Raw genomic sequence first — 55,186 nt, forward strand, 5'->3', positions numbered from 1 at the left:
GACCGGCAAGGCCGCCGCGATGGCAAGCAGCGAGGCTGCAGCAATCGGTCTGAACCTATGGATGATCTTCACCTCGAACCCCCTGAGACGATGTTCCGACAGATCAGCCTCGACGCGTGATCCACTGAAAGGGGAACCGGCCGGTGAGCCGATCATGCGCCGATGTGGAGCGTGATCCGTCAAAAAACCGAGTACCACTTTTGCTAAATCGTGGTGTCGAGCCAAACCCGCCCAAATCTATAATCCCCCACGGGCTATGTGGAAGCAATTTGTCGTTGCCAATGTTGGATTATTTTAGGCAGTATACCGTTGCGGGCATTTTTGGCGGGGACCTAAACTGGCTGCACTGAATAATGGCCCGGTAAAGGCGCCGGCAACCAAATTCATTTTTCGGCGCCACCACGATCTCGACAATATTTCTATATCTTGATCCAGTCCTTGCTGACTTTTGGGAGAGTCTCACCATGACAAAACTGACACAGTGCATTATTGCGTCCGCGTTGCTTTCCACCGCAATGTGGGCGGTTCCTGCCTTGGCTGCCGAGCCAGGTTCCGCCAACGCCGGCAACGGCGAAAGCATGCGTGACGTGACATCGGGCGATTACAAGCCTGGCCGGGCGAAACCGATCGCCCCGCCGAAACTGACCGAGGACGAGGCCAACCGCGCCGCGCCGCTCACCGACGAAGCAACGGCCGTCAAATCCTATGGCATCGTCGGCCGCTCCGCCGATGGCAAGGACATCAAGATCGATCCGAACGAGACGCTGAAGGACCTTGTCATCAAGGAAATGAACGCGCCCGCCGAGGGACAGAAGTCCCAGAATTCCGGGCTGAGCGGAGGCGAAGAGGCCGGCCGCCAGGTGTTCGGGACGGACGACCGGGAGCAGATCAAGAATACCAAAACCTACCCGTTCACCGCGATCGGCTACCTCGAAGGCAAATCGAAGAGCGGCAGCTATGGCAGCTGCTCGGCGACGCTGATCGGCCCGCGCACGGTGCTCACCGCGGCGCACTGCCTCTACAGCCACGAAGACAAGGCCTGGCTGGACGATATCCTGTTCGTGCCGGCTCTCAACGGCAAGACTGCCGACGACGCACCGTTCGGCGCCTTCACCTATGAAAGCGCCTATATCGTCCAGGGCTTCATCGACAATTATCAGGGCTTTTACGGCTCGGTCGTGCCATGGGATCTCGGCATCGTCACCTTGAAGCAGGATGTCGGCACCAACCTCGGCTGGCTGGGCTATGCCGATTATGTGGATCTCGGCGACTTCACCGCCAACATCGTCGGCTATCCCGGCGACAAGCCGATGGGCACGATGTGGAAGGCGACCTGCGAAGTGCTCGCCGAACACATCGCCACCGAGTATTTCCAGTACGACTGCGACACTTATCCGGGATCGAGCGGCAGCTCGGTCTACGCTTATGACAATGGCTCAAAGCAGCGCGTCATCACCGGCGTGAACGTGGCCGAGAGCCCGGATGCCAACACCGCCGTGCGTCTGAACGCCATCAACGTCCAGTGGATCAACAGCCTGTACAAATAGGCCTGCAGAGTTCCCGCCGCGATCATCGCGGAGAACTAGCCGGCGGCGGAGCATTTCCGTCGCCGGCTTCGCATTTTTCGGGATTATCTGGACTGGGCCGAGGGTGGCGCCTGGCGGACATAGTTCTCGATCGGCTGGGCAAAAGTCGGTGAACCGGCCTTGCGCTCCTTGTCGATATAGCCGGCAAAATAGCTCCAGAAGGAAGCGGCATAGTCGCGGAAATAGGAGTCGGCGACCTCACGCGAGCACAGCCCGCCTTCGACGCAGGAGGAAAGGCGGTTGAGGAAATAGACGATGCGGTCGAAATTGTCGCTGAACTCGGCAAGCGGCATGTCGCCGCCGGTTGCGCTCATCGCTTCGATGCCGATGCGTTGTCTGAACACCTGTTCCTCGGTCGGCGTCGGATTGGCACTGAGCAGATTGCCGTATTTGGCGTTGAGCGCCGCCAGGCGTTGCTTGAGGGCCCGTTGCGCCTGCTGGTAATCCTTGCTTTCCCAGAGCTCGACCAGCGACATCGTTTGCTCGACGCGCTTCTGCTCCTGGTTCGCCAGGAACTGGTAGACCGAAAAGATCAGGGTGAAGATGATCGCCAGGCGCACCAGCAATCCGGACCAGGCATAGACGAGCATGCGCCAGTCGCGATCGGTGAATGGGTTCGCCTCCTTCTTGACCTCGTGATTGCTCACCCACGGCAGGCCTTCGACGGTTTCCGGCAGCGACACCGGCTTCTTTTGCGGCACCGGCGCCGTCACTGCCTGCTGCGTTGCGTTGCCCCCCGCTTTCGTCATCCGCAGCTGTCCAGGTCTATGGTGGCGGACGGGTCGAGCACGATGCCCGGCGTCTCCAGCTTCTTCTTCAGGCAATCCAGCTGCGCCCGCGAAACGATGAACTGCACGTCAGGCGCCACCTGCGCCTTGCCCGGCGACGGCAATGGTTCGACCACGCCGCGTGAGGTGCAGCTGCTGAGATCGACGATGACGGCGGCGTTGCCGGTTTTGGCGATCTGGTCGTACTGGTCGAGAAAGCAGCTCGCCAGTTCGGAATTGATGACGACCTCCTTAGCGCAAAGGCCGCAAGCCTCGTCCGCCGAAGCATTGGCGGCCAGCAGCAGCCCGGCGACAAGACCGGCGGTTGTTGCGCGCCACGAAAATACGATCCTGTTCACGAACGCCCTCATCCGTTCCGTTCGGCCGCCGACAGCAGCGGTCGAAGAATGTTCATTATCAGCCGATTAGGCAAGAGGCCCGGCCGGGCACCTGACCCCGCCTCAGGCGCGCGGCACCGTCTCCATCGGGAAGATCATCACGGCGCCCTTCGACCCCTTGTCGTCGGTGAGCCGCATGGCCGAACGCGTCGCCGGCGCCCTGCCGATATCGGCCAGCATATCGGAGAAGTTTGGTTGTCCAAGTCCGCGCGTTACAGAGACAACGCCCTCTTGCGCCAGGAAACTCAGATCCTGCTTCTCGCTCTGCGGCGGTGCTTCGGTCAAGACGGCGATCATCCGCTCCATGCCGAAGCTGGTGTCGGTGAATTTGAACAGGCCTTCCTCGAGCACGGCGCCTTCGGTCAGGCGCTCGGCAAGAAAATGCTGGATGGAATAGTCGGAGCCGACATAGAGCACGTTGATGTCGACCAGATCGGTCGAACCGTTCCTGGCCAGCACGTGGACCTGATCGTCGGGCGAAACACGCGGCACCGTCGACGGTTCGATCGGCTGCAGCGTGTCGCTATCAAAACGCTTGATCCGGAACTCGACGCTGACCTCTTCCGGCCGATAATCGGAAGCGGCGGCCAGCCTCGACAGGCCGATGGCGCGGAAGATTTTCGTCAGGTTCTTGGCCGCTGCATCGACCAACTTTTCGCGGTCGTCCGGATGAATGACGATCATCGGCGGCTTGCTGCCCTCCTTGAGCGTCATGTCGCCCGAAGCCGGCAGGAACCACAGCGCCGGCGCGTCGGTGGCATCTTCGGCGGCGCCGGCAATGGCGTTCTCGCGCAGCACGGCGAGACGCAGATCTGCGCTCTTGCCCGGCTCGACCAGCGCGATGTGGAACCCTGAGTTCTCCCTGGCCGCCAGATCGTCGAGAACCGAGTTCGCCAGCGCGGCCTCTTTCTCGAGGCCTTTGGTCGCCGCCGGCCGCGCAATCACGAGCTTGTAGTCGACGGCGAGCTCGGCGAGCCGGGCATAGGCATTGGCGGGGATGTCGGCCAGCTTGATCGCCGGCTTGCCGCCGAACTCGACCGGCTTGACCCGGCTTTCCAGGTTTTTCGCCGACTGCACCTGGAGATAGCCAAGCGCGTTCGACAGCGGCGACAGCGCCGAGGGCAATATTGCGAGCCTGCTGCCTGGGGTGAGGCGATGCAGCAGTCCGGCGCCGATCGTGGCTTTGTCGTTCTCGATGACGATCGGCCATTGCATGACCGCGTCTGTCTTGTCGGTGCCGAAGACGCGGGCGTCGAGTTCCCCTTCGAACAGCGGCGTCGGCCGGGTGCGGCCGTCCGCCGAATATTGCTGCAGCACGGCCTGGCCGAGCTGGCGGTAGGTGATGTTGGGATTCTCGGCCAGTTTCGACAGGATGGTGAAGGTGAACAGCCCGAATCGAGGCGCATCGGCCGTGCCCTTGGGCAGCGGCATCTCGGGCGTCGTCTCCACCGTCTGCGCCGCGTAGAAGGCGACCAATTTGCCTTTGGTGGTCGGCTCGGCGCCGGTCGGCGTCAGCTTGAAGGCCGGCTTGCGCTGCCCGTCCTCGTCAAAGCCGCGCGGCGCGGCCGACGCAATCTCGTCATAGGCTTTCACCGCAGCCGCCCTGGCAGCGTCGTCGCCGCCGACCAGATCGGCGAACTCGACCTTGCGTTCCAGCTCGTCGTCGACCTCGGCGGCGCGCGTCGCAGTGCCGGAATGGCAGCAGTCGAATACGGCCCAGATAAAGGCGCCCTTGTCGCGGATAGCGTCGAGCGCGGTGCCGATCTCGTTGTCGACCAGCGCATTGGGCACGCCCGTTTCGCGGTTGACCCATTTGTCGATGTCGGACGGCAAGAAAATCTCGTCGAGGCCGTCCGTCTCGTCGCCCTTGTTCGCCGCCGGCTGCTGCGCGCCGTGACCGGACAAATGCAGGTAGACGAAATCGTCACGCTGGACCCTGGCGGCAAGGTCGGCGAGTGCTGCCTTGATCGCCGCATGTGTCGGCGGTCCGTTGGCGCCTTCGACATCCTTGGCGAGCAGCGCGACGTTTTCGGCTGAAAACTTCACCGGCGCGGGCGTGTACTTCAGGAGGTAATCGCGCACCAGGCCGGCATCGTTCTTCGGTCCGATCAGCCAGTTCTTCTTCGGCAGGTTCGGATAATCGGTGCAGGCAACAAGCAGCGCATGGTAGGTGCGCGCCGCTGCGAATGCCCGAAACGGCACCAGGCCGGCAGCGGCCAGCGCGGACGTGCCGGCAAGCAGCGTCCGCCGCGTCACCTTGATCATGATTGCTTCCCCAAGCCCGATCGAATCTTCAAGCACGGCCAGCCTGGCCGAGGATGTCAGTATTTTGAATATGGGCGTCGCCGGCCAGCCGACCATCGGCTGCGAATACAAACAGTAGCAAAAAAGGCAGTTCGTCGCTATCTCAGTGGAAGAGGCCGGATTGCATGCCTAATGGCAGCGATCGGCACGGAAGCGGCTTGGAACGGGATCATGGCGGCAAGGGATGTACTGACGAAGAACCAGCTTTGCGTTCTCGAGAAACTCGAGGCCGCCAGCGGGCCGCTCAGCGCCTATACGTTGCTCGACCAATTGCGCGAGCGCGGTTTTCGCGCGCCGCTGCAGGTCTATCGGGCGCTCGACACGCTGGTGAAGTCCGGCTTCGTGCACAGGCTCGAAAGCCTCAATTCCTTCGTCGCCTGTGCCGAGCCGCACGACCACAGCCATTCGATGACGGCGTTTGCCATCTGCGACAGCTGCGGCCAGGTGACCGAGTTCTCCGACCACGATGTCGGCCACCGGCTCGACGAATGGGTGCGCTCGACCGGCTTCGCCGCCAAGAAGGCGGTGATCGAGTTTCGTGGGACTTGTGCGAAGTGTTTGGCTGAAGCGGCTTGAAGGCCGGTTAGGCCGCAACATAGCGGTGGCGACCTTTTGATGTCGGCAGGACAGAGGGGGCGCGAAAGATCGCTACAGATTACAATTGGTCGGCCGCGGACGTCCGCACGCTAATGCGCCTCTTCCCAGTTGTCGGCGGCGCGGGCGTCGACGTGCAGCGGCACCGACATCGACACCGCCGGCATGGCGGCGTTCTCCATGACGTGGCAGACGACCGGGATCGTCGCCTCGACCTCGGCTTCGACGGTCTCGAAGACCAGCTCGTCATGCACCTGCAGCAGCATGCGGGCGGAAAGCTTGGCTTTTTCCAGGGCATCGTCCATGCGGATCATGGCGCGGCGGATGATGTCGGCGGCGGTGCCCTGCAGGCGGGCGTTGATCGAGGCGCGCTCGTTGAAGGCACGGACCGAAGGATTTGACGATCTGATTTCCGGATAGTGGATGCGGCGGCCGAAAATGGTTTCGACATAGCCGTGCTCGCGGGCATAGGCCTTGGTCGCATCGATATAGTCGCGGATGCCGGGGAAACGCTCGAAATATTTCTTGATGTAGTCGCCGGCTTCCTCGCGCGCGATCGACAGCTGGTTGGCGAGGCCAAAAGCGGAAATGCCGTAGATGATGCCGAAATTGATCGCCTTGGCACGGCGGCGCACTTCCGAAGGCATGCCTTCGACCGGCACGTTGAACATTTCAGACGCGGTGATCGCGTGGATGTCGGCGCCGTCGGCGAAGGCCTGCTTGAGCTGCGGGATTTCGGCGACGTGGGCGAGCACGCGCAGCTCGATCTGGCTGTAGTCGGCGGAAACCAGCTTGTTGCCCTTGTCGGCAATGAAGGCCGTCCTGATCTTTCGGCCCTCGACGGTGCGCACCGGAATGTTCTGCAGATTGGGATCCGAGGACGACAGCCGCCCGGTCGTCGTCGCGGCAAGCGCGTAGGAGGTGTGGACGCGCTTGGTGTCGGGATGGATGAAGCCGGGCAGCGCGTCGGTATAGGTCGATTTCAGCTTGGTCAGCTGGCGCCAGTCGACGATCTTGCGCGGCAATTCATGGCCTTCGGCGGCGAGGTCTTCGAGAAGCTGCGCCGAGGTCGACCACTGGCCGGTCTTGGTTTTGGAACCGCCGGGCAGGCCCATCCTGCCGAACAGGATGTCGCCGAGCTGTTTTGGCGAGCCGATGTTGATGCGTTCGCCGACCAGCTGGTAGATTTCGTCCTCGAGCCGTGCGGCACCCTGTGCCAGTTCGCCGGAGAGCCGCGACAGGATCTGCCGGTCGACCGAAATGCCGCGCTGTTCCATCCGCGCCAAGACCGGCACCAGCGGCCGTTCCAGCCGTTCATAGACCGAGACCAGGCCCTTGGCGGCAATCCGTGGCTTCAGCACCTGCCAGAGCCTGAGCGCGACGTCGGCGTGCTCGGCGCCGTAAGCCGTCGCCTTGCCGAGGTCGGCCTGATCGAGGCCGACGAAGCTTCTTCCCGAACCGGCCAATTCCTTCAGCGGAATGGTCGCGTGGCCGAGCCATTTATCGGCCAGCGCCTCCAGGCCGTGGCCACCGTGGGTGCCGGCCTCGAGCACGTAGGAGATCAGCATGGTGTCGTCATAAGGGCCGATCTCGATGCCGTGACGGCTCATCACGACAAGGCGGTATTTCATGTCGTGCACGATCTTGAGGACGGATTTGTCCTCGAGCAGCGGCTTGAGCAACGCCAGCGCGTCGCGGACCGGGATCTGGTTTTCGACCGCGCCGCCGCCGAGCAGGTCGCCATTGCCGTTTTTATGGGCAAGCGGCACATAGGCAGCATGGCCAGGCGCGACGGCCATGGCAAGGCCGATCAGTTCGGCCCGCATCGGATCGGGCGAGGAGGCCTTAACGTCGAAGGCGACGATGCCTCTCTCCATCGCCTCGGCGATCCAGACCTTCAGCGTCGCGGCGTCGCGGATGCAGGCGTAGGCGCTGGTGTCGATCTTGCGGGTGGTCGCAGCCTCCAGGCGAAGCGCCGAAAGCAGGGATGGGGTGTCGCCTTGCTTGGCTGCAGCCGGAGCCTCGAGCGCCGCTTCGTCCGGCGGCGGTGCGCTCTCGGCGGCCGCGGGCAGGCCAAAACCCATATCGGGGCCGTGCGCGGTATCGGCACGCTCTATAGTGACGGGGGTGGCTGGAACATCGCCCGCGTCGGTTCCGGTCGCTTCGGCCACGCGGCGGGTCAGCGTCGAGAATTCCATGGTCTTGAGAAAGCCGATCAGTCTGGGGCCGTCCGGCGCATGCAACACGAACTCGTCAAGCCCTTCGGTCACCGGCACGTCGTTCTTCAGCCTCACCAGGTCACGCGAAATCCGCGCCTTGTCGGCATTGGCGATGATCGATTCGCGCCGCTTGTCCTGCTTGATCTCGCCGGCGCGGGCGAGCAGCGTGTCGAGGTCGCCGAACTGTTCGAGCAATTGCGCCGCCGTCTTCGGCCCGATGCCGGGTACGCCCGGCACATTGTCGACCGAATCGCCGGTCAGCGCCTGCAGGTCGATCATCTTCTCCGGCGGCACGCCCCATTTCTCGATCACCTCGGAAACGCCTATCTGGCGGTCCTTCATCGGGTCGTACATGGCAACCGTCGGGCCGACCAGCTGCATCAGGTCCTTGTCGGAGGAGATGATGGTGGTGTCGGCGCCGGCTTCGCAGGCAAGCCGGCAATAGGTGGCGATCAAATCGTCGGCCTCGTAGCCTTCCGTCTCAAGGCAAGGCAGGTTGAAGGCCCTGGTCGCCTGGCGGATCAGGCCGAATTGCGGGATCAAATCTTCCGGCGGCGCCGAGCGGTTGGCCTTGTATTCGGGGTAGAGATCGTTGCGGAAGGTCTTCGACGAATAGTCGAAAATCACGGCGAAATGCGTCGGCACGATGCCGACATCGGTGTTGCGGGCGTCCTGCGTCAGCTTCCAGACCATGTTGCAGAAGCCGAGCACGGCACTGGTCGGCAGCCCGTCGGACTTGCGGGACAGCGGCGGCAGCGCGTGATAGGCACGGAAGATGTAGCCGGAGCCGTCGACAAGGAAGAGATGATCGCCTTTTTTCATGGCACGAGGGATAGCGCGGCGCAGCGCCGCGGTCCATGCCAAAGGCGGCTTGCGCCAAGGGTTCCGGCAACACCCTGACAAATGGCGTGCGAGCTTGGCCGGCCCTGGCGCTTGGCCGCAGCTTTGTTCGCTCACGCCTATGTTACAAAAGTGTAATTTTTGTGCCCTTGAATCGCCACGTTCGCAGACACAGATAAAACGCATCGGCAGTTTTCGCCGAAGTCCGGAGCAAGGCCCGTCCCCCGCCTATCCCGGACACTTGCGGCAGCCTATCCCCCCTCTCCGGGCTGCCGCATCGTTTCGAGTAAAGGCCGCCGTGGTTCCCCTCCACCACGGCGGCATTTTTTTGCCGTTGGACAGGAAGCTGTGGCCCAACGGTCGCGGGCTTTCCGTTTCGCCGCATGGACTCTAGATTTGCCGCCAGAATCGAAAGGCCCGCCAGATGTCCGCAGTTTCCCCTGTTCTCGACCGCCTAGACAAGAACTTTGACCAGAGCCTGGAACGCCTGTTCGGCCTGCTCGCCATCAAGTCAATCTCCACCGATCCGGACTACGCCGCCGACTGCCGCAAGGCCGCCGAATGGCTGGTCGCCGAGCTCAAGCTGATCGGCTTCGACGCCAGCTTGCGCGACACGCCGGGGCATCCGATGGTGGTCGCGCATCACGATGGGCCGGCGGGCGCGCCGCATCTGCTGTTTTATGGCCATTACGACGTCCAGCCGGTCGATCCGATCGAGCTGTGGGAAAGCGACCCGTTCGCGCCGGCGGTTAAGGAGATCGAGCCCGGCCACAAGGTGATCACCGGCCGCGGCGCGGCCGACGACAAGGGCCAGCTGATGACCTTCGTCGAGGCCTGCCGCGCGTGGAAGCAGGTGCATGGCGGATTGCCGTGCCGAATCACAATCCTGTTCGAGGGCGAGGAGGAGTCCGGATCGCCGTCGCTGAAGCCGTTTCTCGAGGCGAATGCGGACGAGCTCAAGGCCGATTTCGCGCTCGTCTGCGACACCGGCATGTGGGACCGCGATACGCCGTCGATCTGCGTCTCGCTGCGCGGGCTGGTCGGCGAGGAGATCACGGTGACTGCCGCCGACCGCGACCTGCATTCCGGGCTCTATGGCGGTGCGGCCGCCAATCCGATCCGCATCCTGGCAAAGATCCTGGCCGACATCCACGATGCCGATGGTCACGTCACCATTCCAGGTTTTTATGACGGCGTCGAGGAAACGCCGTCGCAGATATTGCAGTCGTGGCTGTCGCTCGGCGAGACGGCCGAGACCTTCCTCGGCCCGATTGGCCTGTCGATTCCGTCCGGCGAAAAGGGCCGCTCGGTGCTCGAGCTCACCTGGGCGCGACCGACGGCCGAGTTCAACGGCATTATCGGCGGCTATACCGGCAAGGGCTTCAAGACGGTGATCGCCGCGCAATCCTCGGCAAAAGTCTCCTTCCGCCTGGTCCACAAACAGGATCCGGAAAAAATCCGCGCCGCCTTCCAGGCATTTGCCAGGCAGCGCGTGCCAGCGGACTGCTCGGTCGAATTTCATCCGCATGGCGGCTCGCCGGCAATCCAGCTTTCCTACGACTCGCCCTTCCTGGCCAAGGCCAAGCAGGCGCTGTCCGACGAATGGCCGAAGCCGGCGGTAATAACCGGCGGCGGCGGCTCGATCCCGGTGGTCGGCGATTTCCAGACCTATCTCGGTATGGAATCGCTGCTGGTCGGTTTCGGCCTCGACGACGACCGCATCCACTCGCCGAACGAGAAGTACGAGATGAGCTCCTTCCACAAGGGCCAGCGCTCCTGGGCGCGCATTCTCGAGGCGCTGACACGCTGAAATTGCGCCAGACTCAAGTTTTTGTTGATTTTTCGCCGGATCGCGGCAAGGACGGGCACGGTCCGTCGCGCATCGCTGCACGGGGCCGCGACCGGAGAAGACGATGAGCGACATACGTTTCCACAAAAACGATCTGCCCGGCCTGCTGCATTACGATGTCGGGGCGGTCGCCATCGACACCGAGACGCTAGGGCTGAACCCGCATCGCGACCGGCTCTGCGTCGTGCAGATCTCGCCGGGTGACGGCTCGGCCGACGTCATCCAGATTGCGCCCGGCCAGAAGAAGGCGCCGAACCTCGTCAGCCTGCTCAAGAACCGCAGCATCACCAAGCTTTTTCATTACGGCCGCTTCGATCTCGCCGTGCTCTACAACGCCTTCGGCGTCATGCCGGAGCCGGTGTTCTGCACCAAAATCGCGTCGCGGCTGACGCGCACCTACACCGACCGGCACGGGTTGAAGGACATCTGCTTCGAGCTTCTCGGGGTCGGCCTGTCGAAGGCGCAGCAATCATCCGACTGGGCAGCCGAGACGCTGTCGCCTGAGCAGCTCGAATATGCCGCCTCCGACGTGCTCTACCTGCACCGGCTGCGCGACGTACTGAGCGCGCGTCTGGCACGCGACAACCGGACCAGGGAGGCCGATGCCTGCTTCCGCTTCCTGCCGACGCGTGCGAAACTCGACCTGATGGGCTGGGATGAAGAGGACATCTTCGCCCACAGCTAATGGCCTTCTGGCACTTTAACGCCGTCGGCCGGGAGGAATTGAAATGGCTGCGCGAAAACCAATCGAGACGGCACCCAAGGACGGTTCCAAGATCACGGTCTACTGGCAGGACAGCGACGGCGTGATGAACGAGAGCATCGCGCAATACCGTTCGCTCGACCGGCTGAAGGCGGCCGGCGGCGACTGGGACGAAAGCGATGCCGGCTGGTGGGCCTATACGGACGGCCATACGCAAAGGAAGATCGAGCCAATCAGCTGGCGGCCGGCCTCCGACGACCCGGACGCGGACGACTGAGGGTTGTCGCAACGGTCGAACTCGGCGCTGCCCCTCAACCCCTGCCGGGACCTTCTCCCCGTGAGAACGGCGAGAAGGGGCTTGGCCGCAACGCCGGCGATCTCCCCTCGCACCGTCTTTCACGAGGAGAGGGTAAGGGTGAGGGGCAGCGCAACCGAACGACTATTGTGCGGCAACGCGTATTTTGTTCTTGCTTTGTGCCGGCAACTATGCTACTAATGTCGCTATGGTGCTCATTGGCTCCAACAATCCGCCCGCCGAGGCGGGTTTTTTCATTTCCGGCTTTGGCGCTGTCGCGGGCCGCGCCTGCTCCGCAAACGGTTGAATACACTTTACTTCGATTTTTCCCGACTTAACCCGCCCTTAAATCGCCGCATCTAGTCTTCAACCCCAACGCCATAAGCATCGGGAAGACAGCACAGCGCATGGCGAACCGGAAAGACAACCGCATCGAGCCCAGCTTCGAGGCATCGCCGGGGGCGAGATCCTCGGCCGGTTTTTCGGTGAGCGAGGAGGACCGCGTCGTGCCGAGCAACCGTAAAGCCGCTGCAAAGCGCAAATCGACCAAGGCCAAGCCGTCTCGTGGCGGGCGCGGCAAAAGCCGGCGCGGCGTGTTCGGCGTGCTTGGCCGGCTGTTCTACTGGTGCTTCGTGCTGGCCATCTGGGGCGGCATCGCCACTGCCGGCATCGTCGTCTATTACGGCGCGAAAATGCCGGCGGCCACCACCTGGGCCATTCCCGATCGCGCCCCCAACATCAAGATCGTCTCGGTCGACGGCCAGCTGCTTGGCAATCGCGGCATGAGCGGCGGCGAGGCCGTCGGCCTGCACGAAATGTCGCCCTATATTCCCGAGGCCGTCATCGCTATCGAAGACCGCCGCTTCTATTCGCATTTCGGCATCGACCCGATCGGCCTTTCCCGGGCCATGGTGACCAATGTGCTGGGCGGGCATTTTTCGCAGGGCGGCTCGACGCTGACCCAGCAGCTGGCCAAGAACCTGTTCCTGACGCCGGACCGCACGCTGGAACGCAAGGTGCAGGAAGTGCTCTTGGCGCTGTGGCTGGAGCACAAGCATACGAAGGACCAGATTCTCGAAATGTATCTCAACCGGGTCTATTTCGGCTCCGGCGCCTATGGCGTCGAAGCGGCCTCGCGCCGCTATTTCGGTAAGAGCGCGCGTGACGTCACGCTGTCGGAGGCCGCCCTTCTCGCCGGCCTGCTCAAGGCGCCGTCGCGGCTGTCGCCGGCGCGCGATCCAAAGGCGGCCGAGCAGCGCGCGCAGCTGGTGCTCGCCGCGATGCGCGACGAGGGCAAGATCAGCGCCAAGGAGCAGACCACGGCAATGAGCGCGCCGGCGACACGCGCGCCGTCCTACTGGACCGGCTCGGAAAACTACGTCGCCGATACGATCATGGAAGAACTGCCCGATCTGATCGGCGACGTGCGCCGCGATATCGTCGTCGACACGACCGTCGATCTGACGCTGCAGAAGCTCGCCGAGCAATCGATCCGCCGGCTGATCGACCAGAGCGGCAAAAAACTCAATGTCAGCCAAGGCGCGCTGGTGTCGATCGACAATTCCGGCGCGGTGCGCGCGATGGTCGGCGGTTACGACTATTCGACCAGCCAGTTCGACCGCGCCTCGGAAGCGCGCCGGCAGCCGGGCTCGGCGTTCAAGCCGTTCGTCTATATGGCGGCGCTGGAATCCGGCCGCACGCCCGACAGCGTGCGCAACGACGCGCCGATCAAGATCGGCAACTGGACGCCCGACAATTACGGCGGCAAATATTTTGGCAAGGTGACGTTGGCGACGGCGCTGGCAAAATCACTGAACTCGGTGGCCGCGCAGCTAACCATGGAAGTCGGGCCGAATGCGGTGGTCGAGGCGGCGCACCGCATGGGCATCCAGTCCGAGCTGACGGCCAACACCTCGATCGCGCTGGGCACCTCCGAAGTGACGCCGCTGGAACTGACCTCGGCCTATGTTCCCTTCGCCAATGGCGGTTACAAGCCGGACATCCATTTCATCCGCCGGGTCACGACGAGTGACGGCAAGGTGCTCTACGAAAACAATGGCGGCGGTGCGCCGCGCGTCGTCAAGCCCGATGTCGTCGGTATGATGAACTCGATGATGACCGGCACGGTCGAGATCGGCACTGCCAGGAAGGCGGCGTTCGCCTGGCCGGCGGCCGGCAAGACCGGCACCAGCCAGAATTCGCGCGACGCCTGGTTCATCGGCTATACAGCCAATTTGACCACCGGCGTCTGGTTCGGCAATGATGACGGCAGCGCGATGAAAAAGGTCACCGGCGGCGCGCTGCCGGCGCAGGCCTGGCACGAGTTCATGGTCGCCGCGCATGAGGGCGTGCCGGTGCGGCCGCTGCCTGGAACCTGGAAATCGACGCCACCCGACACCATCGTCCCGGACGACATACCGTCCGACACGGCGCCGCCGGGGCCGGTCGCTTCCGTCGGCCAATCGGCGCCATCTACAGCAGCGACCCAGCCGGTTTCGCGTCCCGTGCGTCCTGCCGAGACGGTCGATGCCGGCGGCCTGGCCATGCCGGGCGTCGACAGCGCCACCGGATCGATCAAGCACCCGGTGCCGCCCGGCGACGTCGGCGGCCCGGTCAAGAAGCGGCAGACCTCGATATTGGATATTCTGACGGGCGGCTGAGGCTGATCCCCCTCGCAACCGCGACCGTGTTCCGCTACATGTCCGCCTGGAGACAAGCGACATGGCTGAACTCGACACCAGAAAGACGATCGTGCTGACCGGCGCCAGCCGCGGCATCGGCCATGCCACGGTCAAGCGCTTTTCACGCGAAGGCTGGCGCGTCATCACCTGCTCGCGCCAGGCCTTTGCCGAGGACTGCCCGTGGCCGGCCGGCCCGGAAGACCATATCAAGGTCGATCTCGCCGACCAGGAGGATGTCGGCATCGCCATCTCCGAGATTCGCCACCGCCTGGAAGCACATGGCGGCCAGCTGCATGCGCTGGTCAACAATGCCGGCATCTCGCCGAAGCTCAAGGACGGCAACAGCCGCATGAACTCGATCGACACGCCGATGCATGTCTGGCGCGACGTCTTCCAGGTGAATTTCTTCGCCCCGATCATGCTGGCGCGCGGTCTGTTCAAGGAGCTGGCTTCGGCCAAGGGCTCGATCGTCAACGTCACCTCGATCGCCGGCACCCGCGTGCATCCTTTCGCCGGCACCGCCTATGCGACATCGAAGGCGGCGCTCGGCTCGCTGACGCGCGAAATGGCGCATGATTTCGGCCCGCACGGCATCCGCGTCAATGCGATTGCGCCGGGCGAGATCGATACGGCGATCCTGTCGCCGGGCACGGAAAAAATCGTCGAGACGATCCCGCTGAGGCGGCTGGGCACCACGGCGGAAGTTGCCGACATCATTTTCTTCCTGTGCTCGCAGCAGGCGTCCTACGTGACCGGCTCGGAAATTCACATCAACGGCGGCCAGCACGTTTGAGCGGCTGAGTTTTGTCAATCGTCGGCGCTGCCCCTCATTCCCTGCCGGGACCTTCTCCCCGTGAAGAACGGGGAGAAGGGGGATCCCCAGCGCTGGCGACCCCCTCTCCCCATCCTTGACGGGAGGACCTGCTCCAGCCTGGGATTAATAAGGAAATTGCACGCCGCCGATGCCCGATCAGCTCGCCTGCAGCAGGCTCTCGATATCGGATATGCTGTGGTTGGTCAGCGTCTTTGGAATTTCGGCCGTTAACTTGTCGGTGACCTCCTTGTGCAGTTTCCTGCGCATGTCGCCCAGCACCGGCGGCGGCGCGATCAGCACGATCTCCTTGAATGTGCCGCGATGGGCGAGCTTGTAGAGCCTGTCGGCAATCTCTTCGGCAAAACGCTCCTTGCCGAGACGGTGCCAGTCGGTGTCCTCGACCGCACTGCGGTGGATTGAAGGGCCGTCGCTGTAGCGGCCGGGGCGGTCCGTGCCTTGTTCTCGGGTTGCCGGATTTTCCTGTTCCATCTCGTGCACGACTTGAAGGTCGGGATATTGGACGTCTCCACGGTTCTCGAGGAACAGCGCCTTTTCGCCATCTGCCACCACGATCCACAGTCCGCGTTTCAGTCTGACGTTGCTCATGGGGCGCTCCTTTTTGATTTTCGAACCCACCGCCGGGCCTTTGCCGCAGGGGTGTGACCGGCCCGGGTCCATAGGGCAAACGCGTACCGAGGCGGGAATGTTCCGGCACTCGGACCCGGTGCTCCGACAGGGTCGGCGAGAGCGCGGGCTGCCGTCGATCGCTCGGTCAGCATCCGGCGGCTTAATCTACTAAATTGATAGAATTTAGAAAAATCTGGTTTGTGGTTAGCTCCTCCGGCCGCTAAAAAGGCAGCGGATCAAGGGCTGCAACAGCAGCTTCAATCTGCTCCGCATTTGAATGTGGAATATTTTTCTCTTGGCCTTCATGCTTGCAGAAAAGAGATTGCCTGCTACGAAGCGATGCGCGAGTGGGTGCCTTCTGGTTTTTCGCGCCCCCGCGTAGAACTGACAAAAGGTTCCAGGATTCCGCTCGTCATGCCGCAAGCCACGCCCAAGCTCAATGCCTTTCCCGTCTTCATGCGGGTCGAGGGCGAAGCCGTAGCCATCGTCGGCGGCGCAGAGGAAGCGCTGGCCAAGGCGCGGCTGCTCGCGCAGTCGAGCGCTGAGCTGCGCATCGTCAGCGATGAAACAAGCCCGGAGCTGCTGGCCTTTATCGCCGAGACGGGGGCCGCCCACATCGCCGACGCCTATGATGCGGCACATCTCAATGGTGCGGTGATGGTGTTTGCCGCCAGCGGCGACGAGGCGCTCGATCGCCGCGTTGCCGGGGATGCGCGCCGGCTGGGCATTCCGGTCAATGCCGTCGACCGGCCGGAGCTATGCGATTTCTTCACGCCGGCACTGGTCAACCGCGCGCCGGTCGCCATTGCCATCGGCACGGAAGGTGCCGGCCCGGTGCTGGCGCAGATGCTGCGCAGCCGCATCGACCGCATGCTGGCGCCCTCGCTCGGGCCGCTCGCGGCGCTCGCCGCTTCGTTTCGCGACACCGCCGAAAGACTGCTGCCGAAGGGCAATGCCCGCCGCCGCTTCTGGAGCGATTTCTTTGGCGGCGCGCCGGCCCGAGCTGTCGAGGCAGGCGAGCTTTCGCAGGCGCATGATGCGGCCGTCGGCCTGCTGCTTTCGACAGAACCGGCATCGGGCCATATCGCGCTTGTAGGTGCCGGTCCCGGCGCCGAGGACCTTTTGACGCTGCGCGCCCATCGCCTGCTGATGGAAGCCGACGTGATCGTCCATGACGCGCTGGTGCCGGAGGCGATCGTCGCCATGGGCCGCCGCGATGCCGAGCGCCTGCCGGTCGGCAAGCGCAAGGGCTGCCATTCCAAGAGCCAGGCCGAAATCAATGCGCTGCTGGTCGAGCTTGGCCACGCCGGCAAGCGCGTCGTGCGGCTGAAGTCCGGCGACCCGCTGGTGTTCGGCCGGGCCGGCGAGGAGATGGCGGCACTTCGCGATGCCGGCGTCGCCTACGAAGTGGTTCCGGGCGTCACCGCGGCCTTCGCCGCCGCCGCCGATTTCGAACTGCCGCTGACGCTGCGCGGCGTGTCGTCGTCGATGGTGTTCACCACCGGCCACGACCTCAAGGGAAATTCGCTGCCCGACTGGGCAAAGCTCGCCATTTCCGGCGCGACGGTCGCCGTCTATATGGGGCGCTCGGTCGCCGCCGAGGTCGCCGGCCGGCTGATCGAAGCCGGCCTGTCGCCGGATACCGCCGTCGCCGTGGTCGAGAATGCCAGCCTTGCCAACCGCCGCCGTTTCCACGGCACGCTCGCCGACCTGCCGTCGCTGGAGGCGCGCGCCGACCTCAGCGGCCCGGTGATGACAATCATCGGCGACGCCGTCGCCGGCGCCAATTTCGAACGGTCCGAGCCGCTGGCGGCACACAGGCAGGAAAGCGTGGCCCGTGCTGCCGCGCAAGGAGTGAACCAATGAAAGTCCTGACCGCGAACCGCCTCGCCGACGGCATAGCCGTCTGGTACGCCAATGGCGGCTGGGCCGAGACCATCGACCATGCCGACATCGCCCATGACAAGGCGGCCGAGGACCGGCTGGAGGCGATCGGCGCCAAGGCCTCCGCCAACAACGAAGTGGTCGACGTCAACCTGATAGACGTGACCGTGGCCAACGGCACGGTCGAAGCGGTCCGGCTGCGTGAAAAGATCCGTGCCGCCGGCCCGACCACCCGTCACGATCTGGGCAAGCAGGCCCGTCCGCAAGCCGCCCACGCGGCATAGATGACACAAGCATGGTCCCGATCATGCTCGAACGAAGAAAATAACGGGCGGACGCGCCCGGAAAGACCTGAATATGTACCGTTACGATGAGTTCGACCACGATTTCGTCAAGGCCCGCGTCGCCGAGTTCAGCGACCAGGTCGCGCGGCGCCTTGCCGGCGAGATCACCGAGGACCAGTTCCGGCCGCTGCGGCTGATGAACGGCGTCTATCTGCAGCTGCATGCCTACATGCTGCGCATCGCGGTGCCCTATGGCACGCTGAACAGCAAGCAGCTGCGCATGCTCGGCCACATCGCCCGCAAATACGACAAGGGTTACGGCCATTTCACGACGCGCCAGAACATCCAGTTCAACTGGCCGGCGCTGTCGGACATTCCGGCGATCCTGGCGGATCTGGCAAGCGTCGAGATGCACGCCATCCAGACCAGCGGCAACTGCATTCGCAACGTCACCGCCGACCACTTCGCCGGCGCCGCCGCTGACGAGGTTGCCGATCCGCGCCCCTATGCCGAAATCCTGCGGCAATGGTCCTCGGTGCATCCGGAGTTCTCGTTCCTGCCGCGAAAATTCAAGATCGCGGTGACCGGCGCCGAGCGCGACCGCGCCGCCATTCAGACGCACGACATCGGCCTGCACCTGAAGAAGAACGCCGCCGGCGAGCTCGGTTTCGCCGTCTATGTCGGCGGCGGTCAGGGCCGCACGCCGATGGTCGCCAAGAAGATCCGCGACTTCCTGCCCGAAGCGGATCTGTTGTCCTACTGCACGGCGATCCTGCGCGTTTACAACCTCTATGGCCGGCGCGACAACAAGTTCAAGGCGCGCATCAAGATCCTGGTCCATGAGACCGGCGTCGAGGAGATCACCCGCCAGGTCGAGGCCGAATGGCAGGCGTTGAAGGACGCCGAGCTGAGGCTGCCGGAAGAAGACATCCGCGCCATCGACGCCTATTTCGCGCCGCCTCCGCTTGTCGATCGGCCGGAAGGCGACGAGGCGGTCAAGCTTGCCCGCCTCGACTCCAAGAGCTTTTCCGAATGGCTGGACCAGAATGTGGTCACCCATCGCCATCCCGACTACGCGGCGGTGACCATCTCGCTCAAGGGCATCGGCGAGACGCCGGGCGATGCCTCCGACAGCCAGATGGAAGCGGTCGCCGACATTGCCGAAAAATATTCATTCGACGAGCTGCGCGTCAGCCACGAGCAGAACCTGATCCTGCCGCATGTCGCGCGGGCCGACCTCAAGGCGGTCTATGACGCGCTTGTCGATATCGGGCTGGCGACGGCCAATTCGAACCTGATCAGCGACATCATCTCCTGCCCCGGCCTCGATTATTGCGCGCTGGCGACGGCGCGCTCGATTCCCGTGGCGCAGGAAATCTCGCGGCGCTTCGCCTCACTGGAGCGCCAGCGCGAGATCGGCGAATTGAAGCTGAAGATTTCCGGCTGCATCAATGCATGCGGCCATCACCATGTCGGCCATATCGGCATCCTCGGGGTCGAGAAGAAAGGCGCCGAGCTCTACCAGGTGACGCTCGGCGGCTCGGCCGACGAGAACACCTCGGTCGGCGAGATCATCGGCCGCGGCTTCAGTTCGGAAGAGATCACCGATGCCATCGAGCAGATCGTCGAGACCTATCTCGGGCTTCGGCTGGACAGAAACGAAAGATTCATCGACGCCTACCGCCGTGTCGGTCCTGCGCCGTTCAAGGAGGCGCTCTATGCTGGCGAAGCCAAGGCCGCTTGACCGTATTGTCGACGTCGAGGCCGGCATCGCCGCCCAAGCGGCGGGTCTCGACGCGCTCTACGGCCATCTGAAGCCGCTGGAGATCATCGAGCGGTCAACCCGGGAATTCTTTCACGGCGAAATCGCCGCCGTCTCGTCCTTCGGCGCGGATTCGGCGGTGCTGCTGCACATGATCGCCGAGATCGACCGCACGCTGCCGGTGATCTTTCTCGACACCGGCAAGCATTTCGAGGAGACGCTCGGCTATCGTGACGCGCTGGCCGCCGATTTCGGGCTGACCGATATCCGGGTGATCAGGCCCGACGATGCGGCGCTGGCAAGGATCGACCCGACCGGCAATCTGAACGAGACCGACACCGACGCCTGCTGCGACGTGCGCAAGGTCGAGCCGCTGGCGCGCGGCGTCGAGCCGTTCCGCGCCTGGTTCACCGGCCGCAAGCGCTTCCAGGCGGCGACCCGGGCAGCGCTCCCGGTGTTCGAGGCGGTCGGCTCGCGCATCCGCATAAATCCGCTGGCGCACTGGACGACATCGGACCAGGCCGGCTACATGCGCGCGCATGCGCTGCGTGAAAACCCGCTGGTCGCCTATGGCTATCTGTCGATCGGCTGCTTCCCATGCACGCAGCCGGTGCAACCGGGCGACGACGCGCGCAGCGGCCGCTGGGCCGGGCACGCCAAGACCGAATGCGGCATCCACTTGTCGGGTTTGGAAAGGTCGCTGACTGACGCCTCACTTTAGGGCATATTGATATTCAGCCGGCCTGCAAATGGCGGCTTCCTGCGCTTCCGGTGCTCGCGTACCAAAGAGTACGCTCCGCTCCGGTTTTCGGAAGCAACGCAGTTTGGTCGCTTCGCGCCCGCCTTCGGCTCCGGCTCGGCCTGACCTGAATCTCAACGCACCCTGAGGTGCTTCGCACTTTAGACTCTTTGGACTTGGGAATTTTCTTGATGAGCGACTTGATAGCCGAAAACGGCACGCGGCTGTGGACACCGGATGGGTTCCGCGAGGACGAGTGGGTTCATGCCGAAAGCGCCGAGGCGCTGGTCGGCAATGGCCGTTTCATCCTGCCGTTGCAGGCGTTTCTCGGCCTCGATCCGGAGGTGCGGCGGTCGGCGAAGGAACGCATCGGCGTGCTGCTGCAGCCCGGCGACCAGCTCGACAAGATCGCCGGCCTGCTCGACCAGCTGTCGTTGGTGGCGCTGGCCTTTCCGGCGTTCAATGACGGCCGCTCGTTCTCCAAGGGCGAATTGCTGCGCAGCCGTTACCACTTCACCGGCGCCATGCGCGCCACCGGGCAGGTGCTTATCGACCAGCTGCCGCATATGCTGCGCCTCGGCTTCGACGAATTCGAGATCTCGCACCCGGTGCTGCTGAAGCGGCTCGAGCAAGGCCGCACAGGCGGACTGCCGCTGTTCTATCAGCCGGCGGTGAAGCCGGAGCCCAAAGGCCCGAAATATTCCTGGCGGCGGGTGCGCCCCGGCTGATCTGCTCCAGAGGGCCGGAAGCCTGTCTGGTCGGACCACATTCCCGATTCAGCCTTTTTGCGCCTCTCCGCCTTAGGATAGGCCCATTATTTCGTGATCCGAATAAATGTGGCCACAAGGGAGGATATGGCTGGCAAGAAGATATTGATGCTCGTTGGCGAGTTCAGCGAGGAGTACGAGATTTTCGTCTTTGAACAGGCCATGCATGCGGTCGGCCACACCGTCCATGTCGTTTGCCCCGACAAGAAGGCGGGCGATATCCTGAAGACCTCGCTGCACGACTTCGAGGGCCACCAGACCTATACGGAAAAGCTCGGCCACGACTACATCCTCAACAAGACGTTTTCCGAGGTCAATCCCGCCGACTACGATGCCGTCCACGCGGCGGGCGGGCGCGGGCCGGAATATATCCGCATCGACAAACGCGTGCAGGCGCTGGTGCGGCATTTCCATGAGACGGGAAAGCCGATCTTCACCATCTGCCACGGCGTGCAGATCCTGATCGCAGTCGACGGCGTGGTGCGCGGCCGCGAAGTCGCGGCACTGCAATATTGCGAGCCGGAAGTCACGCTGGCCGGCGGCATCTATATCGATGTTGCGCCGACCGGCGCCCATGTCGACGGCAATCTGGTGTCGGCCAAGGGCTGGCCGGGCCTTGCCGCGTTCATGCGCGAATGCCTGAAAGTGCTGGCCACCGAGATCCGCCAAGGCGAGATCCTGATGCGCGACCAACGCCAGGCGGCTTAAGCTCGGAATTTGGAGCCTGCCGCACCCCTAACGCATGTCGCGCAAAAGTGTGTTCAGCGGTTTTGCGATAAAGAGCGCGTCGCATGAGGCTGGTCGAGCGCGACGCGCCTTAGGTGCGGCGGTGCGCCTACACGGCCATCCGCGCTTCGCGGAACGATACCAGCTTGCTGCGGGTCTCGTCCCACAGCGCCAGCTTGACGCAGCGCAGGCTGTCGAGGAGCGTGACGCGGCCGATCTCACGCAATTCCGGATAGTCCCTCAGCACTTCCGGAAGCCGGTAGCACGGCACCTTGGCCGAAAGGTGGTGCACGTGGTGGACGCCGATATTGCCGGTGATCCAGTTCAGCACCGGCGGCAGGTCGTAATAGGACGAACCGTGCAGGGCAGCGTGCTGGAATTCCCACTCTGAGTCCTTTGTCCACTCCGTCTCCTCGAACTGATGCTGGACATAGAACAGCCAGATGCCGGCCGATCCGGCGAGGATGACGATCGGCAGATGCACGACCAGAAACGCGCCGGGGCCAACGAACCAGATAAGCAGCGCGGCGATGACGGCGATGGCGAGGTTGGTCGACATCGACGACACCCAGGGGGTGAAACCGCCCCGCATCATGCCCAAGGGCAGTCTCTGCTCGAACATGAAAATCCATATCGGGCCAAGGCCGAACATCACCAGCGGATGGCGATAGAGGCGATAGGCGAGCCGGCCTCGCCACGACAGTTGCCGGTATTCAGCGACGGTCAGTGTCTTGATGTCGCCGGTGCCGCGCTCGTCGAGATTGCCTGCGCTGGCGTGATGGGTTGCGTGGGCGCGGCGCCAGCAATCGTAGGGCGTCAGCGTTAGCACGCCAAGCACACGGCCGATCCAGTCGTCGGCATAGCGATTGGCAAAGAAGGAGCCGTGACCGCAATCGTGCTGGATCATGAAGATCCGCACCAGAAAGCCGGCGGCCGGAAGGATGAGGACCAGACCCCACCAATGGCCATAGGCATAGGCGGCCGAGGACAATGCCCACAGCGTGGCGAAAGGGATGAGGGTGATGGCGAGTTCGACGGCGCTGCGACGCCTGTCGGGCTTTTTATAGCGCGACAGGATTTTCAACCAGGCGCGCTTGCTGTTTGCCACAGCTTCGGGGGAAATCATGTTCATCATGAAACATAGGCGGAGCAGGGCGCTGCCGCAAGACGGAGATCACGCAAAGTTACTGCGGGTAAATGTCGCGCGATGCGACGAATCCCGGCCACAGTCGCCGGGCGCGTCGCCGGCAACGGCGCCTACCGACGGCGCCCGCCTGCGACCATGTTGGTTTCGATGCCATCCAGGCGGTCGAGCAATTTCTTCAGGCGGTCGGGAATATCCGTCTCCGTGCGGAATGCCGGCAGGGTGCGCAGGAAGCGCTTGGTGGTCTCATTGCCGAGCTGGCGCCGGATATCGACGGCGAGCGCGTCGTGCTTTTCGCCATTGGTGCGGGACATCTTCCAAAATCCTGTGTCGGCTTCGAAACTCTTCCACAGGAGGAATGGTTCCCGCATTGTAGTAGCCTGGCAAGCAAAGCCGTCGGATACGGTAAAGTTTGAATTAAAATCGAAAAGTCTCCGCTGTTCGCCCTCAAGCCGTGGCCAGCGGCTGCAGTATCGCTTGCCCCTTGATTTTTGGCCGCCAAACCTCGATATCGGGCGCAAATCCACACCATTCGAAAATGACGGGAAACGGCGATGAGCGACCAGGCAAAAGACGAACGCGCGCCCGATGAAGCCGAGAAGACCGAGGCTGCCGCGGAGCCAAGGGAAGGCGGCGTCGACAGCGACTATGAAGCGCTTGTGCGGCTTCTGAAGGAAAACGAAGAGCTGAAGGATCGCGCGCTGCGCGTCGCGGCCGACATGGAGAATTTGCGCCGCCGCACCGCCCGCGACGTGCACGATGCGCGCGCCTATGCGGTTGCCAACTTTGCCCGCGACATGCTTTCGGTGTCAGACAATCTGCGCCGCGCTCTGGATGCCATCCCGGAGGAGGCCAAGGCTTCGGACGATGCCGGTTTCAAGGCGCTGATCGACGGCGTCGAGATCACCGAGCGCGCCATGCTGTCGGCGCTTGAACGTCACGGCGTGAAGAAGCTTGAGCCCGAGGGCGAGAAATTCGATCCGAATTTCCACCAGGCGATGTTCGAGGTGCCCAATCCCGACGTACCGGCCAACACAGTCGTGCAGGTCGTGCAGCCCGGCTATTCGATCGGCGAGCGTGTGCTGCGGCCGGCCATGGTCGGCGTCGCCAAGGGCGGCCCCAAGCATGTGGCGAGCGAAGCGCCGGTGGAGCCGGGGCCGGTGAATGAGCAAGCTGAGAAGGATGCGTAAGTTAGGAGAGTAGGGGAATAGGCAGTACGGGAGTAGGGAATACCGCTACGTCGGGTAAAATAGAGCAGAGCACTTGCCTACTCCGGCCGTTGCCTTCTCTCCCCTACTCAGGCCGCAAACCGCTGCGCTTCTCCGCCATAATAATTGACGTAGCGGGCACCGATCTCCTTGACCGGCATCACCACGAACACGTCGACGGTCGAGAATTCACGGTCGATGACGCAGCCGTCGCCGATGCGCGCGCCGACGCGCAGATAGCCCTTGACCAGCGGCGGCATCGCGGCGATCGCCGCCTTGGTGTTGACGGCCTCGATCGGCATCAGGTCCATGGAACAATAGCGCCCGGCGACGGCGCGCACGTCCCAGGATGAATTCGTCCGGCAGTGGTGGGCAAGATAGGTCAACGCCTCGGCATGTGCCGCCGGCACGGTGCCGTGGAACGACGCGCAGCCGGTCATCACGCCGATGCCGTAATGGTTGATATAGGCCCAGATGCCTTGCCACAGCGCCTCGATGGTGCGCTTCGAGCGGTATTCCGGCAGAACGCAGGAGCGGCCGAGCTCGAGGAACCGCTGGCCGGGATGCCGCGCGATCAGCTTGGTCAGCTCGAATTCGCCTTCGGAATAGAAGCCGCCGGCCGCTGCGGCAATCTCCTGCCGCAGCAGGCGGTAGGTGCCGACGATGCGGCGATGCTCGGGGCCGGAAAGCGAAGTATCGAACACAAGCAGATGATCGCAGAGGGGATCGAAGCGATCGGCATCGCGGCGGTCCTGCATCTGGAACAGGTCCTTCCTGGCACCAAGCTCGTCGTAGAACACCCGGTAGCGCACTTCCTGCGCGGCAGCGATCTCGGCCTCGTTGCGGGCGAGCCGCACTTCGAGATTGCCGATGCGGCCGAGCGATGCGCCTTTTATGACGGCATCGGCGTTCCGGCCGACGAGCAAAGGCCCGCTGGCGTTCGGCCGAGCATCACATTCCGGCATGACTGTATGCACGAGTGATTCTCCTTCGAGCCATCCCTCTTGGCACGGGGATACGGTGTAGGTGCAACAGGATTGTGACAGTACCGTGATACGGCTCTGCGGGCAATACTTCGTCGGCTGGGTAATCTATCAACCGTCTATGTTGTGCCTCAGGCGGCCACTTGCCCCTCGACGGCATGAACCAGGGCATCGGGGTCGAGCGGCTTGGTGACGAAGCCGCTGGCACCGTGAGCGAGCACGGCGTGGCGGGTCTTTTCCTGGCTGTCGGCCGACAGCACCATGATCGGCACCGGCGGCACCGCGGTCTCCTCCTCATGGCGGCGGATGGCGGCGATGGCGTCCAGGCCGTCCATGACAGGCATGTGCAAGTCCATCAGCACCACGTCGTAGCGGTGCTTGTGGCCGGTGCTGATGACCGCCTCGACCGCGGCCTTGCCGTTGCCGACCACTTTCACGCGATGCCCGGCCTTCAGCAGCGTGGCGCGGGCCAGCATGGCATTGATGTCGTTGTCCTCGGCGATCAGCACCGACAGGCCCTGCTGGCGGGCGCCAATGGCATGCCCCGCCTGCGCGCCGCGCCTTTGCAGTTGCGGCTCGGCGATGACCGGCGCGTGGCTGGTCAAAAGCACGCGCAGCAGTGTCTCGCCGCGCACCGGCCTCGCCAGGAAGGTGGCGTAACCATTGGCACGGAATTCGCCAAGCATGCCGCGGTCGGTCGGCGCGATCAGCGTCACTGCCTCGCACTCGGCAAATCCGCTCTGGCGCAGGCGCCTGAGCAGCCTGCCGTCGCTTTGCTCCATGGCAGCATCGATCAGCAGCACGTCACAGCCCTCGGCGAAAGCGGTGGCCTGGGCGGCGGCGGTGGCCAGATCGACCGTGCCGCCATTGGCGCGAATGGTGCGGGCGATGGCTTCGGCCTCGACCGGGTTCTTCGACACGATCACCGCATGCCGGCCCGACAGCGGGTTCTCGCGGATCTGCGGCGCCTCGACGGCGGAAATAGCGGGAATCTCGAAGACGAATTCAGATCCCTGGCCAAGGCGGCTCGACACAGAGATGGTGCCGCCCATGGCGGTCACCAGGCGCTTGGAAATGGCAAGACCGAGGCCGGCACCGCCATGCGCACGGGTCGAGGTGCCGTCAGCCTGTTCAAAGTCCTCGAAGATACGCTCCATGTCCTCCTCGCGCAGACCGGGGCCGGTGTCGGTGATGGTGAAGCGGATGCGGTCGGTGATTTCGGTGCGGACGCGGGCGATGCTTGCCAGGACGCCGCCGCTGTCGGTGAACTTGACGGCGTTGCCGATGAGGTTGAGCAGCACCTGCCTGACCCTGCCGGGGTCGGCGGTGATCAGCTGCGGCACGTCGGGTTCGACATGACAGCCGAGGCCGATATCCTTGGCAAAAGCCCGCGCCGCCAAAAGCTCGACGACATTGTCGGCGATCTCACGCACCGACATCGGCTGCGGTTCGGGATCGAAGCGGCCGGCCTCGATCTTGGAGTAGTCGAGCAGGTCCTCGATTAGCGCCAGCAGCGCGCTGGCCGAGGTCGAGATGGCGCCGACATAGGTCCGCTGCTCGGGCGAAAGGCTGGTGTCGGCGAGAAGCCGGGCCATGCCCATGATGCCGTTCATCGGCGTGCGGATCTCGTGGCTGACGGTAGCGAGGAAACGCGATTTGGCCTGGCTCGCATATTCGGCCCGCTCGCGGGCGGTGATCAGCGAGGATTCGGCGCGCTTGCGGGCGGTGATGTCGCGGGCGATGGCGCGATGCGAAACGGCGCCGCTGTCCTTGTCGCGCACCGACAGCTCGATCCAAGAGAACCAGCGTGGACCGTCCGGCGTGCGAATGGCGACGTCGGTGGAACTCAGGCATTCATGGTCGGAAAAGGCGGCGTCGGGGACGATGCCGACATCGATGCCTAGTTCGGCCAGGGCCTTGCCGGCAAGCTCGCGCTGGTCGGTTTCGACAAGGTCGGCGAAAACCTTGTTGGCGTAGACAATGTGGCCGTCGCGGTCGCGGTGGACGACGAGATCGCCGAGTGCATCGATCAGACCGCGAAAGCGCTCCTCGCTCTCCTGCATCTCCCACATGCGGTCGGCCAGCGTCTCGATTTCGGCGCGGCTGCGGGCGGTGGTGGCATCGAGCAGGGCCACTGCGCGGCGCTCGGTGCGCCTGTTGCGCAGATGCATGGCGAGCCCGGCCATGGCTGTCGCCAAAAGGCCGATGGTGATGAAGATCGGCGCTCCGGTCAAATGCGACAGGCCCGCCAGCACGACGATGGCGACCAGCGTCAGGAAGGACAGGCCTTCGCGGTTGGCGTCGGGCAATTCCGGCGCCAGCGGTGGCGCGGCGACAAGCTGCCGTGCTGGCGTATCGGGGGCCGTCCCGTCGGCCCGTTCGGCTGGTTCCGCCGCTCTGATGCCGGGTTCCGCAATCATACGGAACTCCTGCCAGACAGAGCTTATCGAAGGTTGTGATTGATCGTTCGAATTTTAGCGGTCGCGCTCTTTTTCCCCAAGAGGCTCACATGTCCACCACCACACGGCCGCGGATCTTGCCCTCGACGATGTCATGCGCGGCGCCGATGATGCCGTCGAAGCCGATGCTCGTCGACAGACTGGCAAGCTTTGCGTGATCGAGATCGGTGCCGATGCGGCGCCAGGCCTCGAGGCGGACCGCCTTGGGCGCCATCACCGAATCGATGCCGAGCAGCGAGACACCGCGAAGGATGAAGGGGGCGACGCTGGCCGGCAGGTCCATGCCGCCGGCGAGGCCGCAAGCGGCGACGGCGCCGCCATAGGAGGTCATCGACAGAACGTTGGCCAGCGTGTGGCTGCCGACGGCATCGACGCCGCCGGCCCAGCGTTCCTTGGCGAGCGGTTTTGCCGGCTGCGCAAGCTCGTCGCGTGAAATCACTTCCGCGGCGCCGAGGTCGATCAGATAGGGGCTTTCGGCAGCGCGGCCGGTCGAGGCAATGACGTGATAGCCGAGGCTGGACAGGATCGAGATCGCGACCGAGCCGACGCCACCGGCAGCGCCGGTCACCACCACCGGACCACGATCGGGCACGATGCCGTGGCGCTCCAGCGCGATGACGCAAAGCATGGCGGTGTAGCCGGCGGTGCCGATCGCCATCGCATCATGCGGGCTCATTCCGTCCGGCAGCGGCACCAGCCAGTCGCCTTTGACACGGGCGCGCCCGGCAAAGGCGCCGAAATGCGTCTCGCCGACGCCCCAGCCGTTCAATATGACCTTGTCACCCTTGCGCCAGTCAGGATTGGAGGACGAGATGACTGTGCCGGCGAAATCGATGCCCGGCACCAGCGGCCAGCGGCGGATTACCGGCGCCTTGCCGGTAATTGCAAGGCCGTCCTTGTAGTTCACCGTCGTCGCCTCGACCGCGACGGTGACGTCGCCCTCCATCAGGTCTGCCTCTGTAAGCTCGGTCACCGCGACCGACTGGTTTTTCTCGGCGTCGCGCGAAACGAGGATGGCTTTGAAGGTTTCGGGCATGTTTTCTCCTCGGGCTTGCAGATCAGAATGTGCGGCGCCAGGCGAGTGAGGTCAATCGCTCGACATTCCGCGCCGCCAACCAATGAGCTCATCGAAGACGACCAGCACGGCACCAACGGAAATGAAGGCGTCGGCGAGGTTGAAGACGGCGAAGGACCAGACCGGCGTATGGAACAGGACATAGTCGATGACATGGCCGTAGATTGCGCGATCGATCAGGTTGCCGAGCGCGCCGCCAACGATCAGTGCGAAGCCGATGCGGGCAAGCAGGTGGCCGGGCGGCGTGCGGGCCGCAAGATAGAGCACGAAAGCGACCACCAGAACCGCGACGACCACCAGGCCGGTGTCGCCGAAGGACGAAAACAGCGAGAACGCGATGCCGGTGTTGTAGGTGCGGTACAGCGCCAGGAACGGCAGCAGGTCGAGCCGTTCCTGAAAGGCGAGGCCGGTTTCGACCAGGTATTTCAGCCACTGGTCGAGCGCTATCGCGGCGACGACCAGAAGAGCGTACGGCCTCCAGGACTTCATGGTTTGCAGTTTCACGGTTTGAGATGTCACGATCTGGCGTCCTCCGGGCCGAGCTTCAGCGCGTCGCGCCGGATCTCGAACAGCATGACGCCGGTGGCCACCGCAAGGTTGAGCGAATCGGCGCGGCCGGCCTGCGGTATCCGCAGCAGCTTGTCGCAGCTTGCGGCAAGCTCGTCAGGCAGGCCTTGCTGCTCGTTGCCCATCACCAAAAGCACCGGGCCTTTTGAAAAATCGACCGAGCGGTAGTCGACCGCACCCTTCAGATGAGTGCCGGCGACGAGGCCGGGAAAGCTCGTTCGCCAGGCGAGAAAAGCCTCGGGCGACGCCTTGGCGACGGGCACGGCGAAGATCGAGCCCATTGTGGCGCGCACCGTCTCGACCGAAAAGGGATCGGTGGTCTCGCCGACCAGGATGACGCCCCTGGCGCCGACAGCGTCGACCGTGCGGATGACGGTGCCGAGATTGCCGGGGTCGCGAACGCGGTCGAGTGCTACCCAGACATCGCTGTCCTCGACGCGGATGTCCTTCAGCGACAGCAATTTCTGCGAGAACACGCCGACGACCATTTGCGGATTGTCACGGCGGGTGATGGCGACCAGCACCTTTTCCGAGACTTCAAGTACCGTGCCGCCGGCGGCGACCGTGCGCGCCGCGACCTTTTCGACTGCCGCGTTGCCACGTCCGGCCTTGGCGAAGACCAATGTCCTGATCGACCAGCCGAGATCGAGCGCGTCGATGACCAGCTTCAGGCCTTCGGCCATGAAGGCATTCTGCTGGTCACGGAATTTCTTCAGCGCGAGCGCCTTGATGTCCTTGATCAGCGGGTTGGCGAGGCTGGTGACTTCCTTCACCTGCCCTGGCGCGCCTGCGTGCCGTTCGTACGCACTCATTCAGGCCACCCAGCGCGAGAACAGCGAGGTCGAAAGCGCCCGACCGGCAGATTTCTCGCGGATGATCAATTCGCCCGACTCGACCGTGCCGCCCATGCCGGCGAAGGTGTCGCGCATCAGGGCATGGATCGCGAAAAAAGAGGCGCGGATCGAATAGGCGGTCAGTACCACGGCGAGCGGCTTCGGCGTCAGGATCGCGCGGCAGATATCGGTCAGCGCCGGCAGGTCCTCGAACAACTGCCAGACCTCGCCTTTCGGTCCGCGGCCATAGGCGGGCGGGTCGAACAGGATGATGTCGTAGCGGCTGCCGCGGCGCTCCTCGCGTTCGGCGAATTTCACGGCATCGTCGACGATCCAGCGGATCGGCTTTTTCGATAGGCCCGCCATCTCCTGGTTTTCGCGTGCCCAGCCGATCGCCTTCTTGGAAGCATCGACATGGGTGACCTCGGCGCCGGCATGCGCCGCCACCAGGGAGGCAAGGCCGGTGTAACCGAACAGGTTCAGCACCTTCACCGGCCGTTTTGCCGCCGCGATCAGTCCGGCCATGTGGTCCCAGTGCGAGGCCTGCTCGGGAAAGACGCCGACATGGCGAAACGAAGTGAAGCGGCCGAGATAGTCGATGCCGTCATGCTTCATCGGCCAGGTCTCGCCGAGCGGCGTCTTGGGGAAGCGCCAGCGGCCGATGCCTTCCTCGTCGGTATCGCCGGTGAAGATGGCGTCGGCGCGTTCCCAGTCCCTGGCCGCCAATGCCTTTTGCCAGATCGCCTGGCCCTCCGGCCGAACGATGCGGTAGGGGCCGTATTGCTCGAGTTTTTCTCCGGCACCACTGTCTAGCAGCGCGTAGTCCTGATTGGGGCCGACTTCGAGGATCAGCGGCAGATGTTCGGCGGGCAGCGCGCCATCGCGGCGCGAGAGCATGCGCGGCGCGGCTTTTGGCTCGGACCGGTCTTGCGGTTTAGGCTCCGGACCGACGGTTGGGCTGGCGTCGCGCCGCCGGACATGCTCCGCCCCGCCTTTTGCGGGCGGTCGGCTGTCGCGGCGTCTGTCGCGAAAAGGTTTCAAGAAGGCGCATCTCCGGACGGCGGCTTGGCCGCTTCTGCCACAGCACATTGACCGGCGCAACAAAAGGGCTGCCGACGTGCGCAGCCGGATCAGCCGCGCCTGATCGACAGCAGGCCGATTGCGAGCGCTATGAAACCAACGGCCTTGAAGCCGGTGACGACCATATGGCCGGTTTCCCAGCGGCTCCGGATGGTTTCGAAATTGCCTGGGATCGGTCCAGGTACCCAAGTGGCCAGGACATCGTTTGCCGGTTTGACCAGCGCAAACCACGCCCCAAGCGCTAGCAGGTAGAGCACGGTGGCGGCCAAGACCCACCAGAATGCCGGACGATCGCTGCGCAGCATCCAGGCGAGGAGGCCCGGACAGACGATTGCCGCCAGGTCCAGCGGTGCGCCGATAATCGCGAAGAATTGGAACTGAGCGTTAAAGACAGTGGTTTCACGCCAGAGCGAAGGCCGCCATCTGGTCAGCCGCGGCACCGATTCCAGCACATGGGCGAAAGACGGCCCAAGGCTGAGCGCCGCGACGATGGCGGTCAAAACCGACCAGAACAACAGAAAACCGCGTATATCCATAATGGCCAGACAACGGCGTCAGGGCGCAGACGTTCCGGTCGGCGATCGTCTTGCTTGCCGTCGAAAGGGCAGGCGCACTATCGTCCATTCAAATTGGGCATCCATCAAACCGGGTTGCGATCCATGTCCCGCGCCGAACGCCTGCTCGACCTGATCCAGATCCTGCGCCGGCATCGCCGGCCGGTCAGCGGCCGCAGCCTCGCGGACGAAATGGGTGTGTCGATCCGCACGCTCTATCGCGATATCGCCACGCTGCAGGGGCAGGGTGCGCCGATTGAGGGTGAGGCGGGGCTGGGTTACGTGCTCAGGCCAGGTTTCATGCTGCCGCCCTTGATGTTCACCGATGAGGAGATCGAGGCGATCGTTCTCGGTTCGCGCTGGGTGGCCAAGCAGCCGGACTGGCGGCTTGCGAACGCCGCCACCGACGCGCTGGCCAAGATCGCGGCGGTGCTGCCGGACGATTTGCGCGAGGAACTCGATGCCTCGACGCTGCTGGTCGGGTCGCGCACCGAGGTCACAGAAGGCATCGATCTCGGCGTGGTGCGGCAGGCCATCCGCGAGGAGCGCAAGCTGAGCTTTGTCTATCGCGACGCCGGCGGCGCTGCCTCCGAGCGCACCGTCTGGCCGTTCGCACTCGGCTTCTTCGACAAGGTGCGCGTCGTCGCGGCCTGGTGCGAGATGCGCCAGGATTTCAGGCACTTTCGCGCCGATCGGATATCCGGCCTCAACGCCACCGAGATGCGCTATCCGCGCCGCCGTCAGGTGCTGCTCAAAGAATGGCGGGCGACGCTCGACACGCCAAGCTAAGGCTGCTGCTCAGTTGAGACTGCTGCCAGAATCTGGCAGTGGCATACGCTATGCTCCTCCAGTCGAAACCATCTGGAGAGCAATTCATGACACCGCCCAATTTCGTCATCCTCTATGTCGACAAGCCTGAGCAAAGCGGCGCCTTCTATAGCGCGCTGCTTGGGCGGCAACCGGTCGAGACCTCGCCGACCTTCGTGCTGTTCGTGCTCGACAACGGCTTCAAGCTCGGCCTCTGGTCGCGTCACACCGTGGAGCCGGCTGCCGCGGCAGCGGGCGGCGGCGCCGAGATCGTCTTTGCGCTGGACACGCCGGGTGCCGTCGACGCCACCCATGCCGAGTGGGCCGGCCGCGGGCTGAAAATTCTGCAGACGCCGACCGACATGGATTTCGGCCGCACCTTCGTCGCGCTTGATCCCGACAGCCACCGGCTGCGGGTTTATTGGCAAAGGGAGTAGGGCAGTAGGGCAGTAGGGGAGTACGTGACAGGAAACATAGCTGGCGCGGCGCCGCACGATCAGTGCGGTTCCTACTCCCCTACTCCCCTTTCGCTTGCCCGATACACGGCAATGCCGGCGGCGAGGTCCTCGAGGGCTGCGCCGACCGACTTGAACAGCGTGATCTCGTCGTCGTTCTGCCGGCCTTTTTTCTGGCCGCGCGCCAGTTCATAGAGGTCGGCGACAATGGCTTCCGGCTTCAGAACGCCGGAGGCCAGCGGCTGGACGATATCGCCGGCTTCCTTGGTGGCGCCGGCGCGGGTGTCGACATAGACGCGGGCGCGTGCAATCGCGTCGTCGTCGCTTTCGCGCATCGCCGGCGTGAAGCCGCCGACCAGATCGACATGGGTGCCGGACTTCAAGAGTGCGCCCTTGATCAGTGGCATGGTGGTGATGGTCGCCGACGATACGATATCGGCCTTTCCGAGTTCGGCGTCGAGATCGCCTGCTGCTTCGGCCGCAAAACCCTCGGCACGCAATTTTGCCGCGACCTTTTCGGCATTCGACGACGTGCGGTTCCAGATGCGGATGTTCTTGATCGGACGCACCGCCGAATGAGCCTTTGCAAGGAATGGCGACAGCGCGCCGGCGCCGACCACCAGCAGCCGCGATGCATCCTCGCGGGCCAGATAGGAGGCAGCCAGCGCCGAGGCACAGGCCGTGCGCCACTGTGTCAGCCTCTGGCCATCGATCAAGGCCTGAGGCTCGCCTGTGGCGCCGTCGAGCAAGAGGTAAAGCCCCATCACCGCGGGCTTGCCGACAGCATTGTTGTCAGGCGACACGGTGACGATCTTGACGCCGATATGGCCATCGGCCGAGGTGCCGGCTGCGTTGAAGTCGGTCCAGGCCGGCATCAAAAGCAGCGTCGAGGCGGCGCCATCGGGCCGCTCGACAGTGTGATGGTGCCTGACCGGCTGCACGGCGCCATCGCGAAAGGCGGTGCGTAACGTCTCGACCAGCCCGGAAAAGGTCAGCGCGCGGTCGACCTCGGCGGCGGAAATGGTCAGCATGAAAGGCTCCGTGGAGGACTAGGCCGGTTGTGCCTCAGGCCCGAGCCGCGGCTCAGTTCGTCGGCTTCGGCAAGACTGGGCTCTGCGACGCGGTGGGCGCGCGGCTGACCGCCTGGCGCAGGTTCTCGGCCTCGGCGCCGCGCTGGCGCGCCAGCTTGCGGTAGCGGCCCTGCTTGATCCAGGTCGCCAGGCTGCCGACGATCATGCCGATAGCCAGCGCCAGGAACAGGAAAATGAAGAGCGGCACGGTCAGCGTCAGCGCCGGATTGCCGGGATTGAACGGATCGAGTGTGAAGGCTACCGGTTCGCGGTTCGCGACGGCCAGCGCAATCAGGATGACGGCCAGCGGCACGAAAACCACGATGAGAATGAAGCGATTGAACATGTTTTTCCGTTCGGAAGAAAAGGCAGGAGCGGTGGCGCGTGCCGCGCCTATTTGCCTCCGTTCAGCCTTTCACGCAATTCCTTGCCGGTCTTGAAGAACGGTACCCATTTCTCCTCAACCTCCACGGATTCGCCGGTGCGCGGGTTGCGGCCGGTGCGGGCAGGGCGGTTTTTCACCGAAAACGCGCCGAAGCCGCGCAACTCGACCCGGTTGCCCTCGGCAAGCGCGTCGGTGATTTCATCGAAGATAGCGCTGACAATGTTTTCGACGTCGCGCAGGAAAAGATGCGGATTACGCGTGGCGATGATCTGAACAAGTTCGGATTTGATCATGAAAAGGCTCCCCGTGAAAGCAGTGCCGCCGAAATTATCAGAATGATTTTATTTGGTTTTTCACTCGTCCCAAGCGGTTCCTCAAGGGTGCCAGACGGAAACGAGACCGTCAAGAAACAAGCGGTCCGCTCCAATTTCGTGAAGGACGTCGCCGCCATGGCCGGGCAGGCCAAGCGCAGCGCCGACGGTCTGCGCCATCGCCTTGGAGAACAGGAAACCGCCGCGTTTTTCCGTATCCTTCCATTCCACTACCTTGAGCTTGGCATCGACACCCTTGCCTGCAAGCCAGTCGATCGCTTCGGCTTCACCGCCGACCGCGTCGATCAATCTGTTGGCGACCGCCTGCCGGCCGGTGAAGATCGACCCGTCTGCGAGCGCCAGCGCCTCTGGCTTGGTCATATTGCGGCGCTCGGCGACGATGCCGACGAACCAGTCGTAGCTGTCGAGGATGAGCTTGCGGACCATGGCCCGCTCATCGTCATTGGTCGGCTTGAAGGGAGAAGGCGAGGCCTTCAAGGGCGAGGATTTCACCTCCTCCAGCTTGACGCCGAGCTTGTCCATGAGGCCGCTGACGTCCGGGTACTGGATCAGCACGCCGATCGAGCCGACGATCGAGGATTTGCGTGCGACAATATGGTCGGCCGCAGTGGCGATCATGTAGCCCGCCGAAGCCGCGAGCGTGCCGACCTCGGCCACCACTGGCTTGTCGGCGGCGAGCTTGCGCACTGCCTCATAGATCGACTCGCCACCGACGGTGGTGCCGCCGGGTGAATCGATCGACAGGATCACAGCCTTGACGCGCGGCGACTGACGGATGGCCTCCAGCCGCTTGATCAGTTCTTCGTCTTCGGTGATGGTACCTTCGATCTTGACCTTGGCGATGTGGTCGACAGCCGCGCTGGTGAAGTCGTCACCATAGATCCACGCCGAAAAGGCGATCAGCCCGGCTGCGGCGACGATAATCGCCGCGATACGCCAGAATGTCAGCTTGCGGCGCAAGCGGCGGCGGTCGATCAGGTCGTCGGCTCTCAATGCCATGGTCAGCCTCGTAGTCGGTGGGAGCAGATGCTTTTAAAGCAACCATTCGCGCCCGGCTACCGTTTCCTGACGGCCTTGCGCCAAAGGCCTTAGGCATTCGCGGCAAGCCTCAACCTGTTACGTTCCACAAGCTCTAACACTGTGCGCCCATATCTGGTATGAGGTACAGGCTGCGCTGGGGCCATTTTCGTTGTACAGGGGCGGCTGTCACATTTTTGCGGTTTTCCTCGGCTTGTGCTTGCTTGAGGGCGCCGGCATCCCACCTATAGGGCGGCCTGGCGGGCAGGGGTTTAGAAGAAGCAGTCATGTTAGCGGGACCAATCGAACCGACCAACACCGAGACGGAGTTGGCTCCCAAGGCCGCAGGCCGGGCGCGGGTCGACGCGTTTGACATTGCGCAGCGTCATTCGCGCCGGGTCCGGATCCTGAAGCTGGCCGTACCGCTGGTCGCCGCCGTGATCGCGGTCGCGTTTCCGGTCTATTCCTATCTCATGGCACCCGCTGCAATCGAGGTGCAGGCCGACGGCGGCGCCTTTGCCGATGGCAAGCTGGTGATGGCCAATCCCAAGCTCAACGGCTTCACCAAGCAGAACCTGCCCTATTCGATGACAGCGCTCCGCGCCATACAGGATGTCAGCAAACAGGGCATCATCGATCTGGAAGGTATCAAGGCCAAGCTGCCGATTGCAGCCGACAACACCGCCGCCATCGGTGCTGCGCACGGCACCTACGATCGCGACGGCAACACGTTCAGCCTGACCAGCGACGTGACCGTGTCGACCACGGATGGCGTGGTGGCAAAATTTAAATCAGTCTATCTCGACATGGCCGAAGGCACTATGAAGACAAGCGAACCTGTCGATGTCAGCCGCGGCGGGTCGCGGATCAGGGCGGATTCGATGTCGGTCCAGGACAATGGCAAGGTCCTGATTTTCGAGAACAAGGTGCGCGTCGACATCGATCCCGCCAGTTTGAAGGCGGCAGAGGCAAAGAGCGGAGAGACCAATGCGGTTCAGTAGTTCGGCACGGCGCCTCGCCGCGATCTCGGCCTTAACGCTTGGGTTGCCCTTGGGGCTGACCTTCGGGACAGCGCCGTCGCTGGCGCAATCCGGTGCCACCAGCCAAATGTCCGGCCTCAGGCTGTCGGGCGACAAGCCTATCCAGATCGAAAGCGACAAGCTCGAGGTGCGCCAGGCGGAAAGCGTCGCCGTCTTCACCGGCAACGTCAACGTCGTCCAGGGTCCAACCGTGCTCAAGGCCGGCAAAATGACGGTCTATTACGTCAGGGATGCAGGCGCCGCCAAAGGCGCCCAGCCCGCGGGTGCCGCGGCAATGACCGGATCCGCCAACATCGACCATCTCGAGGTCGACGATAAGGTCTACATCAAATCGGACGATCAGGTTGCCACCGGCGACCGCGGCACCTTCGACATGAAGACCGAAGTGCTGGTGCTTTCGGGCAGCAAAGTCGTGCTCTCGCAAGGCGACAACGTGCTTGTCGGCTGCAAGCTTACCGTGCAGATGAAGAGCGGCCTTGCCCAGGTCGACGCTTGTGGCGGCCGCGTCATGATGTCGATCACGCCACCGGCGAAGTCTGGAGCAGCGAAACCCTGATGACCGGCATATCGTCGCTGCTGGCGCGTCTTCCAGGGCGCGCCGCCAGCAAACTTGCGGCACCGGCCAGGGTCACCGTCGAAGCGGCAAAGTTCAAGGGAACCTTGATCGCCAAAGGGCTGACCAAAAGCTACAAGGGCCGCAAAGTCGTCAGCGGCGTGACGCTGGGCGTGCGCGCCGGCGAGGCGGTTGGGCTGCTCGGCCCCAACGGCGCCGGCAAGACGACCTGTTTCTACATGGTGACCGGCCTGGTGCCGGTCGATGAAGGCACCATCGAAATCGACGGTTTCGACGTCACGTCGATGCCGATGTATCGCCGCGCCCGTCTCGGCATCGGCTACCTGCCGCAGGAAGCGTCGATTTTTCGCGGCCTGAATGTCGAGCAAAACATCCGGGCCGTGCTCGAAGTGGTCGAAAAGAGCCGCAAGGAGCGTGAGCGGCTGCTCGACGAATTGCTCGAGGAATTCCACATCAGCCATCTGCGCAAGGCTCCGTCGCTGTCGCTCTCCGGTGGTGAGCGGCGACGCCTCGAAATTGCCCGCGCCTTGGCAACCCGCCCTGCCTACATGCTGCTCGACGAACCGTTCGCCGGCATCGATCCGATCGCCGTCGCCGACATCCAGCAGCTCGTGCGCCACCTGACGGCACGTGGCATCGGCGTGCTGATCACCGACCACAATGTCCGCGAGACACTTGGCCTGATCGACCGCGCCTACATCATCCATGCCGGTCAGGTGCTGACCCATGGCCGGGCCGACGAGATAGTCGCAAATGCCGATGTGCGGCGGCTTTATCTCGGCGAGGGATTTACGCTCTAAGTGCGAAATTCCGGTTCGAGCGGGATTTCCGGCGTAGTCCAGCAGCTTTTTCTTCAATTTTCTGCCTGAAAACGTGTCGGCAGGCGAGTTTTACCGCTCCTCGCCTTGACAAGCAAAAGCCGGGCCAGTTTCTATGCTGGCCTGGAAAATTCCTTCCAGCAGTGCGGGTGTGTAGACGGAGCGTTTGAAACCGAACCATGGCGTTGGCGGCAAAACTACAGCTACGACAGTCGCAGTCGCTGGTGATGACGCCGCAGCTGATGCAGTCAATCCGCCTGCTGCAGTTCACCCATCTCGAGCTGGAACGCTTCATCGACGACGAGATCGAACGCAATCCACTGCTGGAACGTGCCGAACCGCAGGAGGACGCCGCCAGCGACCAGGCGCAGAAGGGCGACGCTGCACCAGAACCAGCTGCCGACGGCGACTGGTTCGAAGCGGAGACGGCGTGGAGCGCCGAGGCGATCTCGGAAAAGCTCGATACATCGCTGGAAAACCTGTTTCCCGATGATCCTGGTACGAGCGAGCGGCTGGGGCCCGACCTGACGGCGCAATGGAAATCGGCGTCCGGCAACGGTTCCACCTCTTCCTCCGACGGCTTTGACGTCGCGGACATGGCGGCGGCTGCCATCACGCTGCGCGACCATGTCGGCGAGCAGGTAGCGCTCGCCTTTGCCGATCCGGCGGCCCGCCTGATCGCCAGCGAGCTTGCCGACGGCCTCGACGAGGCCGGCTACATGCGTGCCGACATGGCCGAGATCGCGGCCCGCCTCGGCACGAACGCCACGGCGGTGGCAAGGGTCCTGGCGGTCTGCCAGACATTCGAGCCCGCCGGCATCTTCGCCCGCGACCTCGCCGAATGCCTGTTGCTGCAGCTTGCCGTGCGCGACCGGCTCGATCCGGCGATGAAGGCGCTGATCGCCAATCTCGAACTCCTGGCACGGCGCGATTTCCAGACGCTGAAGCGGATTTGCGGCGTCGACGAGGAGGATCTGCTCGACATGCTGGCCGAGATCCGGGCGCTCGACCCGCGGCCAGGAATGGCATTTTCGTGCGGTGCCAGCGACGCAGTCGTGGCCGACGTCGAGGTGCGCGCAGCCAATGACGGCAGCTGGACGGTCGAGCTCAATGCCGAGACGCTGCCGCGCGTGCTGGTCGATCACATCTATTTCGCCCAGGTCACGCCACATGCGAAAAACCAGGCGGAAAAGGATTTCCTCGCCGAATGCCTGCAGAACGCCAACTGGCTCACGCGCAGCCTCGACCAGCGGGCGAAGACCATTCTCAAGGTGGCCTCTGAGATCGTGCGCCAGCAGGACGCTTTTCTCGTCCACGGCGTGCGGCACCTGAAGCCGCTCAACCTGCGTACGGTGGCGGACGCCATCGGCATGCACGAATCAACGGTCAGCCGGGTCACGGCAAACAAATACATGCTGACGCCGCGCGGTGTGTTCGAGCTGCGCTATTTCTTCACCGCCTCGATCGCTTCGTCAGGTGGCGGCGATGCGCATTCGTCGGAAGCGGTGCGCGACCGCATAAAGCAGCTGATCGACGAGGAGAAAGCCGTCGATGTGCTTTCCGACGATGCCATCGTCGACATGCTGCGGGAAAGCGGCGTCGACATTGCCAGACGCACGGTGGCCAAATACCGGGAAGGCATGAACATACCCTCTTCGGTGCAGCGGCGGCGCGAAAAACGCGCTTTGGCCAGCGCCGGCCGTTGAGCTCCGACGGAATTTCCACAGCTTTCGCAGTTCATTGACAAGCGGCAACGAAGTGGCTAGAAGCCCGCCCGCATGAGACGGGCTAGCGAGTGGATTTGAGTTCGCCGATGCCCGCACGAGAGATGGTCCGTCACGACGTAGGCCACGGGACGGCCAAGAAGGCGGCTTGTGATCAACCGGAAAGTTCGGATCTAAAATCGGCGCAAGTGACGCCGCAAAAGCTTGTGCGCGCGGACCACGAGTATAAACTCGGGACAGTTTGAAGCCTGAGCAAGGAAGGTCAGTTTTCAGATGACACTGCGCATATCGGGAAAACACATGGATATCGGCGATGCGTTCCGTACGCGCATCAACGACCGTGTCGGGGAAGTGATCGGGAAATATTTCGATCGGGGCTTTTCAGGGCAAATCGTAGTCGTCAAATCGGGGTCGCGCTACACGGCCGATTGCATGATCCGGCTGGACTCCGGTGCTTCGCTGCAGGCGACCGGCGATGCCCAGGATCCAACGCTTGCCTTCGATACCGCGGCAGACCGTCTGGAAACACGACTCAGGCGCTACAAACGCCGGCTGAAGTCGCACAATTCAGGCAATAGCAACGGCGAGCTCACCGACGTCGCCTATACGGTGATGGCGCCGCTTACCGACGACGAGGAGGACATACCGGAGAATTTCGCGCCGGCCATCGTCGCCGAATCGACCATGACGCTGCGGACCATGTCGGTGGCGTCAGCGGTGATCGAACTCGACACCAAGGACAGCCCGGTCCTGGTCTTCCGCAATGCCGGAAACGACCATCTCAATATCGTCTATCGCCGGCCGGACGGGAATATCGGCTGGATCGACCCGTCCACGGCCAAGGTCGCGCAGGGGTAAAAACCAGCCGCACGCGAGCGTGGGGACTGGCGACGGCAGGCGAACAAGGGATTTCAAGCATGGATCTGAGCGATCTCGTCAGCGTTCCGGCAATCATGCCGGCGTTGAAGGCGAACTCCAAAAAGCAGCTGCTGCAATTGCTGTCCGAACGGGCGGCGGCGATTTCCGGCATTCCGGAGCGAGAGGTGTTCGACACCATCCTGCAACGCGAGCGCCTCGGCTCGACCGGCGTCGGCAACGGCATCGCTATTCCGCACGGCAAGCTGGCTGGGGTGAAGCGGATCGCCGGTGTCTTTGCCCGGCTGGAGACACCGGTGGACTTCGAGGCCCTCGATGATCAGCCGGTCGACCTGGTGTTTCTGCTTTTGGCTCCCGAAGGTGCCGGCGCCGACCATCTCAAGGCGCTGTCGCGCATCGCGCGGGTGCTGCGCGATGCCGACACGGTTGCCAAGATCAGAGGCACGCGCGACGCCGTAGCCATCCACGCGCTGCTGTCGGACACGCAGGCCTCGCACGCCGCCTGAGGTTTTGATTAAATCCCTTGAAGGGCCGCCGTGTGCGGCCCTGTCCGTCTCCAACCAGATCGCCGCGCCATATTTGTCAGTTGATGGCGCCGTTGTCAGTGGATAACGACGTTAGTGGATAGCGACCGGGGTCAGATCGTTTTCCAGCGCGCCAGCCAGTGCCCGATCGCGAGCGTCCGAAAGCAGGATCGGCTGGCCATTGGCGGCAAACAGGGCCCACAGTTCCAGCCCGGGCGCGATTTCGCCGAGGCCCGGGAAACGGCCGCGCAGATCGTCGCTCGACACTTTCCTGAGATAGGCGACCGAACCTTCGCCGAGATGGGCGAATTCGCCGCTGGTCATGATGATATTTTCGTTAGTTCTGGTCATTTCAAGCCTCCTTGCCGCGAGACGCCGCTCAAGGCCATCCCGCATGAGAGCTATCGGCAAAAATCAGTCTTTCACCGATATGTTTATTTTTCGTACCAGCCGTTCGGACTCCGGCCGATCGAGATCGATCGACAGAAGGCCGTTCTTCAATTCCGCCGCAATCACCCGCATGCCGTCGGCCAGCACGAAACAGCGCTGGAACTGGCGCGCAGCGATGCCGCGGTGGAGAAATTCGCGCTCGGTGTCGTCGTTCTGACGGCCGCGCACGACCAACTGGTTCTCCTCCGTTGTGACATCGAGATCGCTTTCCGCGAAACCGGCGACGGCGAGCGTGATACGCAGCCTTTCGGTTTTGCCGTCGGCACCGCTGAGGCGCTCGATGTTGTAGGGAGGATAGCTGTCACCGGACTTTGCCAAGCGCTCCAGCGTCTTTTCCATGGAATCGAAACCGAGGAGAAGCGGGCTGGAAAAAGGCGTCATTCGGCTCATGTTACAGTGTCCTCTCAAGAGCGACATAAAGTGGAAAAACCCGGATGGCATTTTTCCCGATGGTCTTGATATGGTCCGCCGCCCGGCAGACTTCAAGCCGTCACACGTCCCGCCCAAAAAGACTTGCCAAAACAAGGAATTGAAATGCCCCAATCCCGCAGGATCATCATCGACACTGACCCCGGCCAGGACGATGCCGTTGCCATATTGCTGGCGCTGGGCAGCGCCGAGCTGGAGATCGTCGGCATCACCGCGGTGGCCGGCAACGTGCCGCTGAAACTTACCGAAAAAAACGCCCGCAAGATCTGCGAACTGGCCGGCCGGACGGACGTCCAGGTCTATGCAGGTGCCATCCGGCCACTGGCGCGCGAACTCGTCACCGCCGAGGAAGTGCATGGCAAGACCGGCCTCAATGGACCGCAACTGCCCGAACCAAAGATGAAGCTGCAGGACGAGTATGCGGTCGATTTCATCGTCGAGACGCTGATGAGGGAGGAGAGCGGCACGATCACGCTGTGCGCGCTCGGACCGCTCACCAATGTTGCGCTGGCGCTGATCCGCGAGCCCAAGATCGGGCCGCGCATCAAGGAGATCGTGCTGATGGGCGGCGGCTTCTTCGAGGGCGGCAACGTCACGCCGACCGCCGAGTTCAACATCTATGTCGACCCGCATGCCGCCGACGTCGTGTTCAAATCCGGCATTCCGATCGTAATGATGCCGCTCGACGTCACCCACAAGGCGCTGACCACCGCCAAGCGCACGAAGGCCTTCCGCAAGCTCGGCACCCGGGTCGGCACGGCCACCGCGGACATGCTGGAATTCTTCGAACGGTTCGACGAGGAAAAATACGGCACCGACGGCGGCCCGCTGCACGATCCTTGCGTCATCGCCTATCTGTTGAAGCCGAAGCTGTTCAAGGGCCGCAACTGCAATGTCAGCGTGGAAACCGCCTCGGAGCTCACCATGGGCATGACGGTGATCGACTGGTGGGGAGTGACCAAGCGGCCGAAGAACGCCATGGTGATGCGTGACATCGACCACGATGCGTTTTTCGCGCTGTTGCTGGAAAGGCTGGGGCGGCTTTAGCGCCGTCTTTCATTCCCCCTTGATGGGTTGGGCGGAGTGCAGTCATTGCCAAGCTGGAACACCCCTCATCCAACCGAGCTTCGCTCGGCCACCTTCTCCACAACGCGAGAAGGGAAAGGTGCCGTTACTTCGCCTTGGAAAATGCCAGCCACAGGCCGCCGCCGACCAGGAAGCTGCCGCTGATCCGCGACAGCAGCTTGACGCGGCCGGCCGACAGCAGGCGCCCGGCGCGGCCGGCGGCCAGCGCGTAGGTCGAATCCGAGACGGCGGCGAAGATCATCGCGGTGAGACCCATGACGCCGATCTGTAACGCATAATTGCCTTCAGGCGCAATGAACTGCGGAAAGAAGGCGCCGAAGAACACCAGCGTCTTCGGATTGCTGATCGCCACCAGCAGGCCCTGCAAAAAGAAGCCGCCGCGCGGTCTTTTTGCCGATCCGTCGGCGTTCAGCTTGCCTTTCGAGCGGAACATCTGCACGCCCATCCAGATCAGGTAGGCAGCGCCGATCAGCCTGACCAATTCGAACCAGTGGCCCATGCCGGCGATCAGCGAAGTCAATCCGATGCCGACGATGGCGATCATGATGGCTAGCCCGGCCTGGGTGCCGGCGACGTTGGCGAGGCCGGCGCGGGAGCCATGGCGTATGCTGTTGGCGATGATCAGCGTGACCGTCGGTCCAGGCACCAGGACGATGACGATGCAGGCGACGACGTAGGTGGCGTAGAGTTCCAGCGACATTTTTCCCTCCGCAGAATGCCGCTCGTGCGGCGTGCTGTCGCGATCAATGCATGGCGATGAGTTGCGTGCAAGTCGGCGAAGCGCCGACAATGCGGAGCTGATTTCAGCAGGCGCCGGCCTGCCATGGCAGCGTTGCCTCATAGGCGGCAGCCGCCCTCAGCACGGAGGGGTCACCGCGCGGCCCCCCGATCAATTGCATGCCCATTGGCCTGCCCCTGGAGTCGAAGCCCGCCGGCACATTGATCGCCGGGCAGCCGCCCAGCGTGGCGAGCGCTGAGACCTGCATCCAGCGGTGATAGCTGTCCATGGCACGCCCGGCCACTTCCCTTGGCCAGAGGGTGGCGACGTCGAAGGGAAAGACCTGTGCGGCTGGCAGCGCAATCAGGTCGAAACGCTCGAAGAGCGACAGCAGCATTCGATGCCAGGACGAGCGCCTCACAGTTGCCGCATGGATTTGCGGCGCGGTGAGGCGAAGCGCATGTTCCACCTCCCACACGGCCTCCGGCTTCAGCAGACTGCGTTTCAAGGGATCATCGTAGTGCACCTTGAGCGCACAACCGCTGCTCGCCTGCCGAAGCGTTACAAAGGCCTGCCACAGCGCTTCGAAGTCGAATTCCGGCATCAGCGGCTCGGCCTCGAAGGACACATCCGCGAACCGGCCGAGTGCTGCCTCGCAAAGCTGTAGAATGCCTGCTTCAACCGGCAGATGACCGTCGAGATCGCCGAGCCAGGCGATACGCCCGCCGGCCGCCGGCGTTTCCACCCCTTGGAGAAACGAGCCTGGCTTATCATGCGACAGCGGCGCGCGAGGATGATAGCCGGCCTGCACGTCGAGCAGCAGCGCCATGTCGCGCACGTTACGCCCCATCGGCCCTTCGACGCCCATTTGCGCATGAAACACATCAAGGTCAGGGCCAGCCGGCACCAATCCCTGCGACGGGCGGAACCCATAGACATTGTTGTAGGCAGCGGGATTGCGCAACGAGCCGCCAAAATCGCTGCCATCGGCAACGGGAACCATGTCGAGCGCCAGCGCGACCGCCGCGCCGCCGCTCGAGCCGCCGGCGGTCAGCGTCGGGTCGAATGCGTTGAGCGTCTGGCCGAACACGGTGTTGTAGGTGTTGGAGCCGAGCCCGAATTCGGGAACGTTGGTCTTGCCTATGATGATGGCGCCGGCCTTGCGGACGCGCTCGACGAAGAAGTCGTCTTCCTCAGGCACGAAATCGGCGAAGATCGGCGAGCCGAAGGTGGTTCTCAGGCCTTTTGTCAGCGCAAGATCCTTAATCGCGATCGGCAGGCCGAACAGCGATCCGGTATCTCCTCCTCGCGCCAGATGGGCGTCAGCGCTGTCTGCCACGCGCAGGATGTCGGCATGTTCGCGCAATGAAACGATAGCGTTGACCAGCGGGTTCACCGCCTCGATCCTGTCGAGGAATGCCGCGACCACTTCGCGTACCGAAAGTTGCCGGCGCCTGATCCTGTTGGCCAGTTCCACGGCGGACAGGCGGCAGATGTCGCCGGCGGGCGGCACCGCATGCTTCGTTGTCGGGCGCGCGGCTGTCATCCCGCTTTAGCCTGCGGATTTCTGCAAGGCGGCATCGACGTCCCTGGCCAGCGGGATGGCCGGCTGTGCACCGGCTTTCAGGCAGGCCAGCGAACCGGCTGCGGCAGCGCGGGCAAGCGCCTGGTCGAGCGGCAGGCCGGCTGCCAGCCCGGCTGCAAAATAGCCGCAGAACGTGTCGCCGGCGCCGACCGTGTCGAGCGGGGTGATCTTCAGCGCCGGAACCATCAGAAGATCGTCCGGCGTTGCTGCCAGAACGCCGTCCGGGCCAAGCGTGACGACGATGGTGCGGCCGGTTCTCGAGGCATAGTCGCGCATCCGCGCCGGGCGGTCGCGGCCACTCAACGACAGCGCCTCGCCATAGAGGTCGAACTCGGTTTCGTTGGCGACGAGATAGTCGGCCTTGCCGAGGAAGCCGGCGGCGTCGCTATGGAAAGGGGCGGTGTTGAGCACGGTGACCGCGCCGGCCGTCCTTGCCGCGCCAAGCGCCGTCTCGACCGTTTGCAGCGGGACTTCCAACTGCAACAGCACGACATCGCCGTTTTTCAGGAAAGCCTTGGAAAGGTCACCCGGCACGACCGAATCGTTGGCGCCCGGCACAACGGCGATCACGTTCTCGCCGTCGGCGCCGACCATGATCAACGCGGTACCGGTCGAGGCAAAGGTCTCGCCGACGCCGGACAGGTCGATCTTGCCCTCGCGCAGCAGCGCCAGAGCCTCGCCGGCGAAGCTGTCCTTGCCGACTGCGCCGACCATGCGCACCTTGGCCCCGGCGCGGGAGGCGGCCAGCGCCTGGTTGGCGCCCTTGCCGCCGGGGGCAGTAGCGAAACCGGAGCCGCGCACCGTCTCGCCGGGACCGGGCAAGCGGTCGACACTGGCGATGAGGTCGAGATTGATGGAGCCGATGACGACGATCAAGAAGTGCCTCCCGCTAACGCATGCGGGAAGCTACTCCGTAAGATCGCTGCTTGTCACCCTAGCGGTCCTGACATCGCTCCTATCGTTCCATTCTTTGGCTATTTACGAAGAGACCTGTCCCGCCTCCCAGCCGAGGATGGCGCGTTTGCGGGTCAGGCCCCAATGGTAGCCGGTGAGCGCACCGGACTTGCCGAGAGCCCGGTGGCACGGCACGACAAAGGACATCGGATTGGCACCGACCGCGGCACCGACAGCCCGGCTGGCGCTCGGTGCGCCGATGCGCGCGGCGATCGAGGAATAGGTGCAGGCCTGGCCCATCGGAATACACAGCAAGGCTTCCCAGACGCGGACCTGGAAGTCGGTGCCGATCATGACGACGCGGAGCGGCTGGTCGGCGCGCCACAGCGTCGGATCGAAAATACGCGCGGCATAGGGCGCCGTTGCAGCCATGTCCTCGACATAGCTAGCGTTCGGCCAGCGGCTGGACATGTCGGCAAAGGTCGCACGCTCGCCGCCGGGGTCGTTGAAGGCGAGGCCGGCAAGGCCGCGGTCCGTCACCATGATCAGGGCGATGCCGAAAGGCGAGATATGATAGCCGTAGCGGATGGTGAGCCCTGCGCCGCGGGTCTTGTAATCGCCCGGCGACATCGCTTCGTGGGTGACGAACAGATCGTGCAGCCGGCCTGGGCCGGACATGCCGAGCTCGAACGAGGTTTCAAGCAGCGGCATGCCGGCATCGAGCAGCTTGCGCGCATGATCGAGGGTAACGGCCTGCAGAAAAGCCTTGGGCGATAGGCCGGCCCAGCGGGTGAACAGCTTCTGCAGCCCGGTCGGCGTCTCGCCGACCTCCTCGGCCAGCACTTCCAGCGAAGGCTGGTCGCGATAGTCGAGGCTGATCTTTTCGATGGCACGACGGACGATTTCGTAGTCACCGCCTTCAGGCGTGATGTCTTTCTGAAGGATTGCTGTCGTTTTGAGAGGCATTTGGGCGTTCATGGCAGTATCTCCTTGAGTGCGAATATCGTCCTTCGCGGCGCCGATCACCACCCGAAACTTGCTTTCCCGCAGCATGTACCCAGATAGAGCTGGCTTTGAATGGGGAGGACGGTCGTGGCTGGTGAAAAAGTAAACCTGACCGGGGCAAAGGAGACTTTGCTTTTGACACTGTACGGCAAGGCGCTGGAGAGCCGGCTGCCCAATTCGCTGCTCCGGGACTACTTTGCCGACGAGGCGATGCGCAACATCGATTATGATTTCTCGCGGCTCAAGGTCGACAACAATCTCGGCATCGGTCTAGCAATCAGGGCAAAGACGCTGGACGTCTGCGTTCAGGACTTTCTCGCCCGAAATCCTGACGCCATCGTGCTGCATCTGGGGTGTGGGCTCGACACGCGCATATTCCGTATCGACCCGCCAGCCGGCGTGGACTGGTTCGATGTCGACTATCCCGAAGTCATCGACCTCAGGCGCAGGCTCTATCCCGTGCGGGATCGCTACCACCTGATCGCTTCGTCGCTCACCGAACCTGGATGGCTGAACGAAGTACCTCGGGATCGCCCGGCCATAGTCGTGGCGGAAGGCCTGACTCCCTACCTGGCCGCCGAGGAGGGGCAGCAACTGTTTTCTCGTTTGGTGGGACATCTTTCGAGCGGCGAACTGGTTTTCGATGCCTATAGTCGCCTGGGCCTGAAGATCATTCGCCTCAATTCCTCCTTCCGCGCCACCGGCGCCGAGGTCCATTGGAGCATTGAGAACCCGCATGAATTGGAGCGAGCCGTTCCGAAGCTGCGGTTCATCGAGGACATCCCTGCCTATAAGCCGGAACATGCCGCTCGCATGCGCTGGCTCGCGAAACTGTTTGTTCGCCTTTGGAAATGCATTCCAGCATTGCGCAAGATCGGCAGGCTGTTGCGCTATCGGTTCTGAAACGCTGGCTCAGCGCGCCTTGGCGGTCGCCAGAGCGCGCGAAAATGCGGTGGCAAAACTCTCGCGGTCGTCGGGGTTGAGAAAGGCGCCGATCGAGACGGTTTTTCCTTGCGCCTCGACCGCCATTCTGGTGATGCCGATCTCGGCGTGGCGGGCGATCGAAAAGCGTGCCCAGAACGGATTGAAGCGGTGTGATTCCGATTTGCCCGACGGGGCAGTCTTGCAGATATCGAGGCTGGTGCGCGACACCGACACCTCCTCGCGAGCCCGGGCGGCGCGATAATTGGCACGGAAGGCGATATAGACGGCGATCACGTCGAGGCCGAAGAAGCCGAACACCGGCCAGGCGCCGCGCGACAGAAAGAACGCTCCGGTCACCAGCCACCCGAACAGCAGTGCGCCCATCAGGATGGCAAAGCCGGTCTTGCCCAGCGACCGGTGCGGTGTCAGCAGCGCCTGGAAGAATGGCTCGTCGGCCTGAAATGAGGCGTTTGTGTCGCTCATTGGGGAATATTATAGGAAGGCAATGACAAGCCCCAAGCCCAAAAACTCTTCCGCGCTCAAAAAAGACCTGCTGCCCGGCCGCCGCGATGACTCGAACGCCAAGCCGCGTACGCGGCCGGCGAGATCGCGGGTGCTTTACAGCCCGGCCGAGGTGCATGAGATTTTTCGCCGTTTTTCCGTTCAGCGGCCGGAGCCGAGAGGCGAACTCGAACATATCAACCCCTTCACGCTGCTGGTGGCGGTGGTGCTTTCGGCTCAGGCGACGGACGCCGGCGTCAACAAGGCGACGCGGGCGCTGTTCAAAATTGCCGACACGCCGCAAAAGATGCTGGCGCTGGGCGAGGCCAAGCTCGGCGACCATATCCGCACCATCGGGCTATGGCGCAACAAGGCCAAGAACGTCATCGCGCTGTCCGCGGCGCTGATCCGTGACCATGGCGGCGAGGTGCCTGAGGATCGCGATCAACTGGTCGAGCTGCCGGGTGTCGGCCGCAAGACCGCCAATGTCGTGCTCAACGTCGCCTTCGGCCAGCACACGATGGCAGTCGACACGCACATCTTCCGCATCGGTAACAGGCTCGGCCTGGCGCCGGGCAAGACGCCGGAACAGGTAGAGCAAGGTTTCCTGAAGATCATTCCGGATGAATATATCCGGCATGCGCATCATTGGCTGATCCTGCACGGCCGCTATGTCTGCAAGGCACGCAAGCCGGATTGCCCGGCCTGCGTCATCGCCGATATCTGCAAGGCCAAGGAAAAGACGACCAGCGTGCCTGCACCACTGGTCGAGATCGGGCCGCTCGGGCCAGTGGAAGCAGCTCAGGACCGAGCAGCGGCAACCACTGCCCGCTAGCTGAATCTAAAGTTCCTTTTATGCGGCGACATCCATGTTCAGGAACTCTCCTCGACGAACACCTCTTCGCGCTTCTTCTTGACCGCGGGGAGAAAGACGATGACGAGCACGGCGAGCGCGATGAGGAGCAGGCTGGCGCTGATCGGCCGCATCACGAAGGTGCTTGGGTCGCCGCGCGAGAGGATCATAGCGCGGCGCAGGTTTTCCTCAAGCAGCGGGCCGAGCACGAAGCCGAGCAGCAGCGGCGCAGGTTCGCAGCGCAGCTTGGTCAGGAGGTAGCCAAGCAAGCCGAAGAAGGCGACGGCATAGAGGTCGTAGACATTGGTGTTGACGCTGTAAACGCCGATCGAGCAGAACGCCATGATGATCGGGAAGAGCACGTAGTAGGGGATGGTAAGGAGTTTCACCCAGAGCCCGATCAGCGGCAGGTTCAAGACAATCAACATCAGATTGCCGATCCACATCGAGGTGATGATCCCCCAAAACAGCGCGGGCTGTTCGATGGCGACATTGGGGCCGGGCACGATGCCCTGGATGATCATCGCGCCGATCATCAGCGCCATCACCGGGTTGGCCGGAATACCGAGCGTCAGCATTGGGATGAAGGAGGTTTGGGCGCCGGCATTGTTGGCCGATTCCGGTCCGGCGACGCCTTCGATGGCGCCCTTGCCGAATTCCCCCGGGTTTTTCGAGACGCGCTTTTCGACGGTGTAGGACGCAAAGGCGGCAAGGATCGCGCCGCCTCCGGGCAGGATACCGAGCGCCGAACCGATGATCGTTCCGCGCACGATGGGAGCCGCCATGCGGCGAAAATCTTCTTTACTCGGCATAAGGCCGGAGATACTTCGGATCAGCACGGAACGCTCATGCTCGTTTTCGAGGTTGCGCAATATCTCGGCGACGCCGAAGACGCCGACCGCCACTGCGACGAAATTCAGCCCGTCGGCATATTCGCGGATACCGAGTGTGAAGCGGGGCGTACCGGTGTAGATATCGGTGCCGACAAGTCCCAGCAGCAGGCCGAGCACGACCATAGCCAGCGCCTTGACGACCGAGCCGTGGGCGAGCGCGACGGACGAGACCAGGCCGACGATCATCAGCGAAAAATACTCGGCCGCGCCGAATCTCAGCGCTATCGCCGTCAGCGGTGGGGCAAAGATGGCGACGAGGAAGGTCGACACCGTGCCGGCAAAGAACGAGCCTATCGCCGCGGTCGCCAGGGCTGCTCCGGCGCGGCCGTTCCTGGCCATCTGATAGCCGTCGATTGCGGTGACGGCCGACGAGGATTCGCCGGGCATGTTGATGAGAATGGCGGTGGTCGAGCCGCCATACTGCGCGCCGTAATAGATACCGGCGAGCATGATGAGAGAGGAAACCGGGTCGCCAATCTGGAAGGTGATCGGCAACAGCATGGCGATGGTTGCGGTGGCACCGATGCCGGGCAGGACGCCAATCAGCGTGCCGAGAAGGACGCCGATCAGGCAGAAGCCGAGGTTTGCCAAAGATGTGGCTGTCGAAAAGCCGAGTGCGAGGTTGCTGAGGAGTTCCATTTCATCTCCTCACAACGATAGGGGCAACCACGGGCCGAAACGCCGGAACGGCAGGCCGAGGGCGTAGCTGAAAACGACGAATGCGAACAGCGTCAGGCCGGCCGACAGCACGAGTGCGGTCAGCGGCCTCATGCGGCCGCTACCGAACGATGCGATCAGCGCCGTCAGGAAGATCGACGGGATGAAGCCGAGGCCGCGCACCGTCAGGCCGAAGAAGATCGGAGCAGGCAGGATAAACAGCATGCCGCGCCACGCGATGTAACCGATCGGCTCGCTCTCGAAACGCACCGCTTGGACAAGGATGGCGGCGCCAAGCAGGATCAGCACGATCGCCAGCACCAGCGGGAAATAGCCCGGCCCCATGCGAAAGGCGGTGCCGATTTCGAGGCCCAGCGACTGCAGCGCGAAAAAGGCGCCAATAAAGACCAACAGCGCGGCGCATATGCCGTTGGTCCTGTCGATTGCGAAAGGTTTCATTGCGTCCTCCCGGCTCGCCTCATGGGCGTGCCGATGCCGGTGTAAAAAAACGGGGCGCTGATGGCGCCCCGTTAGAACCTTTAGTCGGCGTACTGGCCGGCCGCTTCGATGATCGGCTTCCAGCGCGCGATCTCACTTTCCAGCTTAGCTTTGAGCGCGGCCGGCGTGGCATCGGCCTCCGGCGACGGCTTGGTGCCGAGTTCGGCAAATCGGGCGACGACATTCTGGTCCTTCAGCGCCACCTGCAGCGATTTCGAAAGGCGTTCGGTGATCTCGGCCGGTGTGCCCTTGGGGGCATAGATTCCGTGCCAGATGCCGACCTGCACCTGGGGAAGGCCGGCTTCTATCGTCGTCGGCACGTCCGGCAGCACATCGAGGCGTTGTGGCGAGGTTACGGCATAGGCCTTGATAGTGCCGCCCTGGATCTGCTTGGTGGTATTGGTCGTCTGGTCGCACATGATATCGACCTGGCCGCCGAGAAGATCGGTCATGGCCGGGCCAGTGCCCTTGTAGGGTACGGTGACCAGCGGCGTGCCGATGGCGCTCATGAACAGCATGCCGCACAGATGCGAGGCGGCACCGATCCCGGCATTGGCAACGGTGATGCTGTCCTTGTTGGCCTTGGCATAGTCGACCAGCCCCTTCAGATCGGTCGGCTCGAGGTCCTTGCGGCCGACGATGGTCATCGGCACCTCGGTGACGAGGCCGACATATTCGAAGCCGTTCAGTGTGTCGTAGGCGAGCTTTCTATAGAGCGTAGCACTGGTAGCCATGCCGATGTGATGGAGGAGCAGCGTGTAGCCGTCAGGCTCGGCATTTGCGACGCGGCCGGCGCCGAGCGTGCCGCCGGCGCCGCCGACATTCTCGACGGTGACCTGCTGGCCGAGGTCTTTCGACATAGCTTCCGCGACAAGACGCGTGACGGTGTCGGTCGGGCCACCGGCCGAAAACGGCACGACAATGGTGATGGTGCGTTCGGGGTAGGTCTGCGCGCCAGCGGCCGACGGATAAAGCATGGCGGCCGCAGCGGCAGCCAACGCGGCGATGAGTTTTCGCATCGTGTTTCCTCCCAGGATATGATTGCCAACCGCTGCGCGGGTTCCTCTAAACCGACTGTAGATAGAGCAATAACTAGCGCAACCCGACAAATGACAATCGCGCTCAAACGGCAAACCGCACGTTTCTCTGCGCAAATGAGTGGCAAGGTTGGGCCGTGCGATGCCCTTCCTCCAACCTATTCTAGTAGCCGTAGCCGCGCGCCATCGCCGCCGCGAACACCGGGATCAATAGGAAGATCGATGCCTCGGTGCGGACATAGGTGCGAACGGACGCCAGCTCCGCCGCAGGAACCTGGTAGCCGGGACTGATGCTCGCCTGCGTGTTCCAGGATAGGAAACGGATGGTCGGGATAATCGACAACAGGCCGACAATGGCGAAAGCGGCCATCTTTGCCCAGAACATCCAATTGTAGACGTAGAATTCCCAGCCTTTCAGACCATAGACGACGCGGCCGATGCCAACGACGATGATCAGCATGGCAATGATGCCGTAGTGGCGGTCGATGCCGACGAGCCGCTTCAGCGTCGCGGCGGACAAGTCGCTGCGGATCAGGACGAATTCGGCGCCGATGATGCCTGCCAACGAAAACACCAGCAAATGATGGCAGATGGCAAGCACAAGGTCGGTGGTGTCCATGCTGTATTCCCTCTGTCGGGCGGCAGCGCCGAACCCAACGCGCCTGAACCAATACCGGAGAAAAACTAACACCGCCTGGCAGGATTCACATCAGCCTGGAAGATGATCTACACAGCCTTGGCTCTTGTTTTTCACAACGGATTTGGATTTCCCGTCTCGTGCGTGTCGCTGTCCCCCTTTTGGAAGACCTGCATTAGGCACCGGCAACACAAACGAGACATGACCATGGCCAGTCCGCATACAATTGTCGCCCCAGTGCTTGAGACCTCGCGCACGGTCCTGCGGCCGCACCGGCTTGACGATTTCGACGCCTATGTCGCTATGTGGGCCGATCCCGTCGTCACCCGCTTTATCGGCGGGAAGCCGCGCACGCGGGAGGAAAGCTGGATGCGCTTCCTACGCCACGCCGGCCTGTGGTCGCTTCTGGGCTACGGCTTCTGGGCGATCGAGGATAAGGCGACCGGCTGCTTCATCGGCGAGGCCGGCTTTCACGATCTGAAACGCGACATGACGCCGTCGATCGAGGGCATTCCGGAGACCGGCTGGGCTCTGGTTTCGGGCGCGCATGGCCACGGGTTGGCCAGCGAAGTCGTCGCACGGGTGCTTGCCTGGGGCGACGAGACGTTCGGCGCCGCGAAGACCGTCTGCATCATCGATCCGGAGAACACCGGATCGCTGAACGTCGCGGCAAAATGTGGTTACGGCGAAGTGCTTCGAACCGTCTACCAAGGCAAGCCGACCATCCTGCTGGAGCGGCAGCCCTGACGGGCGCCGTCTGGCGTCTGCCTGCCACGTCGTCCGGCGTCAAGTTCGCCTGCCTGAAGATCGCACAGTCCGATTGTGCCGCATGCGGCGTGTTCTGTCTTTGACAGGAGGACGCAAACTCTGCATGAATTTTATCGAGCGGGTCTGAAATCAGGCCACGTTTCTGGCAGGCACCGGAGGAGGTGTCGCGATTTGGAGGAATCCCATGCTGAACAGACGCCGATTCTTGATGAGCACCGCGGCAGCAGGTGCTGCCGGACTCACGGCATCGCATTTTGTCCCCGCCTTTGCGCAGGACGCGCCGCAGCTGCAGATTTTCGTGCCGGCGGCGCCGGGCGGCGGCTGGGACCAGACGGCGCGCGCCATGGACCAGGTGCTGCGCAGCGAAAAACTGATTTCCGGGTCGCAGATCACCAATGTCGGCGGCGCCGGCGGTACTGTCGGCCTGCCGCAATTCGTCAACCAATGGAAGGGCAAGGGCAATGCGCTGATGGTGGCCGGCATGGTCATGGTAGGCGCCATCATCGCCAACAAGGCGGCCAACAACCTTACCGAGGTCACGCCGATCGCCCGCCTCACCGGTGAGTTCGAGGCGCTTGTGGTGCCGGCCGCCTCGCCGTTCAAGACGGCCGCGGACTTTGTCGCGGCTCTCAAGGCTGACCCGACGCAGGTTCCGGTTGCTGGCGGTTCGGCCGGCGGCTCGGACCATATATTGTTCGGCCTCATCGCCAAGACCGTTGGTGTTCCGGCCACCAATGTTTCCTATGTGCCGTTCGCCGGCGGCGGCGAGGCGCTTTCGGCGCTGCTCGGCAACCAGGTCGCGGCCGGCATCTCCGGCTACGGCGAGTTCGCCGAACAGGTCAAGGCGGGTGCGCTGCGGCTGCTGGCCATCTCCGCGGACAAACGCC

At 63.4% G+C, this 55,186-nt stretch carries 57 protein-coding genes (2 of these 57 running past the window's edge); 27 read left to right on the forward strand and 30 right to left on the reverse strand.

The window, feature by feature from the left end:
* A protein-coding gene (locus tag NKJ13_RS00290; RefSeq protein ID WP_352506626.1) for a S1 family peptidase crosses the window boundary here: on the reverse strand, positions 1–72 show its 5' portion. Its footprint begins 555 nt before the window's first position; 72 of the gene's 627 nt are visible here — the first part of the coding sequence; it begins with the start codon at positions 70–72; its stop codon lies beyond the left edge, outside the window.
* 392 nt (positions 73–464) lie between these two features.
* On the opposite strand from NKJ13_RS00290, the gene NKJ13_RS00295 reads away from it, so the two are divergent.
* Entirely contained in the window at positions 465–1,547 is a 1,083-nt protein-coding gene (locus NKJ13_RS00295) for a trypsin-like serine peptidase (RefSeq protein WP_352506625.1), read from the forward strand.
* 83 nt (positions 1,548–1,630) lie between these two features.
* Here the strand turns inward: NKJ13_RS00295 and NKJ13_RS00300 are convergent, their stop codons facing one another.
* The 3 genes from NKJ13_RS00300 to NKJ13_RS00310 form a co-directional block, all read right to left on the reverse strand.
* Entirely contained in the window at positions 1,631–2,335 is a 705-nt protein-coding gene (locus NKJ13_RS00300; RefSeq protein ID WP_352506624.1) for a DUF4760 domain-containing protein, read from the reverse strand.
* Positions 2,332–2,712, reverse strand: coding sequence for a hypothetical protein (locus tag NKJ13_RS00305; protein WP_352506623.1), 381 nt, complete (start codon positions 2,710–2,712; stop codon positions 2,332–2,334). The genes NKJ13_RS00300 and NKJ13_RS00305 overlap by 4 nt, the downstream gene beginning before the upstream one ends.
* A 102-nt stretch (positions 2,713–2,814) precedes the next feature.
* Positions 2,815–5,016 carry a caspase family protein gene (locus tag NKJ13_RS00310; RefSeq protein ID WP_352506622.1) on the reverse strand — a complete coding sequence of 734 codons (2,202 nt, stop codon included), beginning with the start codon at positions 5,014–5,016 and terminating at the stop codon, positions 2,815–2,817.
* 210 nt (positions 5,017–5,226) lie between these two features.
* On the opposite strand from NKJ13_RS00310, the gene NKJ13_RS00315 reads away from it, so the two are divergent.
* Positions 5,227–5,631 carry a Fur family transcriptional regulator gene (locus NKJ13_RS00315; RefSeq protein ID WP_023721937.1) on the forward strand — a complete coding sequence of 135 codons (405 nt, stop codon included), beginning with the start codon at positions 5,227–5,229 and terminating at the stop codon, positions 5,629–5,631.
* A gap of 110 nt (positions 5,632–5,741) precedes the next feature.
* On the opposite strand, the gene polA is transcribed toward NKJ13_RS00315, so the two are convergent.
* Positions 5,742–8,690 carry a DNA polymerase I gene (gene polA, locus NKJ13_RS00320; protein WP_352737513.1) on the reverse strand — a complete coding sequence of 983 codons (2,949 nt, stop codon included), beginning with the start codon at positions 8,688–8,690 and terminating at the stop codon, positions 5,742–5,744.
* A gap of 442 nt (positions 8,691–9,132) precedes the next feature.
* Between polA and NKJ13_RS00325 the strand changes: the two genes are divergently transcribed.
* From NKJ13_RS00325 to NKJ13_RS00345, 5 genes are all read left to right on the forward strand, one after another.
* Entirely contained in the window at positions 9,133–10,518 is a 1,386-nt protein-coding gene (locus NKJ13_RS00325) for a M20/M25/M40 family metallo-hydrolase (RefSeq protein ID WP_352506620.1), read from the forward strand.
* 103 nt (positions 10,519–10,621) lie between these two features.
* On the forward strand, positions 10,622–11,242 hold the full coding sequence (locus NKJ13_RS00330; protein ID WP_023675237.1) for a ribonuclease D: 621 nt from the start codon (positions 10,622–10,624) through the stop codon (positions 11,240–11,242).
* 43 nt (positions 11,243–11,285) lie between these two features.
* A complete protein-coding gene (locus NKJ13_RS00335) occupies positions 11,286–11,537 on the forward strand; it encodes a hypothetical protein (RefSeq protein ID WP_352468327.1) in 252 nt (83 codons plus the stop codon).
* Positions 11,538–11,962: 425 nt separating this feature from the next.
* A complete protein-coding gene (locus NKJ13_RS00340) occupies positions 11,963–14,215 on the forward strand; it encodes a transglycosylase domain-containing protein (protein WP_352506619.1) in 2,253 nt (750 codons plus the stop codon).
* A gap of 61 nt (positions 14,216–14,276) precedes the next feature.
* Positions 14,277–15,029, forward strand: coding sequence for an SDR family NAD(P)-dependent oxidoreductase (locus tag NKJ13_RS00345; RefSeq protein WP_254816795.1), 753 nt, complete (start codon positions 14,277–14,279; stop codon positions 15,027–15,029).
* A 177-nt stretch (positions 15,030–15,206) separates the two neighbouring features.
* Here NKJ13_RS00345 and NKJ13_RS00350 read toward each other — a convergent pair whose 3' ends face one another.
* Positions 15,207–15,656, reverse strand: a complete 450-nt coding sequence (locus NKJ13_RS00350; protein ID WP_352506618.1) for a baeRF12 domain-containing protein — start codon at positions 15,654–15,656, stop codon at positions 15,207–15,209.
* 435 nt (positions 15,657–16,091) lie between these two features.
* On the opposite strand from NKJ13_RS00350, the gene cysG reads away from it, so the two are divergent.
* The 6 genes from cysG to NKJ13_RS00380 all read left to right on the forward strand — a co-directional run bounded on the left by cysG (position 16,092) and on the right by NKJ13_RS00380 (position 21,821).
* The gene (cysG, locus tag NKJ13_RS00355; RefSeq protein ID WP_352506617.1) at positions 16,092–17,543 is read left to right on the forward strand and encodes a siroheme synthase CysG; all 1,452 of its coding nucleotides are present in this window, start codon (positions 16,092–16,094) and stop codon (positions 17,541–17,543) included.
* Complete coding sequence (locus NKJ13_RS00360) at positions 17,540–17,845, forward strand: DUF2849 domain-containing protein (RefSeq protein ID WP_352506616.1); 306 nt, start codon at positions 17,540–17,542, stop codon at positions 17,843–17,845. Before cysG ends, NKJ13_RS00360 begins: the two co-directional genes overlap by 4 nt.
* Positions 17,846–17,918: 73 nt before the next feature.
* Entirely contained in the window at positions 17,919–19,589 is a 1,671-nt protein-coding gene (locus tag NKJ13_RS00365; protein WP_352506615.1) for a nitrite/sulfite reductase, read from the forward strand.
* Positions 19,564–20,328 carry a phosphoadenylyl-sulfate reductase gene (locus NKJ13_RS00370; protein ID WP_352506614.1) on the forward strand — a complete coding sequence of 255 codons (765 nt, stop codon included), beginning with the start codon at positions 19,564–19,566 and terminating at the stop codon, positions 20,326–20,328. Before NKJ13_RS00365 ends, NKJ13_RS00370 begins: the two co-directional genes overlap by 26 nt.
* A gap of 209 nt (positions 20,329–20,537) precedes the next feature.
* Entirely contained in the window at positions 20,538–21,074 is a 537-nt protein-coding gene (locus tag NKJ13_RS00375) for a DUF934 domain-containing protein (RefSeq protein WP_254816801.1), read from the forward strand.
* Between the two features lie 126 nt (positions 21,075–21,200).
* Positions 21,201–21,821, forward strand: coding sequence for a DJ-1/PfpI family protein (locus NKJ13_RS00380; protein WP_352506613.1), 621 nt, complete (start codon positions 21,201–21,203; stop codon positions 21,819–21,821).
* A 127-nt stretch (positions 21,822–21,948) separates the two neighbouring features.
* Here the strand turns inward: NKJ13_RS00380 and NKJ13_RS00385 are convergent, their stop codons facing one another.
* Positions 21,949–22,971 carry a fatty acid desaturase gene (locus NKJ13_RS00385; RefSeq protein WP_254816802.1) on the reverse strand — a complete coding sequence of 341 codons (1,023 nt, stop codon included), beginning with the start codon at positions 22,969–22,971 and terminating at the stop codon, positions 21,949–21,951.
* Positions 22,972–23,096: 125 nt separating this feature from the next.
* Positions 23,097–23,297 (reverse strand): hypothetical protein, encoded by a 201-nt coding sequence (locus NKJ13_RS00390; RefSeq protein ID WP_254816803.1) that lies wholly within the window; start codon positions 23,295–23,297, stop codon positions 23,097–23,099.
* 240 nt (positions 23,298–23,537) lie between these two features.
* Here NKJ13_RS00390 and grpE point away from each other — a divergent pair, with 240 nt between their 5' ends.
* Positions 23,538–24,173, forward strand: a complete 636-nt coding sequence (gene grpE / locus NKJ13_RS00395) for a nucleotide exchange factor GrpE (RefSeq protein ID WP_352506612.1) — start codon at positions 23,538–23,540, stop codon at positions 24,171–24,173.
* A 107-nt stretch (positions 24,174–24,280) separates the two neighbouring features.
* On the opposite strand, the gene olsB is transcribed toward grpE, so the two are convergent.
* From olsB to NKJ13_RS00430, 7 genes are all read right to left on the reverse strand, one after another.
* Positions 24,281–25,156: a l-ornithine N(alpha)-acyltransferase gene (olsB, locus tag NKJ13_RS00400; RefSeq protein ID WP_023675251.1), complete on the reverse strand. Its 876-nt coding sequence runs from the start codon at positions 25,154–25,156 to the stop codon at positions 24,281–24,283.
* Positions 25,157–25,305: 149 nt separating this feature from the next.
* On the reverse strand, positions 25,306–27,594 hold the full coding sequence (locus NKJ13_RS00405; protein WP_352506611.1) for a hybrid sensor histidine kinase/response regulator: 2,289 nt from the start codon (positions 27,592–27,594) through the stop codon (positions 25,306–25,308).
* 85 nt (positions 27,595–27,679) lie between these two features.
* Positions 27,680–28,669, reverse strand: a complete 990-nt coding sequence (gene acuI, locus NKJ13_RS00410; RefSeq protein WP_352506610.1) for an acrylyl-CoA reductase (NADPH) — start codon at positions 28,667–28,669, stop codon at positions 27,680–27,682.
* Positions 28,670–28,720: 51 nt separating this feature from the next.
* A complete protein-coding gene (gene lspA / locus NKJ13_RS00415) occupies positions 28,721–29,197 on the reverse strand; it encodes a signal peptidase II (protein ID WP_352506692.1) in 477 nt (158 codons plus the stop codon).
* A 26-nt stretch (positions 29,198–29,223) separates the two neighbouring features.
* On the reverse strand, positions 29,224–30,087 hold the full coding sequence (locus tag NKJ13_RS00420; RefSeq protein ID WP_352476400.1) for a TrmH family RNA methyltransferase: 864 nt from the start codon (positions 30,085–30,087) through the stop codon (positions 29,224–29,226).
* Positions 30,088–31,149 carry an RsmD family RNA methyltransferase gene (locus NKJ13_RS00425; RefSeq protein ID WP_352776968.1) on the reverse strand — a complete coding sequence of 354 codons (1,062 nt, stop codon included), beginning with the start codon at positions 31,147–31,149 and terminating at the stop codon, positions 30,088–30,090.
* Positions 31,150–31,238: 89 nt separating this feature from the next.
* The gene (locus NKJ13_RS00430; protein WP_352506608.1) at positions 31,239–31,724 is read right to left on the reverse strand and encodes an anthrone oxygenase family protein; all 486 of its coding nucleotides are present in this window, start codon (positions 31,722–31,724) and stop codon (positions 31,239–31,241) included.
* A 123-nt stretch (positions 31,725–31,847) separates the two neighbouring features.
* On the opposite strand from NKJ13_RS00430, the gene NKJ13_RS00435 reads away from it, so the two are divergent.
* Complete coding sequence (locus NKJ13_RS00435; protein ID WP_352506607.1) at positions 31,848–32,531, forward strand: helix-turn-helix transcriptional regulator; 684 nt, start codon at positions 31,848–31,850, stop codon at positions 32,529–32,531.
* An 86-nt stretch (positions 32,532–32,617) separates the two neighbouring features.
* Positions 32,618–32,986, forward strand: coding sequence for a VOC family protein (locus NKJ13_RS00440; RefSeq protein WP_352506606.1), 369 nt, complete (start codon positions 32,618–32,620; stop codon positions 32,984–32,986).
* Positions 32,987–33,057: 71 nt separating this feature from the next.
* Here the strand turns inward: NKJ13_RS00440 and lhpI are convergent, their stop codons facing one another.
* The 4 genes from lhpI to sppA form a co-directional block, all read right to left on the reverse strand.
* On the reverse strand, positions 33,058–34,035 hold the full coding sequence (lhpI, locus tag NKJ13_RS00445) for a bifunctional Delta(1)-pyrroline-2-carboxylate/Delta(1)-piperideine-2-carboxylate reductase (protein ID WP_352506605.1): 978 nt from the start codon (positions 34,033–34,035) through the stop codon (positions 33,058–33,060).
* A gap of 52 nt (positions 34,036–34,087) precedes the next feature.
* Positions 34,088–34,420 (reverse strand): LapA family protein, encoded by a 333-nt coding sequence (locus tag NKJ13_RS00450; RefSeq protein ID WP_352649557.1) that lies wholly within the window; start codon positions 34,418–34,420, stop codon positions 34,088–34,090.
* A gap of 47 nt (positions 34,421–34,467) precedes the next feature.
* Positions 34,468–34,752: an integration host factor subunit beta gene (locus NKJ13_RS00455; protein ID WP_023675261.1), complete on the reverse strand. Its 285-nt coding sequence runs from the start codon at positions 34,750–34,752 to the stop codon at positions 34,468–34,470.
* Positions 34,753–34,833: 81 nt separating this feature from the next.
* A complete protein-coding gene (gene sppA, locus NKJ13_RS00460; protein ID WP_352737509.1) occupies positions 34,834–35,790 on the reverse strand; it encodes a signal peptide peptidase SppA in 957 nt (318 codons plus the stop codon).
* A 305-nt stretch (positions 35,791–36,095) separates the two neighbouring features.
* On the opposite strand from sppA, the gene lptC reads away from it, so the two are divergent.
* From lptC to ptsN, 6 genes are all read left to right on the forward strand, one after another.
* Positions 36,096–36,809, forward strand: a complete 714-nt coding sequence (gene lptC / locus NKJ13_RS00465) for an LPS export ABC transporter periplasmic protein LptC (RefSeq protein WP_352476407.1) — start codon at positions 36,096–36,098, stop codon at positions 36,807–36,809.
* Positions 36,796–37,404, forward strand: coding sequence for an LptA/OstA family protein (locus NKJ13_RS00470; protein WP_352737508.1), 609 nt, complete (start codon positions 36,796–36,798; stop codon positions 37,402–37,404). Before lptC ends, NKJ13_RS00470 begins: the two co-directional genes overlap by 14 nt.
* On the forward strand, positions 37,404–38,222 hold the full coding sequence (lptB, locus tag NKJ13_RS00475) for an LPS export ABC transporter ATP-binding protein (RefSeq protein WP_023718959.1): 819 nt from the start codon (positions 37,404–37,406) through the stop codon (positions 38,220–38,222). The genes NKJ13_RS00470 and lptB overlap by 1 nt, the downstream gene beginning before the upstream one ends.
* Before the next feature lie 197 nt (positions 38,223–38,419).
* Positions 38,420–39,946: an RNA polymerase factor sigma-54 gene (gene rpoN, locus NKJ13_RS00480; RefSeq protein ID WP_352506602.1), complete on the forward strand. Its 1,527-nt coding sequence runs from the start codon at positions 38,420–38,422 to the stop codon at positions 39,944–39,946.
* A 291-nt stretch (positions 39,947–40,237) separates the two neighbouring features.
* A complete protein-coding gene (gene hpf / locus NKJ13_RS00485; RefSeq protein ID WP_352506601.1) occupies positions 40,238–40,822 on the forward strand; it encodes a ribosome hibernation-promoting factor, HPF/YfiA family in 585 nt (194 codons plus the stop codon).
* A 59-nt stretch (positions 40,823–40,881) separates the two neighbouring features.
* The gene (ptsN, locus tag NKJ13_RS00490; RefSeq protein ID WP_023675268.1) at positions 40,882–41,346 is read left to right on the forward strand and encodes a PTS IIA-like nitrogen regulatory protein PtsN; all 465 of its coding nucleotides are present in this window, start codon (positions 40,882–40,884) and stop codon (positions 41,344–41,346) included.
* 111 nt (positions 41,347–41,457) lie between these two features.
* Here the strand turns inward: ptsN and NKJ13_RS00495 are convergent, their stop codons facing one another.
* Together NKJ13_RS00495 and NKJ13_RS00500 are read right to left on the reverse strand one after the other, a co-directional pair.
* A complete protein-coding gene (locus NKJ13_RS00495; protein WP_023675269.1) occupies positions 41,458–41,715 on the reverse strand; it encodes a BQ00720 family protein in 258 nt (85 codons plus the stop codon).
* 63 nt (positions 41,716–41,778) lie between these two features.
* Entirely contained in the window at positions 41,779–42,204 is a 426-nt protein-coding gene (locus NKJ13_RS00500; protein ID WP_023675270.1) for an Hsp20 family protein, read from the reverse strand.
* Positions 42,205–42,348: 144 nt separating this feature from the next.
* Between NKJ13_RS00500 and NKJ13_RS00505 the strand changes: the two genes are divergently transcribed.
* Positions 42,349–43,290 carry a nucleoside hydrolase gene (locus NKJ13_RS00505; RefSeq protein ID WP_352506600.1) on the forward strand — a complete coding sequence of 314 codons (942 nt, stop codon included), beginning with the start codon at positions 42,349–42,351 and terminating at the stop codon, positions 43,288–43,290.
* 124 nt (positions 43,291–43,414) lie between these two features.
* On the opposite strand, the gene NKJ13_RS00510 is transcribed toward NKJ13_RS00505, so the two are convergent.
* From NKJ13_RS00510 to NKJ13_RS00525, 4 genes are all read right to left on the reverse strand, one after another.
* On the reverse strand, positions 43,415–44,029 hold the full coding sequence (locus tag NKJ13_RS00510) for a LysE family translocator (RefSeq protein WP_352506599.1): 615 nt from the start codon (positions 44,027–44,029) through the stop codon (positions 43,415–43,417).
* Positions 44,030–44,132: 103 nt separating this feature from the next.
* Positions 44,133–45,593: an amidase gene (locus NKJ13_RS00515; RefSeq protein ID WP_352737507.1), complete on the reverse strand. Its 1,461-nt coding sequence runs from the start codon at positions 45,591–45,593 to the stop codon at positions 44,133–44,135.
* Positions 45,594–45,599: 6 nt separating this feature from the next.
* Complete coding sequence (locus tag NKJ13_RS00520; RefSeq protein WP_352737506.1) at positions 45,600–46,508, reverse strand: ribokinase; 909 nt, start codon at positions 46,506–46,508, stop codon at positions 45,600–45,602.
* A 102-nt stretch (positions 46,509–46,610) separates the two neighbouring features.
* Positions 46,611–47,504, reverse strand: a complete 894-nt coding sequence (locus NKJ13_RS00525) for a methylated-DNA--[protein]-cysteine S-methyltransferase (protein WP_352737505.1) — start codon at positions 47,502–47,504, stop codon at positions 46,611–46,613.
* 114 nt (positions 47,505–47,618) lie between these two features.
* Between NKJ13_RS00525 and NKJ13_RS00530 the strand changes: the two genes are divergently transcribed.
* Positions 47,619–48,434, forward strand: a complete 816-nt coding sequence (locus NKJ13_RS00530; RefSeq protein ID WP_352737504.1) for a class I SAM-dependent methyltransferase — start codon at positions 47,619–47,621, stop codon at positions 48,432–48,434.
* A gap of 9 nt (positions 48,435–48,443) precedes the next feature.
* On the opposite strand, the gene NKJ13_RS00535 is transcribed toward NKJ13_RS00530, so the two are convergent.
* On the reverse strand, positions 48,444–48,938 hold the full coding sequence (locus NKJ13_RS00535; RefSeq protein WP_352737503.1) for a DUF2244 domain-containing protein: 495 nt from the start codon (positions 48,936–48,938) through the stop codon (positions 48,444–48,446).
* A gap of 22 nt (positions 48,939–48,960) precedes the next feature.
* On the opposite strand from NKJ13_RS00535, the gene nth reads away from it, so the two are divergent.
* Positions 48,961–49,791, forward strand: coding sequence for an endonuclease III (nth, locus tag NKJ13_RS00540; protein WP_352737502.1), 831 nt, complete (start codon positions 48,961–48,963; stop codon positions 49,789–49,791).
* Between the two features lie 38 nt (positions 49,792–49,829).
* Here nth and NKJ13_RS00545 read toward each other — a convergent pair whose 3' ends face one another.
* The 4 genes from NKJ13_RS00545 to NKJ13_RS00560 all read right to left on the reverse strand — a co-directional run bounded on the left by NKJ13_RS00545 (position 49,830) and on the right by NKJ13_RS00560 (position 53,513).
* Positions 49,830–51,341: a tripartite tricarboxylate transporter permease gene (locus NKJ13_RS00545; protein ID WP_352737501.1), complete on the reverse strand. Its 1,512-nt coding sequence runs from the start codon at positions 51,339–51,341 to the stop codon at positions 49,830–49,832.
* Positions 51,342–51,350: 9 nt separating this feature from the next.
* A complete protein-coding gene (locus NKJ13_RS00550) occupies positions 51,351–51,818 on the reverse strand; it encodes a tripartite tricarboxylate transporter TctB family protein (protein WP_352476416.1) in 468 nt (155 codons plus the stop codon).
* 80 nt (positions 51,819–51,898) lie between these two features.
* On the reverse strand, positions 51,899–52,876 hold the full coding sequence (locus tag NKJ13_RS00555) for a tripartite tricarboxylate transporter substrate-binding protein (RefSeq protein ID WP_352687965.1): 978 nt from the start codon (positions 52,874–52,876) through the stop codon (positions 51,899–51,901).
* A 181-nt stretch (positions 52,877–53,057) separates the two neighbouring features.
* Positions 53,058–53,513 (reverse strand): DUF2214 family protein, encoded by a 456-nt coding sequence (locus NKJ13_RS00560; protein WP_352687967.1) that lies wholly within the window; start codon positions 53,511–53,513, stop codon positions 53,058–53,060.
* Positions 53,514–53,738: 225 nt separating this feature from the next.
* On the opposite strand from NKJ13_RS00560, the gene NKJ13_RS00565 reads away from it, so the two are divergent.
* Positions 53,739–54,278: a GNAT family N-acetyltransferase gene (locus NKJ13_RS00565; RefSeq protein WP_352687969.1), complete on the forward strand. Its 540-nt coding sequence runs from the start codon at positions 53,739–53,741 to the stop codon at positions 54,276–54,278.
* Between the two features lie 205 nt (positions 54,279–54,483).
* Positions 54,484–55,186: the 5' portion of a Bug family tripartite tricarboxylate transporter substrate binding protein gene (locus tag NKJ13_RS00570; protein WP_352776970.1), read on the forward strand. Its footprint extends 275 nt past the window's final position; 703 of the gene's 978 nt are visible here — the first part of the coding sequence; its start codon is at positions 54,484–54,486; its stop codon lies beyond the right edge, outside the window.

It is taken from the genome of Mesorhizobium sp. M0174 (genome assembly GCF_040322275.1).
GTDB lineage: Bacteria > Pseudomonadota > Alphaproteobacteria > Rhizobiales > Rhizobiaceae > Mesorhizobium.

Excerpts from the sequence above, each read along its gene's own strand:
- NKJ13_RS00295 (WP_352506625.1), top strand. The coding sequence starts at position 465 with ATGACAAAACTGACACAGTGCATTATTGCGTCCGCGTTGCTTTCCACC.
- NKJ13_RS00300 (WP_352506624.1), bottom strand. The coding sequence starts at position 2,335 with ATGACGAAAGCGGGGGGCAACGCAACGCAGCAGGCAGTGACGGCGCCG.
- NKJ13_RS00310 (WP_352506622.1), bottom strand. The coding sequence starts at position 5,016 with ATGATCAAGGTGACGCGGCGGACGCTGCTTGCCGGCACGTCCGCGCTG.
- NKJ13_RS00315 (WP_023721937.1), top strand. The coding sequence starts at position 5,227 with ATGGCGGCAAGGGATGTACTGACGAAGAACCAGCTTTGCGTTCTCGAG.
- polA (WP_352737513.1), bottom strand. The coding sequence starts at position 8,690 with ATGAAAAAAGGCGATCATCTCTTCCTTGTCGACGGCTCCGGCTACATC.
- NKJ13_RS00325 (WP_352506620.1), top strand. The coding sequence starts at position 9,133 with ATGTCCGCAGTTTCCCCTGTTCTCGACCGCCTAGACAAGAACTTTGAC.
- NKJ13_RS00330 (WP_023675237.1), top strand. The coding sequence starts at position 10,622 with ATGAGCGACATACGTTTCCACAAAAACGATCTGCCCGGCCTGCTGCAT.
- NKJ13_RS00335 (WP_352468327.1), top strand. The coding sequence starts at position 11,286 with ATGGCTGCGCGAAAACCAATCGAGACGGCACCCAAGGACGGTTCCAAG.
- NKJ13_RS00340 (WP_352506619.1), top strand. The coding sequence starts at position 11,963 with ATGGCGAACCGGAAAGACAACCGCATCGAGCCCAGCTTCGAGGCATCG.
- NKJ13_RS00345 (WP_254816795.1), top strand. The coding sequence starts at position 14,277 with ATGGCTGAACTCGACACCAGAAAGACGATCGTGCTGACCGGCGCCAGC.
- NKJ13_RS00350 (WP_352506618.1), bottom strand. The coding sequence starts at position 15,656 with ATGAGCAACGTCAGACTGAAACGCGGACTGTGGATCGTGGTGGCAGAT.
- cysG (WP_352506617.1), top strand. The coding sequence starts at position 16,092 with ATGCCGCAAGCCACGCCCAAGCTCAATGCCTTTCCCGTCTTCATGCGG.
- NKJ13_RS00360 (WP_352506616.1), top strand. The coding sequence starts at position 17,540 with ATGAAAGTCCTGACCGCGAACCGCCTCGCCGACGGCATAGCCGTCTGG.
- NKJ13_RS00365 (WP_352506615.1), top strand. The coding sequence starts at position 17,919 with ATGTACCGTTACGATGAGTTCGACCACGATTTCGTCAAGGCCCGCGTC.
- NKJ13_RS00370 (WP_352506614.1), top strand. The coding sequence starts at position 19,564 with ATGCTGGCGAAGCCAAGGCCGCTTGACCGTATTGTCGACGTCGAGGCC.
- NKJ13_RS00375 (WP_254816801.1), top strand. The coding sequence starts at position 20,538 with ATGAGCGACTTGATAGCCGAAAACGGCACGCGGCTGTGGACACCGGAT.
- NKJ13_RS00380 (WP_352506613.1), top strand. The coding sequence starts at position 21,201 with ATGGCTGGCAAGAAGATATTGATGCTCGTTGGCGAGTTCAGCGAGGAG.
- NKJ13_RS00385 (WP_254816802.1), bottom strand. The coding sequence starts at position 22,971 with ATGAACATGATTTCCCCCGAAGCTGTGGCAAACAGCAAGCGCGCCTGG.
- NKJ13_RS00390 (WP_254816803.1), bottom strand. The coding sequence starts at position 23,297 with ATGTCCCGCACCAATGGCGAAAAGCACGACGCGCTCGCCGTCGATATC.
- grpE (WP_352506612.1), top strand. The coding sequence starts at position 23,538 with ATGAGCGACCAGGCAAAAGACGAACGCGCGCCCGATGAAGCCGAGAAG.
- olsB (WP_023675251.1), bottom strand. The coding sequence starts at position 25,156 with ATGCCGGAATGTGATGCTCGGCCGAACGCCAGCGGGCCTTTGCTCGTC.
- NKJ13_RS00405 (WP_352506611.1), bottom strand. The coding sequence starts at position 27,594 with ATGATTGCGGAACCCGGCATCAGAGCGGCGGAACCAGCCGAACGGGCC.
- acuI (WP_352506610.1), bottom strand. The coding sequence starts at position 28,669 with ATGCCCGAAACCTTCAAAGCCATCCTCGTTTCGCGCGACGCCGAGAAA.
- lspA (WP_352506692.1), bottom strand. The coding sequence starts at position 29,197 with ATGAAGTCCTGGAGGCCGTACGCTCTTCTGGTCGTCGCCGCGATAGCG.
- NKJ13_RS00420 (WP_352476400.1), bottom strand. The coding sequence starts at position 30,087 with ATGAGTGCGTACGAACGGCACGCAGGCGCGCCAGGGCAGGTGAAGGAA.
- NKJ13_RS00430 (WP_352506608.1), bottom strand. The coding sequence starts at position 31,724 with ATGGATATACGCGGTTTTCTGTTGTTCTGGTCGGTTTTGACCGCCATC.
- NKJ13_RS00435 (WP_352506607.1), top strand. The coding sequence starts at position 31,848 with ATGTCCCGCGCCGAACGCCTGCTCGACCTGATCCAGATCCTGCGCCGG.
- NKJ13_RS00440 (WP_352506606.1), top strand. The coding sequence starts at position 32,618 with ATGACACCGCCCAATTTCGTCATCCTCTATGTCGACAAGCCTGAGCAA.
- lhpI (WP_352506605.1), bottom strand. The coding sequence starts at position 34,035 with ATGCTGACCATTTCCGCCGCCGAGGTCGACCGCGCGCTGACCTTTTCC.
- NKJ13_RS00450 (WP_352649557.1), bottom strand. The coding sequence starts at position 34,420 with ATGTTCAATCGCTTCATTCTCATCGTGGTTTTCGTGCCGCTGGCCGTC.
- NKJ13_RS00455 (WP_023675261.1), bottom strand. The coding sequence starts at position 34,752 with ATGATCAAATCCGAACTTGTTCAGATCATCGCCACGCGTAATCCGCAT.
- sppA (WP_352737509.1), bottom strand. The coding sequence starts at position 35,790 with ATGGCATTGAGAGCCGACGACCTGATCGACCGCCGCCGCTTGCGCCGC.
- lptC (WP_352476407.1), top strand. The coding sequence starts at position 36,096 with ATGTTAGCGGGACCAATCGAACCGACCAACACCGAGACGGAGTTGGCT.
- NKJ13_RS00470 (WP_352737508.1), top strand. The coding sequence starts at position 36,796 with ATGCGGTTCAGTAGTTCGGCACGGCGCCTCGCCGCGATCTCGGCCTTA.
- lptB (WP_023718959.1), top strand. The coding sequence starts at position 37,404 with ATGACCGGCATATCGTCGCTGCTGGCGCGTCTTCCAGGGCGCGCCGCC.
- rpoN (WP_352506602.1), top strand. The coding sequence starts at position 38,420 with ATGGCGTTGGCGGCAAAACTACAGCTACGACAGTCGCAGTCGCTGGTG.
- hpf (WP_352506601.1), top strand. The coding sequence starts at position 40,238 with ATGACACTGCGCATATCGGGAAAACACATGGATATCGGCGATGCGTTC.
- ptsN (WP_023675268.1), top strand. The coding sequence starts at position 40,882 with ATGGATCTGAGCGATCTCGTCAGCGTTCCGGCAATCATGCCGGCGTTG.
- NKJ13_RS00495 (WP_023675269.1), bottom strand. The coding sequence starts at position 41,715 with ATGACCAGAACTAACGAAAATATCATCATGACCAGCGGCGAATTCGCC.
- NKJ13_RS00500 (WP_023675270.1), bottom strand. The coding sequence starts at position 42,204 with ATGAGCCGAATGACGCCTTTTTCCAGCCCGCTTCTCCTCGGTTTCGAT.
- NKJ13_RS00505 (WP_352506600.1), top strand. The coding sequence starts at position 42,349 with ATGCCCCAATCCCGCAGGATCATCATCGACACTGACCCCGGCCAGGAC.
- NKJ13_RS00510 (WP_352506599.1), bottom strand. The coding sequence starts at position 44,029 with ATGTCGCTGGAACTCTACGCCACCTACGTCGTCGCCTGCATCGTCATC.
- NKJ13_RS00515 (WP_352737507.1), bottom strand. The coding sequence starts at position 45,593 with ATGACAGCCGCGCGCCCGACAACGAAGCATGCGGTGCCGCCCGCCGGC.
- NKJ13_RS00525 (WP_352737505.1), bottom strand. The coding sequence starts at position 47,504 with ATGAACGCCCAAATGCCTCTCAAAACGACAGCAATCCTTCAGAAAGAC.
- NKJ13_RS00535 (WP_352737503.1), bottom strand. The coding sequence starts at position 48,938 with ATGAGCGACACAAACGCCTCATTTCAGGCCGACGAGCCATTCTTCCAG.
- nth (WP_352737502.1), top strand. The coding sequence starts at position 48,961 with ATGACAAGCCCCAAGCCCAAAAACTCTTCCGCGCTCAAAAAAGACCTG.
- NKJ13_RS00545 (WP_352737501.1), bottom strand. The coding sequence starts at position 51,341 with ATGGAACTCCTCAGCAACCTCGCACTCGGCTTTTCGACAGCCACATCT.
- NKJ13_RS00550 (WP_352476416.1), bottom strand. The coding sequence starts at position 51,818 with ATGAAACCTTTCGCAATCGACAGGACCAACGGCATATGCGCCGCGCTG.
- NKJ13_RS00555 (WP_352687965.1), bottom strand. The coding sequence starts at position 52,876 with ATGCGAAAACTCATCGCCGCGTTGGCTGCCGCTGCGGCCGCCATGCTT.
- NKJ13_RS00560 (WP_352687967.1), bottom strand. The coding sequence starts at position 53,513 with ATGGACACCACCGACCTTGTGCTTGCCATCTGCCATCATTTGCTGGTG.
- NKJ13_RS00565 (WP_352687969.1), top strand. The coding sequence starts at position 53,739 with ATGGCCAGTCCGCATACAATTGTCGCCCCAGTGCTTGAGACCTCGCGC.